At 58.0% G+C, this 57,147-nt stretch carries 58 protein-coding genes (2 of these 58 cut by a window edge); 32 read left to right on the top strand and 26 right to left on the bottom strand.

What is annotated here, in order from left to right; genetic code table 11:
- Together J2S62_RS09630 and J2S62_RS09625 are read left to right on the top strand one after the other, a co-directional pair.
- Positions 1–375, top strand: partial view of a YidH family protein gene (locus J2S62_RS09630; RefSeq protein WP_310174140.1) — the 3' portion only. 27 nt of this gene lie to the left of the window's left edge; only the last 375 of its 402 coding nucleotides appear in the window; its start codon lies off the left edge, out of view; its stop codon occupies positions 373–375.
- Positions 365–721, top strand: a complete 357-nt coding sequence (locus J2S62_RS09625; RefSeq protein WP_310174137.1) for a DUF202 domain-containing protein — start codon at positions 365–367, stop codon at positions 719–721. The genes J2S62_RS09630 and J2S62_RS09625 overlap by 11 nt, the downstream gene beginning before the upstream one ends.
- Here the strand turns inward: J2S62_RS09625 and J2S62_RS09620 are convergent.
- Positions 718–1,224 (bottom strand): pyridoxamine 5'-phosphate oxidase family protein, encoded by a 507-nt coding sequence (locus J2S62_RS09620; protein ID WP_310174136.1) that lies wholly within the window; start codon positions 1,222–1,224, stop codon positions 718–720. The genes J2S62_RS09625 and J2S62_RS09620 overlap by 4 nt on opposite strands.
- A gap of 66 nt (positions 1,225–1,290) precedes the next feature.
- Complete coding sequence (locus J2S62_RS09615) at positions 1,291–2,082, bottom strand: inositol monophosphatase family protein (RefSeq protein ID WP_310174133.1); 792 nt, start codon at positions 2,080–2,082, stop codon at positions 1,291–1,293.
- A 73-nt stretch (positions 2,083–2,155) separates the two neighbouring features.
- Between J2S62_RS09615 and J2S62_RS09610 the strand changes: the two genes are divergently transcribed.
- Positions 2,156–3,364 carry an App1 family protein gene (locus J2S62_RS09610; RefSeq protein ID WP_310174131.1) on the top strand — a complete coding sequence of 403 codons (1,209 nt, stop codon included), beginning with the start codon at positions 2,156–2,158 and terminating at the stop codon, positions 3,362–3,364.
- A 2-nt stretch (positions 3,365–3,366) separates the two neighbouring features.
- Positions 3,367–3,801 (top strand): acyl-CoA thioesterase, encoded by a 435-nt coding sequence (locus J2S62_RS09605; RefSeq protein WP_310174128.1) that lies wholly within the window; start codon positions 3,367–3,369, stop codon positions 3,799–3,801.
- Here the strand turns inward: J2S62_RS09605 and J2S62_RS09600 are convergent.
- On the bottom strand, positions 3,798–4,427 hold the full coding sequence (locus tag J2S62_RS09600) for a DedA family protein (protein WP_310174125.1): 630 nt from the start codon (positions 4,425–4,427) through the stop codon (positions 3,798–3,800). The two genes, J2S62_RS09605 and J2S62_RS09600, sit on opposite strands and share 4 nt — an antisense overlap.
- A gap of 12 nt (positions 4,428–4,439) precedes the next feature.
- Positions 4,440–5,777 carry an NADP-specific glutamate dehydrogenase gene (gene gdhA / locus J2S62_RS09595; protein WP_310174122.1) on the bottom strand — a complete coding sequence of 446 codons (1,338 nt, stop codon included), beginning with the start codon at positions 5,775–5,777 and terminating at the stop codon, positions 4,440–4,442.
- Between the two features lie 224 nt (positions 5,778–6,001).
- Between gdhA and J2S62_RS09590 the strand changes: the two genes are divergently transcribed.
- Positions 6,002–7,276, top strand: a complete 1,275-nt coding sequence (locus J2S62_RS09590; RefSeq protein ID WP_310174120.1) for a cell division protein PerM — start codon at positions 6,002–6,004, stop codon at positions 7,274–7,276.
- Here J2S62_RS09590 and J2S62_RS09585 read toward each other — a convergent pair.
- Positions 7,273–7,653, bottom strand: a complete 381-nt coding sequence (locus J2S62_RS09585) for a hypothetical protein (protein WP_310174118.1) — start codon at positions 7,651–7,653, stop codon at positions 7,273–7,275. The two genes, J2S62_RS09590 and J2S62_RS09585, sit on opposite strands and share 4 nt — an antisense overlap.
- Positions 7,654–7,729: 76 nt before the next feature.
- Between J2S62_RS09585 and purN the strand changes: the two genes are divergently transcribed.
- The 5 genes from purN (at position 7,730) to J2S62_RS09560 (ending at position 14,800) form a co-directional block, all read left to right on the top strand.
- Positions 7,730–8,335, top strand: a complete 606-nt coding sequence (purN, locus tag J2S62_RS09580) for a phosphoribosylglycinamide formyltransferase (protein WP_310174112.1) — start codon at positions 7,730–7,732, stop codon at positions 8,333–8,335.
- A gap of 61 nt (positions 8,336–8,396) precedes the next feature.
- Complete coding sequence (purH, locus tag J2S62_RS09575) at positions 8,397–10,061, top strand: bifunctional phosphoribosylaminoimidazolecarboxamide formyltransferase/IMP cyclohydrolase (RefSeq protein WP_310174108.1); 1,665 nt, start codon at positions 8,397–8,399, stop codon at positions 10,059–10,061.
- Positions 10,062–10,091: 30 nt separating this feature from the next.
- On the top strand, positions 10,092–11,459 hold the full coding sequence (gene mgtE, locus J2S62_RS09570) for a magnesium transporter (RefSeq protein WP_310174106.1): 1,368 nt from the start codon (positions 10,092–10,094) through the stop codon (positions 11,457–11,459).
- Positions 11,460–11,550: 91 nt separating this feature from the next.
- A complete protein-coding gene (locus tag J2S62_RS09565; protein ID WP_310174104.1) occupies positions 11,551–12,393 on the top strand; it encodes an AraC family transcriptional regulator in 843 nt (280 codons plus the stop codon).
- 184 nt (positions 12,394–12,577) lie between these two features.
- Positions 12,578–14,800, top strand: coding sequence for an NADP-dependent isocitrate dehydrogenase (locus J2S62_RS09560; RefSeq protein ID WP_310174101.1), 2,223 nt, complete (start codon positions 12,578–12,580; stop codon positions 14,798–14,800).
- Between the two features lie 96 nt (positions 14,801–14,896).
- Here the strand turns inward: J2S62_RS09560 and J2S62_RS09555 are convergent, their stop codons facing one another.
- From J2S62_RS09555 to J2S62_RS09510, 10 genes are all read right to left on the bottom strand, one after another.
- Positions 14,897–15,742 (bottom strand): MetQ/NlpA family ABC transporter substrate-binding protein, encoded by an 846-nt coding sequence (locus J2S62_RS09555; protein ID WP_310174099.1) that lies wholly within the window; start codon positions 15,740–15,742, stop codon positions 14,897–14,899.
- 28 nt (positions 15,743–15,770) lie between these two features.
- A complete protein-coding gene (locus J2S62_RS09550; RefSeq protein WP_310174096.1) occupies positions 15,771–16,439 on the bottom strand; it encodes a methionine ABC transporter permease in 669 nt (222 codons plus the stop codon).
- Between the two features lie 8 nt (positions 16,440–16,447).
- On the bottom strand, positions 16,448–17,470 hold the full coding sequence (locus J2S62_RS09545; RefSeq protein ID WP_310174094.1) for a methionine ABC transporter ATP-binding protein: 1,023 nt from the start codon (positions 17,468–17,470) through the stop codon (positions 16,448–16,450).
- Positions 17,471–17,632: 162 nt separating this feature from the next.
- Positions 17,633–19,591, bottom strand: a complete 1,959-nt coding sequence (gene glsA / locus J2S62_RS09540) for a glutaminase A (RefSeq protein ID WP_310174091.1) — start codon at positions 19,589–19,591, stop codon at positions 17,633–17,635.
- A gap of 36 nt (positions 19,592–19,627) precedes the next feature.
- The gene (locus J2S62_RS09535) at positions 19,628–20,590 is read right to left on the bottom strand and encodes an NAD(P)-dependent oxidoreductase (protein ID WP_310174089.1); all 963 of its coding nucleotides are present in this window, start codon (positions 20,588–20,590) and stop codon (positions 19,628–19,630) included.
- Between the two features lie 75 nt (positions 20,591–20,665).
- Positions 20,666–21,190 carry a gamma carbonic anhydrase family protein gene (locus tag J2S62_RS09530; RefSeq protein WP_310174086.1) on the bottom strand — a complete coding sequence of 175 codons (525 nt, stop codon included), beginning with the start codon at positions 21,188–21,190 and terminating at the stop codon, positions 20,666–20,668.
- Between the two features lie 54 nt (positions 21,191–21,244).
- A complete protein-coding gene (purU, locus tag J2S62_RS09525; RefSeq protein WP_310174084.1) occupies positions 21,245–22,114 on the bottom strand; it encodes a formyltetrahydrofolate deformylase in 870 nt (289 codons plus the stop codon).
- A 203-nt stretch (positions 22,115–22,317) separates the two neighbouring features.
- Entirely contained in the window at positions 22,318–23,778 is a 1,461-nt protein-coding gene (locus tag J2S62_RS09520; RefSeq protein WP_310174082.1) for a catalase, read from the bottom strand.
- 54 nt (positions 23,779–23,832) lie between these two features.
- Positions 23,833–24,300 (bottom strand): Fur family transcriptional regulator, encoded by a 468-nt coding sequence (locus tag J2S62_RS09515; protein WP_310174079.1) that lies wholly within the window; start codon positions 24,298–24,300, stop codon positions 23,833–23,835.
- Positions 24,301–24,400: 100 nt separating this feature from the next.
- The gene (locus J2S62_RS09510) at positions 24,401–25,627 is read right to left on the bottom strand and encodes a flavin-containing monooxygenase (RefSeq protein WP_310174076.1); all 1,227 of its coding nucleotides are present in this window, start codon (positions 25,625–25,627) and stop codon (positions 24,401–24,403) included.
- A gap of 494 nt (positions 25,628–26,121) precedes the next feature.
- Here J2S62_RS09510 and J2S62_RS09505 point away from each other — a divergent pair, with 494 nt between their 5' ends.
- From J2S62_RS09505 to J2S62_RS09465, 9 genes are all read left to right on the top strand, one after another.
- Positions 26,122–26,616 carry a hypothetical protein gene (locus J2S62_RS09505; protein ID WP_310174074.1) on the top strand — a complete coding sequence of 165 codons (495 nt, stop codon included), beginning with the start codon at positions 26,122–26,124 and terminating at the stop codon, positions 26,614–26,616.
- Positions 26,617–26,844: 228 nt separating this feature from the next.
- A complete protein-coding gene (gene glyA, locus J2S62_RS09500; protein WP_310174072.1) occupies positions 26,845–28,125 on the top strand; it encodes a serine hydroxymethyltransferase in 1,281 nt (426 codons plus the stop codon).
- Positions 28,126–28,242: 117 nt separating this feature from the next.
- The gene (locus J2S62_RS09495; RefSeq protein WP_310174068.1) at positions 28,243–29,130 is read left to right on the top strand and encodes a bifunctional methylenetetrahydrofolate dehydrogenase/methenyltetrahydrofolate cyclohydrolase; all 888 of its coding nucleotides are present in this window, start codon (positions 28,243–28,245) and stop codon (positions 29,128–29,130) included.
- A 134-nt stretch (positions 29,131–29,264) separates the two neighbouring features.
- Positions 29,265–29,795, top strand: coding sequence for a hypothetical protein (locus J2S62_RS09490; protein ID WP_310174066.1), 531 nt, complete (start codon positions 29,265–29,267; stop codon positions 29,793–29,795).
- Between the two features lie 8 nt (positions 29,796–29,803).
- On the top strand, positions 29,804–30,658 hold the full coding sequence (locus tag J2S62_RS09485) for an exodeoxyribonuclease III (protein ID WP_310174064.1): 855 nt from the start codon (positions 29,804–29,806) through the stop codon (positions 30,656–30,658).
- 12 nt (positions 30,659–30,670) lie between these two features.
- On the top strand, positions 30,671–31,753 hold the full coding sequence (gene trpS, locus J2S62_RS09480) for a tryptophan--tRNA ligase (RefSeq protein WP_407649949.1): 1,083 nt from the start codon (positions 30,671–30,673) through the stop codon (positions 31,751–31,753).
- A gap of 90 nt (positions 31,754–31,843) precedes the next feature.
- Positions 31,844–32,377, top strand: coding sequence for a hypothetical protein (locus J2S62_RS09475; RefSeq protein WP_310174062.1), 534 nt, complete (start codon positions 31,844–31,846; stop codon positions 32,375–32,377).
- An 88-nt stretch (positions 32,378–32,465) separates the two neighbouring features.
- On the top strand, positions 32,466–32,933 hold the full coding sequence (locus J2S62_RS09470) for a hypothetical protein (RefSeq protein WP_310174059.1): 468 nt from the start codon (positions 32,466–32,468) through the stop codon (positions 32,931–32,933).
- Between the two features lie 72 nt (positions 32,934–33,005).
- Positions 33,006–33,557, top strand: coding sequence for a GNAT family N-acetyltransferase (locus tag J2S62_RS09465; RefSeq protein WP_310174057.1), 552 nt, complete (start codon positions 33,006–33,008; stop codon positions 33,555–33,557).
- A 6-nt stretch (positions 33,558–33,563) separates the two neighbouring features.
- Here the strand turns inward: J2S62_RS09465 and J2S62_RS09460 are convergent, their stop codons facing one another.
- From J2S62_RS09460 to sdhC, 6 genes are all read right to left on the bottom strand, one after another.
- Positions 33,564–35,393, bottom strand: coding sequence for a BCCT family transporter (locus tag J2S62_RS09460; protein ID WP_310174055.1), 1,830 nt, complete (start codon positions 35,391–35,393; stop codon positions 33,564–33,566).
- A 169-nt stretch (positions 35,394–35,562) separates the two neighbouring features.
- On the bottom strand, positions 35,563–37,392 hold the full coding sequence (locus tag J2S62_RS09455) for a BCCT family transporter (RefSeq protein ID WP_310174052.1): 1,830 nt from the start codon (positions 37,390–37,392) through the stop codon (positions 35,563–35,565).
- Positions 37,393–37,572: 180 nt separating this feature from the next.
- Complete coding sequence (locus J2S62_RS09450) at positions 37,573–38,334, bottom strand: succinate dehydrogenase iron-sulfur subunit (RefSeq protein WP_310174049.1); 762 nt, start codon at positions 38,332–38,334, stop codon at positions 37,573–37,575.
- The gene (gene sdhA, locus J2S62_RS09445; protein WP_310174046.1) at positions 38,334–40,121 is read right to left on the bottom strand and encodes a succinate dehydrogenase flavoprotein subunit; all 1,788 of its coding nucleotides are present in this window, start codon (positions 40,119–40,121) and stop codon (positions 38,334–38,336) included. The genes J2S62_RS09450 and sdhA overlap by 1 nt, the downstream gene beginning before the upstream one ends.
- Positions 40,122–40,161: 40 nt before the next feature.
- Positions 40,162–40,650: a succinate dehydrogenase hydrophobic membrane anchor subunit gene (locus J2S62_RS09440; protein WP_310174044.1), complete on the bottom strand. Its 489-nt coding sequence runs from the start codon at positions 40,648–40,650 to the stop codon at positions 40,162–40,164.
- 4 nt (positions 40,651–40,654) lie between these two features.
- Positions 40,655–41,071, bottom strand: coding sequence for a succinate dehydrogenase, cytochrome b556 subunit (sdhC, locus tag J2S62_RS09435; RefSeq protein ID WP_310174042.1), 417 nt, complete (start codon positions 41,069–41,071; stop codon positions 40,655–40,657).
- Positions 41,072–41,263: 192 nt separating this feature from the next.
- Between sdhC and J2S62_RS09430 the strand changes: the two genes are divergently transcribed.
- The 9 genes from J2S62_RS09430 (at position 41,264) to J2S62_RS09390 (ending at position 49,995) form a co-directional block, all read left to right on the top strand.
- Positions 41,264–42,400 (top strand): mannose-1-phosphate guanylyltransferase, encoded by a 1,137-nt coding sequence (locus J2S62_RS09430; protein ID WP_310174040.1) that lies wholly within the window; start codon positions 41,264–41,266, stop codon positions 42,398–42,400.
- Between the two features lie 59 nt (positions 42,401–42,459).
- Positions 42,460–43,656 (top strand): amidohydrolase, encoded by a 1,197-nt coding sequence (locus J2S62_RS09425; RefSeq protein WP_310175840.1) that lies wholly within the window; start codon positions 42,460–42,462, stop codon positions 43,654–43,656.
- A complete protein-coding gene (locus J2S62_RS09420) occupies positions 43,656–44,042 on the top strand; it encodes a cytidine deaminase (protein ID WP_310174038.1) in 387 nt (128 codons plus the stop codon). The genes J2S62_RS09425 and J2S62_RS09420 overlap by 1 nt, the downstream gene beginning before the upstream one ends.
- A gap of 4 nt (positions 44,043–44,046) precedes the next feature.
- The gene (locus tag J2S62_RS09415) at positions 44,047–45,315 is read left to right on the top strand and encodes a thymidine phosphorylase (RefSeq protein ID WP_310174036.1); all 1,269 of its coding nucleotides are present in this window, start codon (positions 44,047–44,049) and stop codon (positions 45,313–45,315) included.
- Positions 45,316–45,333: 18 nt separating this feature from the next.
- Entirely contained in the window at positions 45,334–45,990 is a 657-nt protein-coding gene (locus tag J2S62_RS09410) for a DedA family protein (protein WP_310174035.1), read from the top strand.
- Positions 45,990–47,222, top strand: coding sequence for an adenosine deaminase (locus J2S62_RS09405; RefSeq protein WP_310175838.1), 1,233 nt, complete (start codon positions 45,990–45,992; stop codon positions 47,220–47,222). Before J2S62_RS09410 ends, J2S62_RS09405 begins: the two co-directional genes overlap by 1 nt.
- A gap of 8 nt (positions 47,223–47,230) precedes the next feature.
- Positions 47,231–47,935 carry a MazG nucleotide pyrophosphohydrolase domain-containing protein gene (locus J2S62_RS09400; RefSeq protein WP_310174032.1) on the top strand — a complete coding sequence of 235 codons (705 nt, stop codon included), beginning with the start codon at positions 47,231–47,233 and terminating at the stop codon, positions 47,933–47,935.
- 452 nt (positions 47,936–48,387) lie between these two features.
- Positions 48,388–49,122, top strand: coding sequence for a DsbA family protein (locus tag J2S62_RS09395; protein ID WP_310174030.1), 735 nt, complete (start codon positions 48,388–48,390; stop codon positions 49,120–49,122).
- 3 nt (positions 49,123–49,125) lie between these two features.
- On the top strand, positions 49,126–49,995 hold the full coding sequence (locus J2S62_RS09390) for a cytochrome c biogenesis CcdA family protein (protein ID WP_310174028.1): 870 nt from the start codon (positions 49,126–49,128) through the stop codon (positions 49,993–49,995).
- Positions 49,996–50,041: 46 nt separating this feature from the next.
- Here the strand turns inward: J2S62_RS09390 and J2S62_RS09385 are convergent, their stop codons facing one another.
- Entirely contained in the window at positions 50,042–51,304 is a 1,263-nt protein-coding gene (locus J2S62_RS09385) for a phospholipase D-like domain-containing protein (protein ID WP_310174026.1), read from the bottom strand.
- A 411-nt stretch (positions 51,305–51,715) separates the two neighbouring features.
- On the opposite strand from J2S62_RS09385, the gene J2S62_RS09380 reads away from it, so the two are divergent.
- A complete protein-coding gene (locus tag J2S62_RS09380; RefSeq protein WP_310174024.1) occupies positions 51,716–52,090 on the top strand; it encodes a hypothetical protein in 375 nt (124 codons plus the stop codon).
- Between the two features lie 183 nt (positions 52,091–52,273).
- Here the strand turns inward: J2S62_RS09380 and J2S62_RS09375 are convergent, their stop codons facing one another.
- The 4 genes from J2S62_RS09375 to J2S62_RS09360 are packed head-to-tail and all read right to left on the bottom strand — an operon-like array spanning position 52,274 to position 53,766.
- The gene (locus J2S62_RS09375) at positions 52,274–52,594 is read right to left on the bottom strand and encodes a hypothetical protein (protein ID WP_310174022.1); all 321 of its coding nucleotides are present in this window, start codon (positions 52,592–52,594) and stop codon (positions 52,274–52,276) included.
- Between the two features lie 51 nt (positions 52,595–52,645).
- The gene (locus tag J2S62_RS09370; RefSeq protein WP_310174020.1) at positions 52,646–53,320 is read right to left on the bottom strand and encodes a class I SAM-dependent methyltransferase; all 675 of its coding nucleotides are present in this window, start codon (positions 53,318–53,320) and stop codon (positions 52,646–52,648) included.
- On the bottom strand, positions 53,307–53,429 hold the full coding sequence (locus tag J2S62_RS09365) for a hypothetical protein (protein WP_310174018.1): 123 nt from the start codon (positions 53,427–53,429) through the stop codon (positions 53,307–53,309). Before J2S62_RS09365 ends, J2S62_RS09370 begins: the two co-directional genes overlap by 14 nt.
- Before the next feature lies 1 nt (position 53,430).
- Positions 53,431–53,766, bottom strand: a complete 336-nt coding sequence (locus tag J2S62_RS09360) for a hypothetical protein (RefSeq protein ID WP_310174016.1) — start codon at positions 53,764–53,766, stop codon at positions 53,431–53,433.
- A gap of 94 nt (positions 53,767–53,860) precedes the next feature.
- Between J2S62_RS09360 and J2S62_RS09355 the strand changes: the two genes are divergently transcribed.
- The 3 genes from J2S62_RS09355 to eno all read left to right on the top strand — a co-directional run.
- Positions 53,861–54,169 carry a hypothetical protein gene (locus tag J2S62_RS09355; protein ID WP_310174012.1) on the top strand — a complete coding sequence of 103 codons (309 nt, stop codon included), beginning with the start codon at positions 53,861–53,863 and terminating at the stop codon, positions 54,167–54,169.
- Between the two features lie 724 nt (positions 54,170–54,893).
- A complete protein-coding gene (locus tag J2S62_RS09350) occupies positions 54,894–56,264 on the top strand; it encodes a citrate:proton symporter (protein WP_310174009.1) in 1,371 nt (456 codons plus the stop codon).
- 139 nt (positions 56,265–56,403) lie between these two features.
- Positions 56,404–57,147: the 5' portion of a phosphopyruvate hydratase gene (gene eno / locus J2S62_RS09345; RefSeq protein ID WP_310174007.1), read on the top strand. The gene runs 537 nt beyond the window's last position; 744 of the gene's 1,281 nt are visible here — the first part of the coding sequence; it begins with the start codon at positions 56,404–56,406; the stop codon falls past the right edge of the window.

Here is a 57,147-nt window from a genome sequence, read left to right as displayed (position 1 = left end):
ATACCCAAGCGTAAAAGAGTCCCTCGGGCTTTGCGGGGAGGCAATGACCCGGATCCGCGATTTACGTTGGCCAATGAGCGCACCTTTCTGGCCTGGATCCGCACCTCGTTGGCGCTGCTGGCCGGGGGGATCGCAGTCGAAGCATTCACTCACGATATTTTTGATGACACCGCGCGCAAGGTGCTGGGTACCACCTTATTGGTCCTGGGCGGTCTGCTCGCGGTCTCGGCGGCCGGACGCTGGTTACGGGTTGAAACCGCGATGCGTCAGAGACGGTCGTTGCCGATTCCGTTGTGGATCCCGCTCATTGCTCTGGTGTGTGCGGTCGCTGCTGTGACTGTCCTGTTGGCCATCTGGGTGACCAATGGTTTTTAGATCGGTTCGGCCAGTTCCTCGTCGGCCGCTACCGCACCACGAGGATCCCGGGCTCCAACCGGAACGCACGGTCATGTCCTGGGGCAGAACCGGGCTAGCGACCGCGGTGGTGGCATTATTACTGATTCGCTGGTATCCCTCGGTGGGTGTCGTGGCGTTCGTCCCCGTGGCAATCGCCGTGGTCGGGGTGGGCTTGATACAGCTCTCGCAGCGTCGCCGTTACCGAGTACAGGTGGCCGGGATCAACTACGAGAAAGTCGCAGCAGATTTCTGGGCGGTCTTCTGGATGACGGTCATGGCGGTGCTGATCGCCGCGACCGGCATTGCCGGGGTGTGGCTGTTCTAACGCGATAGTTTCGTCGGGTCGGGATCTTGCGGTGGGGTAGACCGGGGCTGATCCGGATCATAGCGGAAAGTTTGCTCATCGCCGCGTTCTGGCTGCCGAGCAAAGATGAAGTGCCGTCCGGTCATGTCGGTGACGCTTAGGGAGACGAAGAAGTCTTTATGGGTCGGCACCCACGGGGCAAGTCCCAGCCCGCGAACGTAGTCGATATCTTCTTCGGCGACGGTGCTGATGTTGCCGCGAACCACAACCGACCAGCCTTCATCGGGCAAGATGCCGTCGGTTTCGAAGGCCACCATCGCCTGGGATTCTGCCGCCAGAAGTTTCGCGCCAGGAGCGGTGCGGAAGTAGAGCTTTTTGCCGTCGAACGCGTAGTTGACCGGCAAGACTTCGATCTGTCCGTCTGCTACAAACGCTAATCGGCCGTGGCGGGTATTACGTAGTAACAATTTGGCTTGCTGGCGGGTCAGTTCCAGAACCGGTTGGTCTTTTTCGTGTTCAAACATGTAGGCGCTCATATACTCTATTGTCCTGCCTTGAGCTAGCTCACGCCACAGTTCGGCCCCGGGGTGTCACATTTGACGGATCTTGTCGAAACTGTCGGCGATGGCTTGGGCTGATCTGCCCGGGGCCACCGCCACGTAATTCGGGGCCAAGTGGGCCGGCCCGGTAGTGCCGGTCAGGTAGGTGCCGCCGGCTTGGGTCAGAATATAGGATGCTGCGGCCACATCCCAGGGGCTGGCGTCCACCCCTAAGACCAGATCGGCGATACCGCGTGCGGCATAGCAAATCTCTAAGGCCCCCGATACGAGCCGACGCACGGTGGCGAAACTTGTGACGAACTCTGCAAACACCTCGGTGGCTTGTGGGGCGCGCTGCAAGATCTCAGCGGCAGGAAACGACGTCACCAGGTTGTACTGTGCCGGTTCGGCCGGGGCAGGCCGTGCAGCCAGTGGTTGGTCGTTGAGATAGGCGCCGGTGGGGTCGGCAGAGAATTCATCGCCGGTCACCGGGTCGACCACCACGGCCGCCATCACCTGGTCGTCTTGGACCGCGGCAATTGAGATCGAAAACAGCGGGTAGCCGTGGACAAAGTTACTGGTCCCGTCAATGGGGTCGATTATCCACTCCAGCTGCCCAGGGGCCGTGGCGGGTTCGCGACCGGATTCTTCACCCCAAAAGACCGCCCCGTCCCCGGCGAGTCCGGCCTTCAGTAAGGCTTCGGCCTCGTGATCCCATTGCGAGACCAAGTCATGACGGTTCGTCTTGGTGGTCGCCACAACGGAGCCGGCAGCAAACGCTGCGGCGAGTTTCGCAGCGACCGGGCGGGCAGCTTGTAGAGCTCGGGTGCGCAGAGATGTCATGGACTCCACCATAAACCAGGTACCGTAACGTACTAGACTGTCTGGGTGACCAAGGAGTGGAACTAGCAAGTCTATGGCGCGTCGTCCTAAAACCTATCGTTTTCCGACCATCCCGCGGTTTCATGCTGCCCCGGGCAGTGAAGCCTCCCCACCCGAGCAGCTAGCCACCCTGAGCTATTACAGCTTCCAACGACGGCGTCGCGATCGCGCTCGCCGCCGCGGCGCAAAGCCACGCATCCTGTCATTTACCGGCTACGGATCACCGCGGTGGGTGCGGATCTTTTCGCGCGTGTTGCTGTCGAATCCGGAATGGACCGAAGCCGAATACATGGCCCAGATTGTGCGCGACGGGGTGCGTGGCTGGCAAAACTTCGTCTCGCCACCCATCGCGTATGCCAAAGTCGAAATTGAGGTCAACGGTCAACGTCACCCTGTGCGCGCAGACCGCAACGGGGTGGTCGATGCCCGCATTGCGTGCGAACTCGAGCCCGGGTGGTCGACCGTGACCTTACACATTGAGGGTGCAGATTCGACCAGCCAAGACGTACTGATCATCGATGACCACACCGACCGTGCCGTGATTTGCGACGTGGATGACACGGTCTGGGTGACCGCGCTGCCACGCCCGCTGACGGCAGCCTGGAACTCATTTTTGCTCGATGAACACGCTCGTCGGCCGGTGGCCGGCATGCCCGTGATGCTCAACCGGCTGGCAGAACAAGACGCCGGCATCCCGGTGTTCTATGTCTCCACCGGGCCCTGGAACGTCGCCCACACCCTGACCCGGTTCATGACCCGCCACCTGTTCCCACTGGGACCCATGTTGTTGACCTCGTGGGGACCCACCGAAGACCGCTGGTTCCGGTCCGGGATGGCCCATAAGGTCAGTGCGCTGGCTCGGCTCGCCGATGACTTCCCACACTTATCGTGGACGCTGATCGGTGATGACGGCCAACACGACCCCGAAATTTATACCCATTTTGCCCACCATCACCCCTCTCGAGTGGATGCGATCGCGATCCGCCAGCTCTCGGCAACCGAAGCCCTGCTGGCCGGTGGTCGGGCTGAGAATACCCAAGGGGCCACCCCCGGGATTCCGTGGGCATATGGCCCCGACGGTGCGGCACTGTCGTTCCAGTTAGAAAACTCGAAAGTGCTGCCACCCCGTCAGCACGCGCCGCTGACTTGGCCGCAGTCGGTGACATCGGAAGAACAACTCACGGTGGCCGAGCTGCGCGCCGATTATCCAGAATTTACCAACCCTGATGAGCCACAGGAGTGAGCATGACCGTCATTGAGATTCCGTTACGTTGGGGCGATATGGACGCCTACGGCCACATCAATAACGTCCAAATCGTGCGGCTGATGGAAGAAGCCCGCGTGATCGTATTCGGGATCCCCTCGGGCACCGGCCACCGTGACGGCACGAATCCGAAGGCCCACATTGACCTGCGAGCCGGAGCCGACGACGGGGTCATGACATTAATTGCAGACCACACCGTAAAGTATCGCCGACAGTTGCCCTATCGCGGGCTGCCCGTCCGGGTCGAAGTCGGCATTGAGAAGGTCAAAGGCGCCTCGGTAGAAATTTACTACCGCTTCTTTGATCGCGACCAGGTGGCCGTGGAGGCGACCTCCACCATGGTCTTTGTCCACCAAGAATCCGGCCGACCGGTGCGCCTGACCCCTCGCCAGCGGGACGCGCTCGCAGACCTCTAAGCTGCACTGTCCGATGTGGGGCGGTTGCGGCGTTGGACGGTCCAGTCGATGAGCAGACCACAACCCATCCCAACGACGATGCCAATCACCATCGCCAGCAGGGGGCTATCCACCACGTGACTGGCAAGGGCACCCATCAAGGCAGCCAAGCCCGCCCACAGGATGCTAGCGATGACCGCAAGCGGCAGAAACCGTCGGAGCGGGAATCCGGTTGCCCCTGCGGACATATTAACCGCAATCCTGCCGGCGGGAATGAACCGGCCGGTCAGCACCAAGGCGCTACCACGACGGGCGAAGGCGCGCTGGGTAAACTGCAGGGCTGCTTGCCCGGCGGGACGACGCAGCATCGGTATGCGGTGCAACGGGATCTTGGAGCCAATCAGATATGCCAGGCTATCGCCAAGGACCGCGCCCGCGGCAGCAGCCAACACCATGACCACAATAAAGGCTGCCGACGCATCGCTGGCTAGCGCCAACACCGTGGCTGCGGTGACCAGCGAATCGCTGGGCACGATCGGGAAGACCGCATCGAGCAGACAGCACGCACCCACCACGACTACCACCCATGGCGAGGCGCCCAGCGCGACGATGGCGACCTCGAGGTCTGTGATGAGTTCGGCAAGCACCCCGGGTGCCGGTTAGACGATGCCCTGGGCAATCATCGCGTCGGCAACCTTGAGGAAACCGGCGATGTTGGCACCCGTAACGTAGTCACCGGGGTAGCCAAAATCTTCTGCCGTGGCGATGCACCGGTCGTGGATTTCTTCCATGGTTTCTTCTAACCGGGAGTGCGTGTAGTCAAAACTCCAGGTATCCCGGGAAGCGTTTTGCTGCATTTCCAACGCCGAGGTCGCGACCCCACCGGCATTGGCTGCTTTCCCCGGGCCAAAGAGCACCCCTGCCTCCCGGAAGGTGGTGATCGCCGAGTGGGTTGAGGGCATATTCGCGCCCTCAGCCACGGCCTTCACACCATTTTTCACCAGTGTCGCAGCATCGTCACCGGTGAGCTCGTTCTGGGTGGCACACGGCAGGGCAACATCAACCGGCACATCCCAGATCGAACCGTCGGCCACAAAGTGTGCGCAGTCCCGGCGATTGGCGTACTCGGAGATCCGGCCGCGTTCCACCGACTTGATCTGGCGGAGCAACTCGATATCAATGCCGTGTTCATCAATGACGTATCCGGAGGAATCGGACGCGGTCAGCACGGTCGCACCAAGGGTCTGGGCGTAATCGATCGCATTGATGGCCACGTTGCCGGACCCGGAGACCGCCACGGTCGCACCGTCTAGTGACGTGTTTTTGGTTTTGAGCATCTGGTTGACGAACATGACCGTGCCGTGGCCGGTGGCTTCTGGACGAACCAGCGACCCGCCCCATGAGACACCCTTGCCAGTGAGTACGCCGGCCTCAAACCGGTTGGTAATGCGCCGGTACTGGCCAAACATGAACCCAATTTCGCGCGTCCCCACGCCGATGTCGCCGGCGGGGACGTCGGTGTGTTCTCCGATGTGCCGATACAGTTCTGTCATAAACGACTGGCAGAATCGCATGATTTCGCCCTCGGAGCGTCCCGCAGGGTTGAAGTCAGCGCCACCTTTGGCACCGCCGATGGGCATGCCGGTCAGCGCGTTTTTGAAGATTTGTTCGAAACCCAAGAATTTCATAATGCCCAGATACACCGACGGGTGGAACCGGATCCCACCCTTATACGGGCCTAAAGCGGAGTTGAACTCGACGCGGAAGCCGCGGTTAATCTTGACGACCCCTTTGTCATCCACCCAGGGTACCCGGAAGATGATCTGTCGCTCAGGTTCGACCATGCGCCGGAGAATCCCGTGTTCGACATATTCGGGGTGGCGTTCCATGACCGGGTCAAGTGTGGCGAAGATCTCGTCGACAGCTTGGAAAAATTCGGTTTCCCCAGGGTTTCGACGGACAACTTCTTCTCTGATCTGGGCTAAACCGGCTTCCATAGCGCAACCTTCCTCGAACATCTGTTGTGGTTGACTCGGCCAGCTGCGGTGAGAGGACACGGCTGACACCCAGACAACCGTTGTCTACTGCCCAATCATCTTAGAGGAAATCTGCCTCAGTTGGTGAAACGTTGCACTAACAGCGGCCAGATTTCTCTCACAGTCAGCCGGTTCATCGTGCCAATCAGTCCCCCGTGGGCTAACAAGTGGCACGATAGGAGATGATGACCACCACCACTGAACCCAAATCGTTTCCCATGCCCTTGTGGTTACAAGGCATCATGGAAGCTCTAGCTGCCGCATTTATCAGCGCCGGCATCATTGTGGTGCCCTTGGCCATCATGTGGCTCACCGGAGCCTTCGCCCAGATGCCGCTCAACGATGCTGGCGCCCTGGGCGCCTACAGCTGGCTTGCAAGTTTTGGCGTGCCACTCGAGCTGACCAGTGTCGAAACCGACGAGCTGGTGGGGACCTGGTGGTTCATCCCCCTGGGGCTGTTTTTGGGCTGGTTGCTGCTGGCACGACGTGCCGGCAAACGGCTCGCCAAGGCTTCCCAACTCAAAACCCTATGGCAGCCCACCCTCGGGGCGGTGGCGGCTTTTACGTTTTTTGTCTGGGGCACCAACACGTTGGTCACCATGGACACCGTGGATCTGAACCCCACCTTGGCGGTCCTGCTGCCCAGTCTGGTCTTTACCATCGGTTACGTCTGGGGCGCACTGGGATACTTCCGGCATCCAATCGGCGAATACCTTGTGCAACGCGTTGATCGACTCTCCGATAGTGCCAGGAACGTCTGGCACTACTTCTGGGCGCTCTTGCGCGCCGGAGTCATAGGGCTGGCCGGGGCGTGGGCCATCGCGGCGATATTGATGACCGTCCAGGTGGGCATCCACTGGGCAGAAGTCACTGATGTGTACCAGCGCCTCGACGCCGGCATCTTTGGGGGCCTGGTGATCACCATCTTGCAGATCCTGGTGCTACCCAACGTGGTCGCCTGGACTATCAGCTACCTGACCGGTGCCGGTTTCCAGATCGGTGCCACCGAAATCTCTCCGGCCGGCACTCTGGCCGAGGCCCAACCGGCAGTGCCGATCTTTGCCGCGATCCCAACGGAGCAAAGCATCGATGCCCACTGGTGGGTGCTCTTGCTCTTAGCCCTGGCGGGCATCGTGGCCGGCTGGTGGTTCTTCGGGGTCGGAGAAAACCACTTGGAAGACCTCATCATCGCCAAAATCCCGAACCACCCGACCGCCATCACCCTGGCCGTACTGGCCACCGGCGCAACCATCGGGCTCACCTCCGGGGTGTTGTGTCTGGGAGTGATGTGGCTGGCCAACGGGTCCTGGGCCATCGGGTCCCTATCCGTAATGGGCGCCCCATTGTGGACCAGTGCCGGGCTCTTCGCCGCCCACATCGGCATCGGAGCAGCTATTGGCTACGCGCTGGCCCCGTTGCGGCACGGCGTGACCTTCTGGCGCACCGCCACTGACGACTAATCCCACAAACTGGCCGAGTACTGCGACTCGCACTGGGCCTGGCGCGTATCCGTGAGCGCCTGGGCCATACATTGTTCATATCGTTGGGTGGGCTCCCACAAAATAATCTGCGAGGTCGCGACCCCGCCATAAAACAGCGCACCGAGCAACCCAACGGTGCCAACAAACCACACCAGCATGGAGTGCTGGCCCTTGGAGGCCAGCCGGAACACTCGAATCGCAGCAACCACCGCGGCCAGCGCGAAGACCGGCGCAATCACCTTATAGGGCAGCGGCAACACCACCCCGGCATACGTGGCAAGCAGCGCGGCCACCAACCACAACATCCCATTGGAGACACCACGACGGCTCGCTTGCTGCGGGTCTTGTTCGGTCATGCTGCTGGCGCCTTCCCTCACGACTTCTTTCGGGCCAATACCCAAGTGTACGGGCCACGTCCTTAGACTAGACGGTATGCGCTTGGTGGTATTACTGTCCGGATCCGGATCAAACTTTCAAACCCTCATCGATGCCGTTGCAGCTAACGACCTGGCTGTTGACATCGTGGCAGCAGGGTCCGACGTACCCGATGCCTATGGCCTGACCCGTGCCCAAGCCGCCGGTATAGATACTTTCGTGGTCAACTACACCGACTATCCCTCCCGTGCGGCCTGGACCACTGCGCTCGCAGACACCGTGGCAACCTACACCCCCGATGTGGTGTTATCTTCAGGGCTCATGCGGATCGTTGGCGAAGAATTCATCACCCGGTTTGCTGGCCGGTTCATCAACACCCACCCGGCCTTATTGCCCGCATTCCCTGGCGCCCATGCGGTCACCGACGCCCTGGATGCCGGGGTTGTCATTACCGGTACCACGTTGCACATCGTTGATGCCGGGGTCGACACCGGCCCCATCTTGGATCAACGTGCCGTGCCGATTGCCCCTAACGATAATGCCGAGTCGCTGCATGCCAAGATCAAAGTCGCCGAACGGCAAATGCTGTTAGATAATCTGGCCTTGCTGGCCGCCGGCACCACCCCAACCCAATTGATCCCGCCCTATGCCAAACCGCGCTAGAATGACGCGAGGAGATCACCTGGCAACGGTGAGGAACAACACTGCCTAAAGGAGCACCCCTGTGACCACGACATTGGATCAGATCCCGGTACAGCGCGCACTGGTATCCGTCTACGATAAAACCGGATTGGCCGAACTTGCCCAGGGTCTTGCCGCGGCGGGCGTAGAAATCGTCTCAACCGGTTCCACCGCTTCGATGATCCAAGCCGCAGGGGTCGATGTGACCGAGGTAGCCCAGGTCACCGGCTTCCCAGAAGTCCTGGGCGGTCGCGTCAAGACCTTGCACCCGTTTATCCACTCCGGGGTGCTGGCAGACAAAAACGTTGATAGCCACATGGACCAGCTGGCCGAACACGACATCGCACCGTTTGATCTGGTGGTCGTCAATCTCTATCCATTTGTGGAAACCGTCGCCTCGGGTGCCAGCCAACCCGAAGCCATTGAACAAATCGATATCGGTGGGCCCACCATGGTCCGTGCTGCAGCAAAGAACCACGGCTCGGTGGCCATTGTTACCAACCCCGAGGCCTACCACGACATCCTCACCGCGGTAGCAAACGGCGGATTCACCTTGGCCCAGCGCCAGCGTCTGGCGGTCGAAGCCTTCGCACACACCGCCTCCTATGACACCGCGGTCGCCACCTGGATGGCCGATAACTTCGACGATGCCGAGCACCCCGCCTACGCTGGGCACGCACTGGAACTCAAAGAGTCCCTGCGCTATGGCGAGAACCCGCACCAGCCGGCAGCGATTTACACCACCACGACCACTCCGGCCCCGGGTGTCGCCCAAGCAAGCCTGCTGCACGGCAAAGCCATGAGCTTCAACAACTACGTCGATGCCGATGCCGCCATCCGTGCCGCTTACACCTTCACCGAGCCGGCCGTTGCCGTGATCAAACACGCCAACCCCTGCGGTCTGGCGGTCGCCGCGGCCGATGCCGATGACGCGATTGCCGATGCCCACCGCAAAGCCCACGCCACCGACCCGGTCTCTGCTTTTGGTGGGGTCATTGCCGCCAACCGGCCCGTATCAGCCGCCATGGCCGCCCAAGTCAAAGATATTTTCACCGAAGTCGTGGTCGCGCCAAGCTTCACCCCAGAAGCCCTCGAGATTCTCACGACCAAGAAAAATATTCGCCTCTTACAGCTGCCAGACGGTTTTGCGCTAGACACCAAAGAGTTCAAACAGATCTCCGGTGGCATGCTGGTCCAAGACGCGGACATGTACCAAGCCCCTGGTGATAATCCCGCCAACTGGGAACTCGTGGCCGGAGAACCCGCCGACGAACAAACCATGGCCGATCTAGTTTTCGCCTGGGAAGCTGTACGAGCACCCAAATCCAACGCAATCCTCTTAGCCGCAGATCAAGCCGCCGTGGGCATCGGGATGGGTCAGGTCAACCGGTTGGATTCCTGCCGCTTGGCCATCGAGCGGGCTAACACGCTGGGAGCTGCCAGCACCGGGGCACAAGATGTGTCCACCCCGGGCGGAGCAGAGAATGTCACAGCAACCAATGCCCCGGCTCGAGCCACCGGTTCGGTTGCTGCATCCGATGCCTTCTTCCCCTTTGCTGACGGTCTACAAATTCTCATTGACGCCGGTGTGCGCGCCGTGGTCCAGCCCGGTGGTTCAATGCGCGATGATGAAGTGATCGAAGCGGCCAAAGCCGCTGGGATCACGATGTATCTGACCGGGGGAGCACGTCACTTTTACCACGGGTAACATTCAAGCCCACGCCACAAGGGGGTACGCATGACAGAGCCGCAGGAAGCCACCTTTGGCCAGCTCGAAGAAGAAATCTGGGATCTGTTGCGTGCTAAAGAGTATGCTGCCGCAGCAGAGCTGCTCCGTGACATGCGCATCTCCGCGGTCGAACGTCTGCTAGACCGGACCCCACCGGCGTTGATGCCGGTGGCTTTCCGGCTGTTAGATAAAGACGTCGCTGTTGAAGTCTTCGGCAATATGGAACCCTCGTTCCAGTCGGATCTGATCGACGGGCTCGCCGATGAACACGACCAAGATTTGTTCTCACAGCTGCAATCGGACACTCAAGCGCGCTTGCTTGACGAAGTTCCAGCCGAAGTTGCTCAGCGACTCTTAGCCAGTCTGGGCCCGGCCGAACGCGATGCAGCCGCTCAGATTCTTGGCTACCCAGAAGATTCCGTAGGACGCCGGATGACCGTGGTGCCCCAAGAGCTGGCACCAGACATGTCGGCGGCTACCGCACTGACCATCATTCGCGACCTGAACATCCCGGATGCCGAGATTGATAACCTCAGCGTGTTGCCCGTGGCATCCACGACCCATAAAGTCCTCGGGCTGATTCATTTGCCACATCTAGTCCGGGCCGAACCCGACGAATTGGTCGCGGACTTAATGGAACCCACCGAGACGGTTTCGGTACATGCTGATGCTGAATACGCAGCCCGTACGGTCGTGCACGACCGCGTCCAAGCGCTGCCGGTGGTCGATGACGCCGAGCGCCTTATCGGGATGCTGACTGTTGCCGATGCGCAATTGGTGTTGGAAGAAGAAGAATCCGAAGACACCTTCCGCTCCGGGGGTGCCGAGCCACTGGGTCAGCCCTACCTGTCGACTTCGATCATGCAACTGGTTAAATCACGCATCACCTGGCTCCTAGTGCTTGGGGTCGGAGCGATCTTGACCGTGCAAGTTTTGGGGTACTTCGAAGACACCTTGGCCGCGATGGTCGTGCTCACCCTATTTATTCCGTTGCTGACCGGCACCGGGGGAAATACCGGTAACCAGGCGGCCACCACGGTCACCCGTGCCATCGCGCTGTCCCAGGTCACCACCCGAGACTTATGGCGGGTGGTCGGACGTGAAGCACTCGTGGGCCTCACCGTCGGCGCGATGTTGGGCACGCTCGGTTTCCTCGGCGCGGCCCTGTTCTGGGAACTCAGTATCGGACTCGTCATCGGCGCAACGTTGGTGGTTATTTGTACCCTGGCGGCCTCCGTCGGTTCCGTCATGCCACTGGTTGCTTCAAAAATTGGCGTTGATCCCGCCGTGTTCTCCAACCCATTCATCTCCACTGTGGTCGACGCCCTGGGCCTGGTGGTCTACTTCCTGATCGCCAAAGCCATCCTCGGCATCTAATCTCTGACTTCCACCCCACCCGAACGGGCATGGAATATCGGGCGTAGTCCCGAATGAGTCAATAGGGTGGAAGTCAGATTGAGAGGATGCCATGCACGAATGGAATGCGGCGATAGCCCACATTGAGGACAACCTCACCGAAGAAATTACCGGCACAGCACTTGCCAGTATTGCTTTGACGTCGGAATATCATTTTCGACGCATGTTTGCCACGTTAGCGGGCATGCCACTTTCCGAATACATTCGCAATCGCCGTTTGACCGCAGCGACCGCGAAGATCGTGGCGGGCGAATCGGTCCTCGACACAGCAGTGACCTACGGGTATGGATCAGCCGATGCCTTCACTCGAGCATTCAAAACATTTCACGGCATGACACCGACCCAGGCACGTCAAACCGGTGCAACATTGAACTCTCAATCCCAATTGAAGTTTCATCTCAAGATTGAAGGGAGCACGAACGTGCCCTACCGCATCGTAGAAAAAGACGCTTTCCAGCTGGTTGGATATAGCACTCAAGTCCCAGTCGTACACCTGGGTGAAAACCACGCCATTGCACAGTTCGAACGCAGCCTGGATCGCGACCGGCTCACGGCGCTGAAAGAATTGTCGAATGTTGAACCCGTGGGCACGCTCAGCGCCACGGAGTATCTCGACGACGATACCCACGTTCTGTACTGGCATGCGGTCGCTACGACCGCGACCCCACCTGAAGACACCGAAGCACGGCATGTTCCGGCAGGTCAGTGGGTGGTTTTTTCGACCGAAGGGAAAGTTCCCGAGGCGTTTCAACAGCTCTGGGCTACAGCAGCCACAGAATGGTTCCCAGCTAACCCGTACGAATGGGCGCCAGGCCCACAGCTTTTAGCCGCCGAACTCAACGAGACGGGCGACCGGGGCTCTGCGGAGCTCTGGATTCCCATCACCCCAAAGTGATGTGGAACGCACCTGGCAGGGGTTAAGTCAAGGTTTTTGCACGAAACCCAAACGCAGGCGGCTTAACCCCAGCCCAAAAACCGCAAATCTGTCATGAGGCGCTTCCTGGTGCGTTAGATTGGATGAGGAATTGTGAGGTGCCCGGCACCACAGGGCGCTTAAAACACGAGGAGATAATTCATCTATGTCTAAGATCATTTACACCTATACCGATGAAGCGCCAATGCTGGCAACGGCATCTTTGTTGCCCATTGTTCGCGCTTTCGCCTCCAAGGCCGGTGTAGAACTGGAAACACGGGATATCTCCCTGGCCGGCCGCATCCTGGCCGCCTTCAATGACGTGTTACCAGAAGATCAGCAAGTCAACGACGCGCTGGCTGAACTCGGGGAACTGGTCAAAGAAGCCGATGCGAACATCATCAAACTGCCAAACATCTCGGCATCTGTTCCACAGCTGGTCGCCGCGGTAAAAGAACTGCAGGCCGCTGGTTTTGAACTGCCAGATTACCCCTATGAAGTGACCAACGAGGAAGAGCGCGATATCCAGGCACGCTACGCCACCGCCATGGGCTCTGCAGTCAACCCCGTGTTGCGTGAAGGCAACTCGGATCGCCGTGCGCCTCGTGCGGTCAAACAGTTCGCCAAAAACAACCCACACTCGATGGGTGAATGGTCCAAAGACTCCAAGACCAACGTCGCCACCATGGGCGATAACGACTTCTTCTCCAATGAGCAGTCCGTGACCATGGCCGATAACGACACGTTGACCATCCGACACACCGACGCTGATGGCAACGTCACCACCCTCAAAGACGACCTCAAGGTCCTCAAGGGCGAAATCGTCGATTCCACCTTCATGTCAGCCAAAGCACTGGATGCATTCCTTGCCGAACAGATTCAGCGTGCCAAAGAAGAAGGCGTCCTATTCTCCGCGCACCTGAAGGCCACCATGATGAAGGTCTCGGACCCGGTGATCTTTGGCCACGTCGTCAAGGCGTACTTCCCAGAAGTCTTCGAAAAATTCGGCAACCACTTGGAAGAAGCAGGCCTGTCGGCAAACAACGGCCTGGCCGGCATCGAATCCGGCCTCAGCGAGCTGGAAAACCACATCGCTGAAGGCATCCGCAACGAAATCGCCGACGCCTACGAAAACGGTCCAGATTTGGCCATGGTCAATTCGCACCGCGGCATCACCAACCTGCACGTCCCATCCGATGTGATCGTGGACGCTTCGATGCCAGCGATGATCCGTTCCGGCGGTAAAATGTGGAACAAGAATGACGCAACGCAGGACACCCTGGCCGTCATTCCAGACTCCTCCTACGCCGGTGTTTTCCAGAAGGTCATTGAAGACTGCCGCGCTAACGGCGCCTACGATCCAGCCACCATGGGTACCGTGCCAAACGTTGGGCTCATGGCCCAGAAAGCCGAAGAATACGGCTCCCACGACAAGACCTTCATCCTGGAAAACGACGGTACCGTCGAAGTGGTCGATTCCACCGGCAACGTGCTGATGAGCCACAAGGTCGAAGCCGGCGATATCTGGCGCGCCACCCAGACCAAGGACGTTCCGGTCCGTGACTGGGTCAAACTTGCAGTCACTCGTGCCCGCGCCACTCAGACCCCAGCCATCTTCTGGTTGGACGCCGAGCGCGCCCACGACGCTCAGATCATTGAGAAGGTCAAAACCTACCTGCCAGACCACGACACCGATGGTCTGGAAATCAAGATCATGGCCCCAGAACGTGCTACCCAGTACACGATCGAACGCATGCGCAAGGGCGAAGACACCATCTCGGTCACCGGAAACGTCCTGCGTGACTACCTGACCGACCTGTTCCCGATCCTTGAATTGGGCACTTCGGCCAAGATGCTCTCCATCGTCCCACTGCTCAACGGTGGTGGACTGTTCGAAACCGGTGCCGGAGGTTCGGCACCGAAACACGTTGAACAGCTTGTCGAAGAAAACCACCTGCGCTGGGACTCGCTGGGTGAGTTCCTAGCCCTGGCGGTCTCGTTTGAACACCTGGCTGCGGCAACCGACAACGCCCGCGCACAGGTGCTGGCCGATGCCCTGGATGCCGGAACCGGTCGCTACCTCGAAGAAGGCCGTTCCCCATCACGGAAGGTCGGTGAACTCGACAACCGCGGTTCACACTTCTACTTGGCACTGTACTGGGCTGAAGAACTGGCCGCACAGACCGACGACGCCGACCTGGCCGAAGCGATGAAACCAGTAGCTGAAGAGCTGCGGGCCAATGAGGAGACCATCGTCAATGAACTCAACGAAGTTCAAGGACAAAAGGTCGACATCGGTGGTTACTACTACCCGAATAATGAGCTGACCTCCGAGGTCATGCGTCCATCCGCTACGCTCAACAGCGTCCTGGACAAGATGGCTGGCTAGTCCTACCAGTACAGCAAGCTGTCGAATATACAGCAGGGCCCTACCAACCGGTAGGGCCCTGCTTTTTTCGTCTAATGGTTCGGCGAAGGAGGCTGCTTACTGCAGCTGTTCAGGGATCCACCAGAGACCGTCGTTGTTTTCTTCCATGTAGGTCTTAAACTCGTCGGAATGGTAGGCATTGACCACGGCTTCTGCCCAGTCAGCATCCTGGTTCTCCTCTTTGACAACCACCTGCAAGACGAGGTGATCAAGGATGTCTTCGGTTTCCAGGGCTGCTGATGGGTCAATCCCTGCGTTATACACGATGGAACCGGTCAGCACGTAGAAATCAAAGTCCGGTGCAGCGGATGGGATAGTCAGCGACTTCATCTCCGTGAACTCTAGATCATAGGGATTTTCCACGATGTCATCGGCGGTGATATTGCCCAGATCTGCATCATCATCAATTTCGATCCACCCGGCCTTTTCTAAAACCAAGTAGCAGCGGGCAGCATTGGCCGCGTCGTCAGGCAGGGCGACGGTAGCGCCTTGGGTCACATCGTCTAAACTATCGTGGTTCTCTGAGTAGAGTCCGGCAGGAACTGTCGGGATCGGGCTGATTGCGACCAGGTCACCGTCGTAGTTGGCGTTGAAGTCGTCCATGTACGCGGTGTGCTGTTCGACGTTGAGGTCGACGTCGCCGTCGTTGAGCGCGATATTGGCGTTGAGGAGTTCAGAGACTTCTTCGGCGCGGAAGGTCCATCCGTCCTCTTCAAGTATCGGCACAATCGCGTCTTCGAACAGTTCCGTGTACGGACCCTGGGATTTTGAGTATGCAATTTCCCCTTGGCTTTCGGTCTCTGCTTGGGCGCTGCCTTCGCCTTCCCCCGGTGGGGTACAAGACGACAGGAGTAAGGCGATGGGGACGGCCAGTAGCGTGCTGATTTTTGTACGGTTTTTCACAGATTTCCTCTCGGTGAAGTGATGAGTTCTATTTCGGTTCGCGGAGTCGTCGCGATAACGAGTTGCCAAAGGCCTGCATGATTTGCACAAAGACGACGAGAATCACGATGGTGAAAATCATCAGTGGCGTATTGAAACGTTGGTGCCCATAAGTCAAGGCGAGATCGCCGACGCCGCCGCCGCCCCCGTATCCGGCCATGGCGGTAGCACCAAGCAGCCCTACGATGCTAGTGGTCAGTGACAATACAATGGAGGGGTATGCTTCGGGCAGCAGAAAGTGGCGGATGATTTGCCAGTTGGTGGCGCCCATCGCTTGGGCCGCTTCGATGACACCGGGCTTGACTTCCAGCAAGCTAGATTCCACCATGCGTGCGATAAATGGCGTGATGTAAATGGTGAGTGGTACCAACGCGGCTTGACTGCCGATGCTGGTCCCGACCACGAATCGGGTGAAGGGTATGAGCGCGACCAGCAGAATAATGAACGGCACACTGCGGGTGACATTGATGATGAAATTCAACACCGAGTAGACAACCCGATTTTCTATAAGCCCGCCGCGACGGGTCATCACTAATAACAATGCGATGGCGATGCCCAGTATGGCGCCAAAAAGCATACTCCATCCGAGCATGTAAACGGTCTGGGCTCCGGCAAGCAAGAGTCTTTCAACACTGACGCCAAAGAGATCTTGTTCCATAAAGTCCATTACAATTGCACCGGCTCTTTCACGACTCCGGCCGCATCGATGAGCTGTTCACCATGGGTAATAGCGGCATCGCTTCCGACGAGTTGGAGGTGGAAAACGCCGACCACCGTGTTCTCGAGTTGTTCCACGGTGGCCGCTAGGATATTGACCTCAAGGCCGTCGGCTCTACTCAGCTGGGGTAAAAACGCATTTGTCCTGGTTGCTCCTACATAGCGCAATCGATATATGCGATAGTTCCGGTCATCTTCTCTGACGAGATCAGCGATGGCTTCCGGTATCTGATCGTTAATGACGGTCTGTACGAATTCTTGCGTCGTGGGGGATTGCGGATTCCCGAAAACCTCGGTGACGGTGCCTTGTTCGACCACACGCCCACCTTCCATCACGGCGACCTTGTTGCAGATTCGCTGGACGACATGCATTTGGTGGGTGATCAGCAATATCGTCACGCCCATGGTCTGGTTGATGCGTTTGAGCAACTGAAGGATGGATTCGGTGGTCTTTGGATCGAGCGCACTGGTCGCTTCGTCACATAATAAGATATCGGGCTCAGTCGCTAAGGCTCGGGCGATACCGACGCGTTGTTTTTGACCCCCGGACAATTGGCTGATCCGGGCTTCGCGTTTATCTGACAGTTCGACGATCTCTAAGACTTCATCCACACGGCGAGCGATTTCGGCACGAGATCTCCCGGCCAGAATCAGCGGCATCGCAACATTGCGGAAGACCGTCTTGGTTTCGAGCAGATTAAACTGCTGAAACACCATCCCAACATTCCGACGGCTTTCGAGTAACTCTTTCCGCCGCATGGAGGTGACATCTTGCCCATCGACCGTCACGGTCCCGCTGTCCGGGTTTTCGAGACGATTCACCATGCGGATGAGCGTTGATTTGCCAGCTCCGGAAAATCCGACAATGCCAAAGATATCTGCGTGTTCGACTTCTAACGAGACATCGATCAAGGCATCAATACTGCCAAATTTCCCGGAGTAGCGTTTCGACACCGAATCGAGCGTGATCAAAAGACTCCATGGTTAAGCGTGAGTGAGGCCTCTCACTCTAGCCAGGAATGTTTTCTAACGTGTTTTACGGGTCACAATCGGCAATAGTTCTGCGTCGAAGACCAGGTCAAAGCACGAGCCAGATGGAAGACGGTCCTGTCAGTTGACGAGCATGGCTCGGACTTAATCCTGTTCGGGGTCGTATTCTTCACGGGCGCCGGCTTCACGAGAGGACTGCTCCAACACCGTGTAGGCTTCGCGAGCAATGGCCGTCCATAACCGGATGGCCAGCTGTGGATCGGACTTTTCGATCTTTGCGATCTTTTGTGCAGATAACACCAGCACTTCGACATCGTCGATCGCGCGAATGGTCGTCAACTGGCGACCCGTGTAGCTCAGGGCAAACTCACCGAAGGTTGAACCGGGGGAGAGGTAGACGTGACGGTAGCGGGTGTCATCCTTGCCTTCGGCCGCCAGTTCCACACGGCCCGAGCGAATGAAATAGATCCCGCCGAAGGGCTGACCCACGCGACGGATGATAGTGCCCGCCGTGTAACTGCGCAGCTCCATGTAATCAGCTAAAACATTGACGTCACGGTCTTCGAGGAAATCGAACACCGGTGCGCTTTCGGGTTCACGCGGGGTATCATCGGTCTGCAAGATTTGCCGAGCATAACGATGCGCCAGCCGAAGTTCCGCCCATTCCAAGGCAGCCGAACGGTTGTCAAAGAGTCGGAATTCGCCGTTGATGTCTTGTTCGAGGTCTTCTGCCTCCCAGGGCAGATCGATGTGGCCGGCAGAGGCGGCTTTGGCTTTTTCGCGCGGGTCGGGAAGTTCCAGATCGTCCCGAACGGCGATGTAGTCCAGAATGTGTTCGACCAGTGTTTCGGTCCAGTCGATGAAGATGACGTCCTTGCCTTCGGCACGCCACAAGGCGGTCAATGAGGCCAACATCAGCACAGCGGCACGACCGAAATCATCCACGCCCTGGAAGTCGATGATCACCATGGTCACGTCATCGTCGAGTTCGACGATGGTGCGAGCCATGGTCTCGGTTTCGGCAAAGCCGAGATCGCCGGAGACCTCTAAGATCTGGCAGCGGTCCCCGAACTGTGACGTGATCCTGGAGAGTTCGGTGGAGCGCACCACACCTAAGGAGGCATCGGCCAGTGAATAGTGGGCGCGGAGGGTCGAGCCACCCAGCGGTGACGCATCAGCGTAGTGGAGGCCCAGATCGCGGGTGACGCGACGAATTGCGGCGGCCCCGCGCACCGAGTTGCCGTGACTGTCGAGGGGTGCTGAGTAGACGCCGATGCCCAGCTGGCCCGGGACGACGACCATGATGCCGCCATCGACACCGGATTTTGCCGGCAGGCCGATATCGATCATCCAGTTGCCGGCTGCGTCATACATGCCACAGGTCATCATCACCGCCAGCACCTGGCGGGTGGTTTCTTCCGAGAAAACTTCGCGTCCCGTGACCGGATTGACCCCCTTGTTGGCCAGGGTCGCAGCCATCATTGACAGGTTTTCAGTGGTGACGTCCGTGGAACACTCTAAGAAATAATCTTGGACGACCGGTTCGGGATCCGAATCAATAATCTCAAATGAGCGCAACAACCAGGCCAGCGCGCGGTTACGGTGCCCGTTGATGTTTTCGGCGTGATACACCGTTCGGTTAATTTCGAGCTCACCGGGGGATCCTTCAGCCGCGAGGTCCATGATGCGCGAGATCCGACTGAGCCGGTCGACGCCGCCGCGGCCTTTGATGAGTCCGACGGTTGCGATGGCCCCGGCATTAATCATCGGGTTGGCTGGCCGGCCCGACCCGGATTGCAGGGAGATCTCGTTGAAGGGGTCACCGGATGGTTCGACATCGATTTTCTTGCCCACTTCGGTTGGGCCCAAATCGTCGAGGGCCAGCCCGTAGGCAAAGACTTTGGCGATGGATTGAATCGCGAATCGATGGTCCGCATCGCCGGACGAATACTGGAAGCCATTGACTGTGGTCAGGGTGATGGCCAACTTGCTCAGGTCGGGTTTGGTCGCGGTTTCGGTCACCGGGTTCACCGTGCCTGCCGTCATGGGACGGATGTTTTCCAGCATCTCTGAAAGATAGCGATGCAGCGGTGAAATCATCATGGGCAATCCCTCATCAAGTCGCGTCCAAGAAGTGGTTTAGTAGCCGGCCTGTACATCGACCAGACCTTCCAATGTATCAGGTGATTTCCCGTCAGCCAGGCTCTTGAGGTTGCGTACAATGCGCTCGTCAAGCAGGGGAATGACCATCTCTGGGGTGTCTGCGGTGTGCGGGGTGATGATGCAGTTGGGTTCGGCCCATAATGGGTGACCATCGGGCAGCGGTTCCGGATCGGTGACGTCCAACCCGACGCCACGGAATTTATGATCTGCCAGTGCTGCGACGAGGTCATCGGTGTCCACGAGACTGCCCCGGGCAATGTTGACTAACACCGCTTGATCGTGCATGAGCTCGAATTGTTTAGCCGTGAACATCCGGTCCGTTTCGGGGGTGGCCGCCGCGGCGAGCACCACCACGTCAGCCTCGGGTAAGACGCTGTCGAGTTGCTCTGCGGTGACCGTCCGGTCCGCGCCGGGTACAGTCTTCGTGCTGCGCCGGACCACGGTGATCGTGGTGTTCCACGTGGAGAACAGTCGCACGAGCTCTTGGCCGATCCCACCGCCACCGACGATGACCACGTTGGCGCCATTAAGGGTTGTGCCATAGCTAGCACCCCAGGTGGTGGCACGGATGCGCTCTGGCAGGTGACGTAACAGGGCCAGGGTCAAAGCTAGCGCGTGCTCTGCGACCGGTGGGGCGTAGGAGCCTTTGGCCGAGGTAAAGGTCACGTTGGGGTATTTACGGGCCACCGGTAAGAAGGTTTCTACGCCTGCAAACGGTAACTGCACCCAGGTGACGTCCGGGTTGTTGGCCAGCGTCTGCTCGACCACCGCAGAGTCGAGCATTTGCACCACGACGATCGCGGTGGCATTCCCATCATCGGGATCCACGATCGAATACCCCAGCGACTCAGCGGTCGCCACCGTCTGTTCATGGGCGGTCTCGTAGGGAGTGCCATCCCGCTCGGACTGGACAGGCAAAATCACGATGCGTTGAGTCATAATCCTATGGTCACACGGAAAGTGGTCAAAGGATAGCAGTGCGTCGTGCCGAACGCGTCACACGCACCCACCAGGCTACTCGACGGTTTCGGCCTTAAGATGCTCGGCCGATAACCGCAAATAGCCCTCGGCGTTCTGTTTCAGCCCAGCAACCTGTTCCTCGGTGAGTTCGCGACGAACCTTGGCCGGCACACCAGCTACTAAAGAGTGCGGCGGAATCTCCATGCCTTCCGGCACCAAGGAATTCGCGGCCACCAGCGACCCGGCGCCGACCTTGGCTCCGTTGAGAACCGTGGCGTTCATGCCGATGAGCGCGCCATCACCGACGGTGGCCCCGTGTACGATCGCGGCGTGACCCACCGAAACGTCTTCACCGATGGTGCACGGGAAGCCAGAATCGGCGTGCAGCACGACGTTATCTTGCAGGTTGGAGCGGGCTCCGACACTGATGGGGGCGGAATCTCCGCGTGCCGAAACACCGTAGAACGCCGAGGACTGTTCTTTCATCGTGACATCGCCGGTAATCGCGGCGGTCTCGGCGAGGAAAACGGACTCGTGAATATCGGGCGTTTTGCCCAAGACTTTTTTGATAATGGCCATACGGTCACCCTAAAACCAGTCGTGGTGGCTGTCACTAGTTGCGCGCCCGCGCGCTTATTCGAAGATCACGGTCCGGTCGCCATCCAATAACACCCGGTGTTCGGTGTGCCATTGGACGGCTTGGGCCAGGGTGGCGCCTTCAACGGCCCGACCGCGTTGGACAAAGTCTTGGGCGGTCAGAGCGTGGTTGACGCGCTGGACCCGCTGTTCGATGATGGGTCCCTCATCGAGGTCTGCTGTGACGTAGTGAGCCGTGGCGCCAATCAGTTTCACACCGCGATCATGCGCCTGGTGGTAGGGGCGGGCACCTTTGAACGAGGGGAGGAAGGAGTGGTGAATATTGATGGCCTTCCCATCAAGTTTCTGGATGAGATCATCCGACAGAATCTGCATGTAACGGGCTAAGACGACCAGTTCGATATCGTATTGGTCAACCAGCTCCATCAGCCGAGCTTCTGCTTCGGCCTTATTGGAGGTGCCGTCTGGCTTCTTATTGATCGGGATGTGGACGAAGGGGACGTCATAGAAATAGGCCATCGGCTGTAGATCCAAGTGGTTGGACACGATGACGGGAACCTCGACCGGCAAGGTGCCGGCATGCTGCTGAAAGAGGAGCTCATTCATGGTGCGACCGTCTTTGGAGACCATAATCAGCGTGCGGGTTTTAGCATTAGCGTCGTAAACGCTCGCGTCCATGTCGAATTCTTCGACCACATCGGCGATGGCTGCTTCGGTGTCGGCAACGTTCGCGTCGGTGGTGAATTGCACGCGCATGAAAAAGGTGCCGGTGTTGGGGGAATCGAACTGTTGGGATTCGGAAATGTTGGCGTCGACCTTGAGTAACGCCCCGGTTATGGCGTGCACGATGCCGGGTTGATTCGGGCAGGACAGTTTGACGATAAGACTATTATTGCCGGTGGGCATGGGCGAAACATTCCTTACTCGACTGGTTGATCTCTGGCTATATTAGCGCTAAACCGATCTGGGCACACTATAGATGGGCGTCGAACCAATACCCGTTCCGAAACGGTTATTCGCGGTCTGCACTTCGGGTGGAAAACGCCGCAGGCCCCGAACCGTGTGGTTCAGGGCCTGCGAGTCAGTGTGAACTGAAGGGGTGCGAGCGGTTAGGCGCCGCGCACCCGGTCTTCAATACGCTGACCGATCGTCGCGTCAACATTCTTCCAGTAGGTGATCGCATTGGTCAGCACAGGTTCGACTACATCGCCGAGCGCACCCGAGACGGTGTCGACGAAGTCGTCGCGTTCTTGCTGGGTGAAGACTTCGTTGACCAAGATGTTGGCCTGACGGAAGTCATCATCATCTTTGCGCAATGTGTAGGCCTGACGAACCAGGTCGCCGTCGTTTTCCCACGAGGTGTCGATAGCGCCTACTTCATCCGACCAGGAATCACCGAACGAGTTGGGTGCATACACTGAGCGGTTGCCGGTGTGGTGGTACCACATCGCACCTTCGAAGTTGTAGGTGTGGACCTCAGTCTTTGGTGCGTTCACCGGCAGCTGCTGGAAGTTCGCGCCAATACGGTAACGCTGAGCATCCTGGTAAGCGAAGTTACGACCCAACAGCATCTTGTCTGGCGACATACCAATGCCCGGAACCATGTTGGCCGGCGAGAAAGCCGCCTGCTCAATCTGAGCAAAGTGGTTTTCTGGGTTGCGGTTCAGCTCCATGGTGCCGACCTTAATGCGCGGATAATCCTTCTTCGACCAGGTCTTGGTCAAATCGAATGGGTTATACCGGTAGGTCTTGGCCTCGTCATACGGCATGATCTGGACCCACAGATCCCATGACGGGTTGTCGCCGCGGGCAATTGCATCGAACAAGTCACGGCGGTGGAACTCAGCGTCTTCGCCGGCCAACGCATCAGCTTCAGCATTCGACAGGTGCTCCATGCCCTGGTTGGTCAGGAAGTGGAACTTGACCCAGAAACGCTCGCCTTCGGCATTGACCCACATGTAGGTGTGGGAACCGTAGCCGTTCATGTTGCGCCAGGTCTTTGGTAGACCGCGGGGACCCATCAGGTATGTGACCTGGTGGGCTGATTCTGGGTTCTGGCTCCAGAAGTCCCACTGCATGGTGGCGTCACGCAGACCGGAATCTGGCAGACGCTTCTGCGAGCGAATGAAGTGTGGGAATTTCATTGGGTCGCGCACAAAGAAGATCGGGGTGTTGTTGCCGACCAGGTCGAAGTTGCCTTCGGAAGTGTAGAACTTCAGTGCGAAACCGCGAACGTCGCGCCAGGTATCTGGAGAACCCAGCTCACCGGCAACGGTAGAGAACCGTGCCAGCATCTCGGTTTCAGCACCGGGCTGGAACATGGCAGCTTTGGTGTACTGTGACACATCTTCGGTCACAGTGAAGGTACCAAACGCGCCGGAGCCTTTCGCGTGCGGGCGGCGTTCTGGGATGTTCATGCGGTTGAAGTGCTGCAGCGTTTCGACCAGGTGATGGTCGTGCAACACAATTGGCCCGTCTGAACCAACGGACAGCGAGTTCCGGTCGCTGACTGCTGGGATGCCAGCCTGGGTAGTGGACCCGGTGGCGTGCGGGGTTTGCTTTTCGGCCATGTACTCAGTCTCCTTTAAAGACAGATGAGGTGAACTCGTAAATCGATCTCGCCGCTAGGCGGATACTGGATGCGTGCCAGGAGCCGTTGTGGCAGCAATGTCCTCCAGACATTGCGTGCAGGCTCCGTGGTAGACGACGTCTGCCGTATCAATGACCATGCCGTGCGTGGTTGCCGGTGTCATACACGGTGCACTGCCATGTTGGCAGGGGACATCTTCGATGCGTCCGCAATGTCGACAGTGCACGTGGTGGTGATTGTCGGCGTGCTGAATCTCGAACCGGGCGGCGGTTGGGCCGAACTCCAGTTTGCGAATCAAGCCGACATCTACCAACGACTGCACAACGGTGTAGATCGATTGGATCGTGATCTTTGGAAGGCTCAGGCGGACCTGCTGTAACAGTTCCTCAGCGGTAGCGTGTGGCATCTGTTCCAGAGATTCCAACGTCGCAACGCGCTGCCGGGTGGAACGTAAACCGGTTGCCCGGATACGCGTGGGCCACTCGTGCGGCTGTGCGGTCACCTGACCCTCCTCAAATTGATCAATGCCCCCATTATGACACTTTTGAATGATTCATAAAAATCGAGGGATGTGATCTTCGCTGCAGGGCCTCAGTCTTAGCTCAAGAACTGTAGCCGATCGCTGCAACGGCTGCTTTCCGGCCCGCTCGCGTGGCCCCGATCGTCGAGGCAGAAGCACCGTACCCCACTAAGAACAGACCTGGTTGAGCCGGGACGGTGACACCGTCGCGTTCGACTTTCACCCCGCCGTGGGCAGTGCGGATATCTAACGGGTCAAGATGCTCCAGGCTGTGTTGAAAACCGGTGCCCCACAGGATTGAGTCGATCGGGGTCACCCATTGGTGCTCAATGTCGGTCCCGTGCCCGGGCAAAACTTCGGCATTGTCGTGCAGATTCGCTACCGCAGGGTCACCTGCGCGCAGGAGGTCATCGACCGCTTGGCCCTGGGAGTTCACCGTGGCGCCATCGGGACCCGGGCCACTGATCGTGACCTCGTGTTCACCAAAGGAATCGATGAAACCGCGAAACACCAGCGTGCCGCGGTCAATATGGGCCAGCGTCTGACGATCCAGCGGCAGGCCGGTGTTGGAGACCACCGACCGTGGGGCGTACCCGGCGGTGACCTGGGTTGTGACACGTTGTTCCACGGCCCGGCCCCAACCTGGGTTAAACGGTGCGGCATTCCAGCGCGGTAGCGACCGTGAAACCCACACTGAGTGGTCGGTGACGTCTTCTAACATCATCAGAAATTGGGTCGCGGATGCGCCCCCGCCCACGACCAAGACCCGGTGATCCCGGAAATCTTCGACATCGCGAAAGGTTTTGGTGTGCCACTGTTCACCCTTAAAGTGCTCCAGTCCGGGATAATGCGGGATATTAGGGGTCTCCCAGGTGCCTGTGGCGTTAATAACCGCAGCTGCGGTGAAGTCGCCGGCCTCGGTAAAGATATGAAACAGGCCATCCTTGTATTGCGTCACGGCCCGCACCTTGGCCGGACGGATCACGTCCAGTCCCAGATGGTCTTCGTAGGCGCCGTAGTATTCTGCGACCACCTCGGAAGCCGGGCGCCAGGTATCGGGATGTTCCAGCGGGAAGCCCGGGAGGTCGTGCACGCCGTGGGCCCGTCCCAAAGTGAGCGCATCCCAACGGTGTCGCCACGCTCCGCCGGGGCCTGCATTCCCGTCGAGAACGACAAAGTCTTGTCCGGGGAGCAAGCCGCGCCGATGCAGGGTGCCGGCCGCAGATAATCCGGCTTGACCGGCACCGATGATTGCGATTTGGCAATGGGCTGGAGCACTAACAGTCGGGGAGGCGGTAGTGGAGCTCATAAAGGCAGGATAGTTGAATCGATGCCTTTACTATAAGACCCTGCTCTCCAAGTTGGACGGCTAGCGGTCTGATAAGAAGCGCAGCTTCCGCTAGGTCGTCTTTGACCTGCCCATTGTGCAGCGGCGTGCATTGCCTAGAGAGTTACTGCAGCGGGGGTTCGTGTTGGATTGGCCGTATTATCGTCTGCCCACCGGTGGGGCTTGGCACCTAAAAATGTTATTGAGTTTCGTGTCTATTGGACTTCAGGCGCTGGGAGCGTCACTGACGTCGTCGGGGTACTTGCTAGAACTCAGTCAGGGAACCTGTGCTTGATACTGACCGTGGTCTTGGTTCTCCGGATCTTCATCCGGGTTTGCAAGCGCGCTGGCAGGTAATCTCGTGTCGGCGAACCGACAGTCACCACATATAACGTTACGAACAACAACCTTACAGGGACTTGATACCCCGGTTGAGGGCCTCTACCCTGGAGCAAAGGTCTCGAGGGGGAATTTGTATGTCTTTGATATGGCGAAGCATTGTTGCACTCAGTCTTGTTCTATTGTTCGTATTTATTGTCGGATACCTTGAGTTTCGTGCCGCAATGTTGGCACTGGGGCTCAACCTGACTTGGGATTTGGAGCCGCTCAGTGTGACGACTCCAGAGACCGCCTATGGTGAGCTTCTCGCGTTGTTTATTGTGTTTGGTCTTGTGGCGTGGCTCTTCCTAGCACAACGTCGCAGCGTATCCGGCGCTTCGGGGATCCCGCCATTGGTGGGTGGAGTGGCTCTTCTTGCGGTCATAGGGTGGCAGATGGTTACGGTGACCCCCGAGGTCGTCATGCCCGTCGAGCTCAATGATCCGACTCAAGAGGGTGGCTGGTGGCAGGCGCTCGAAGCCGGGGCCCTGAGTTCTGCCACGATCGGAATGACCGCATTGCTGTTGGTCGTGGCTATCCTGCGCTTTATCCCGGCACGCAATACCCCGGCGGTGTCGGGAATCCACAACTGATATCCGCAACCGCGGTTGAAGTCTGTGGCCCAAGCCCCCAGCGTGATTGGCGGGCATCAAAGTCTTGCGCACGCAGGGTGACTTGGTCTTTCGCCACGCGTCTCTGTGAACGGGCCAGCAACCGTTCGTCGCATACTCGTTGCAGTGCTTTGCAACAACTGCACGTCGTCGGCGTAGTGACGCACTATGATGTATGAAGTCGTAGAGAATTTTTTCACCAGGAGTGCGATGTCTGAAATAGCAAACGTCAACAATGCCCCGTTGGCAGAAGTTGACCCGGAAATTGCCGAAGTGCTGGGGCTTGAACTAGGCCGCCAGCGCAACAGCTTGGAAATGATTGCCTCGGAGAACTTTGTTCCCCGGGCAATTCTTGAAACCCAAGGGTCGGTGTTGACTAATAAATACGCCGAAGGGTACCCGGGTCGTCGATACTACGGTGGATGCGAGCACGTTGATGTCGCCGAAAATCTGGCGATCGAACGTGCCAAAGCACTCTTTGGGGGCGAATACGCCAACGTGCAGCCACACGCCGGCGCCCAGGCCAACGTGGCGGTCATGGAAGCGCTCATGGAACCCGGTGACACCCTGATGGGACTGTCTTTGGATCACGGCGGGCACCTGACCCACGGGATGCCACTGAACTTCTCGGGTCGGCGCCACAACATTGTCGCCTATGAAGTCGACCGGGAAACCTTCCGGATCGATATGGACAAAGTCCGCGAACAAGCCCTGGCCGAACGCCCAGAGGTCATTGTGGCCGGCTGGTCCGCATACCCGCGGCAACTGGACTTCGAAGCCTTTGCTTCCATCGCCGAAGAAGCCGGTGCCAAACTCTGGGTTGATATGGCACACTTCGCCGGGCTGGTTGCCGCAGGCCTGCACCCGAACCCGGTCCCACACGCCGATGTCGTCTCCTCCACGGTGCACAAAACTCTGGCCGGTCCACGCTCCGGCTTCATCCTGGCCAAGGAACAATACGGCAAGAAAATTAACTCGCGCGTTTTCCCAGGCCAACAGGGTGGACCGCTGATGCACGCGATCGCAGGAAAAGCCGTCGCATTCAAACTTGCTGCTTCGGAAGAGTTCAAACAGCGCCAACAGCGCACGCTGGAAGGCGCCAAGATTCTGGCCGAACGACTGACCGCAAAAGACGTTGCCGACCACGGCGTTTCGGTGCTCACCGGTGGCACCGACGTGCACCTGGTGCTAGTTGATCTGCGCAACTCGGAACTCGACGGCAAACAGGGCGAAAACATCCTGGACGAAGTCGGCATTACGGTCAACCGCAACTCGGTCCCGTGGGATCCGCGCCCACCGATGACGACCTCCGGTTTGCGGATCGGTACTCCAGCGCTGGCCACCCGTGGCTTCGGTGCCGAAGAGTTCACCGAAGTCGCCGACGTGATCGCCCAAGCCTTGAAACCAAACCCAAACGTTGAGGCGCTGCGAGCTCGCACCGAAAAACTTGCTGACGACTTCCCGCTTTACGAGGGATACGAAAACTGGTAAACAACCGGTTGCCGACTGACTAATGACACCGTCCGGGCCCACTACTACACTAAGTTGGTGGGCCCGGACGTGGGTTAATGAGCAATTGAAGTTATCAGACAAGGACGTCGCCACCACATGACTGCACTGAAATTAGATGGCCGTGCTACCGCGGCCCAGATGAAAGAAGACCTCGCCGAACGAGTGGCCAAACTCAAAGAGCAGGGCATTACACCGGGTCTGGGTACCGTGCTGGTCGGAACTGATGCAGGATCCCAGTCCTATGTCGGCGCCAAGATCCGCGATATGGAAGAGGTTGGCATTACCTCGCTGCATCGCGAACTGCCCGAAACCGCGAGCCAAGATGAAGTCTTAGAAGTCATCGAAGAACTCAATAACAACCCAGAATGCACCGGGTACATCGTCCAGTTGCCGCTGCCCAAACACATCGACACCGACACGGTGCTAGAAGCAATTGATCCGGCCAAAGACGCCGACGGTCTGCATCCACTGAACCTCGGTCGCCTCGTGGCCTCCGCCGGCGGGGAAGTCACCTGGCCGCTGCCGTGCACACCAAAGGGCTGCCTGACCCTGCTGCGGACCTACGATATCGACACCAAAGGCAAGACCGTGCTGGTCATCGGCCGCGGGATCACCATCGGGCGACCAGCGACGCTGCTGTTCACCCGGCGTGACGTCAACGCCACCGTCATTGCAGCCCACACGGGTACCACCAACATGGAAGAACTCATCGGTCAGGCAGATATCATCATCGCTGCCGCAGGCAACCCCGGCATGGTCACCAAAGACATGGTCAAAGACGGCGTGGTCATCCTCGATGTGGGCGTCAGCCGTGAAACCAAAGAAGACGGCAAGACCCGTATTGTGGGAGATGTCGCCCCGGATGTTGCCGATGTGGCCTCGGCGATGTCACCGAACCCCGGTGGTGTTGGTCCGATGACTCGAGTAGAACTCGTGGCCAATGTGGTAGAAATCGCAGAGCAACAGGCCGCCAAGGCCTCCTAACGGCCAAAACCTACGCGATGCCGCCCATCCCCTGATCGGTACACCCACTGGTCAGGGGATGGGCGTGTTAGCGCACGGGATAATGTCGGTGACCAATTGGGAACCACCTCCAGAAATACGAGATACTAGAAGCTATGCAGTCCATCGAATCCTCATCACACCGCCGCGGCCTACGACTGACCAATGTCGTGCTGCTGGTTGTCATCATCGCCTTTATCGTGGCAGTCATCTTTGCGGCCAACCAGAATGACATCATCGGCTGGATGGTCGTCGTCATCGCCGGTGGTTGGCTCATCTTATCGACCATCTCTCTCATCATGGTCAGCCGCGGTGCCCGCGCCGTGCACAAAACCGCACAAGACTTTCGATCAAATCTCGCTGCATCCTCTGCCAGCGGTACCGTGGTTGATGCCACCGATCCAATGCGTGACACCAAAGTCGATCACTCGTTGAAAATCGTCGAAGTTCAAAAACGCGTCATTACCGAGGAACTGGCTAAAGGTGTGGACCAGGCCGACTTTGAAATGATCGACCGGGCCTTGGATACGATCGAGATGACCGCACATAACGCCCGTGACATGATCAACCCGGACCGGCATAAGAAAAAAGCCAAACCGGATACTGACAACGGGAATAACACCATCACTGGCGACATCATTAACTAGAAAGAACTATGCACTCTAACGCTGCTGATCCAAAGGCTGACAATACTCTTCGTGTAGCAACAGTGAACGTCAACGGCATCCGCGCCGCCCATAAGCGCGACATGGCATCATGGTTTGCCGGTCGGAATATTGACATCATCACGCTGCAAGAAGTTCGCGCACCAGAAGATATTCTGACCAAGCTACTGACCGAGATCGTTGGGGATGAATGGGAATCGGTCTACATTCACGCTGACGAAGCAGAAGCCAAGGGCCGTGCCGGGGTGGCAATTGCCTCTCGGTTGAAACCCCTGGAGACTCGCACTGGGTTAGCTGACGGTATTAACGACTCGGGCCGGTGGGTCGAAGCTGATTTCAACACCCCGGATGGCTCGCAGCTCTCCGTGGCCAGCGTGTACGTGCACTCCGGGGAGGTCGATACACCTCGCCAAGATGACAAATATGAGTTCCTTGATGCCATGGTGGACTATCTTCCCGCCATGAAAGCCCGCAATAACCAGTCGGTCATCACCGGTGACCTCAACGTCGGGCACACCGAGTTAGATATCAAAAACTGGAAAGGCAACGTCAAAAATGCGGGTTTCCTGCCCGAAGAACGTGCCTATTTCGATAAATTCTTTTCACCAGATGAGCTCAACTGGGTCGATGTTGGCCGTTGCGTAGCAGGTAACGTTCCAGGCCCCTACACCTGGTGGTCATACCGCGGCAAAGCATTTGATAACGATGCCGGTTGGCGCATCGACTATCAAGCCGCGACCCCACCACTGGCACATAAAGTCACCAAAGCCGTGGTGGACCGCGCACCGTCGTATGACAAACGTTTCTCAGACCACTCACCGCTTGTGGTCGACTACCAGTTCTAGAAAGGCTCGTTCGTGTCTACCAGCCAACCAACACCGGCCGATATCCTCGCCACGGATCTGACCAAAACCGCACACCTGACCTCAGCTGCGGCACATCCGCGCGTGCTGTCCGGTATGCAACCATCCGCGGACTCTCTGCACTTAGGTAACTACCTGGGTGCGTTGGTGAACTGGGTGAAGGTACAAGAAGACTTCGAAGCGTTCTACTTCATCCCGGATTTGCATGCGATTACCGTGCCACAGGATCCCGAGGATCTGACCAAACGGACCCGGGTGGCTGCCGCCCAGTACATCGCCGCTGGTATCGATCCGGAACGCTCCACGCTCTTTGTGCAGTCACACATTCCGGAACACACCCAGCTGACCTGGATTCTGACGTGTTTGACCGGGATGGGCGAAGCGTCCCGAATGACGCAGTTCAAAGACAAATCAGCGCGAGAAGGCGTTGACGCAGCAGGGGTTGGCCTGTTTACCTACCCGATGCTCATGGCCGCCGATATTCTGCTCTACCAGCCCCACGGCGTCCCGGTGGGCGACGACCAGCGCCAGCACATCGAACTGACCCGCACGTTGGCCCAGCGGTTCAACCACCGCTTCGGGGAAACCTTCGTCGTACCCGTCGGGTTCTACCCGGAAACCGGTGCTCGAATCTACGATCTGCAAGACCCCACGGCCAAAATGTCGAAATCGGCGAGTTCACCCAACGGGCTGATCAATATCTTGGATGAACCCAAGGTCACCGCAAAACGCATTAAATCAGCAGTCACTGATACTGGCACCGAGATCGCGTATGACCGCCAGAACAAACCCGGTGTATCGAATCTGCTGGACATCTACGCCTCGGTCACCGACCAGACGGTGGATGATCTCGTGGCAGCCTATGAAGGTAAAATGTACGGGCACCTGAAAGTCGATCTGGCCGAGGCCGTAACCGAACGCCTGGCGCCGATCCGTACTCGGGCACTGGAACTCCTCGATGATCCAGCGGAGCTCGACAGGATTCTCGCGGTGGGTGCAGCCAAAGCTCGAAGTGTCGCAGCCCCCGTGTTGGAAGAGGTCTACCGAAAGTCCGGTTTCCTCCCGTTGGCCCACTGACACCTTCTCTTCGCCGCCTGGCTGCCCCACAGCCAGGCGGCTGTCTTTAACCCCGAGCGCAACGGCAAAGATCGCGCAGATGAGGAAGCCATGACGCAAGCCACCCCACCGAACGATCCATCGTCGTTGGACGTCGCGCCCCGCTCGGTGCAACTGACGAAGTCACTGGTCTGGCCGCTACTAGGCCTACACGCCCTGTCAGCGGTGATCAGCATCATAGCCATGCGCTCCCAGGGGGCTACTGAGTACTTTCGGAACTACCTCCCACCGGGCGAATTCGAAGCGCTGACCCCAGACATGTTGGGCACGATGTTCACTGCGGCAACCGTATCGTTCATCATATTCGCCGCCATCAACGCGGCCTTGTTCTTGGTGGTCGGCCTGGGCCTGCGAGCGAACCGCAGCTGGGCCCGGTTCTTGGGCCTCGTGCTGGCAGTGCTCTTTCTGATCTCGGCGGCGTACACGCTGCTATTTGCCACTTCCTATGGCGAGTTGTCCGGCCTGGTCTTTGTCGAGACGATCATCAGCTGGGTGATCGTGTTGATTACCGTGTGGTGGGTCGTCCAGGCTCTTGATAAAGATACCGCGCGTTGGTTCGCCATGCATCGCGAGCTCCAAGGCTAAGCACGAGATACCGGCCGGCGGAGTCTTCGTTAGGCTGGAAGAACGTCTCATACGCCGTCCCCTGCACCAAGAGAAAGCCAGAGCCTGCATGTCGACACCCCGCACGCCGGAAGCAAAGCCGCCGAACGTCAAGAACTTCACGACTGCTTTTCTCATCCTGGCATTGCTGATGGTTGCCGCCCAGGCGATCAATTTTATTGTCACGCTCTTGCCTGCCGCTCAAGATGCAATTATCGATCTGGGTGATGGTACGACCACCACGGTGGCAGCATTGCAGAACACTTATCTGACCCTGCTGATCATTGTGCTCCTGGTCTACGGCGCCACGTGGTTCTGGGTCCGCAGATCCAAAAACTGGGCGCGCTGGGTTGCCATAGTGCTGGCCGTGCTCGCCGCACTCGGCGCTGTGCAAGGGCTCATCGGGGTGTTTGCCACCGGAGCCACCGATACCGTCGGGTTAGCCCTGAGTCTCGCACAAGTCATTGCCGCCGGATGGGTGTTAGCTCTTGCCTTCCGGCAGGACCTACACGCTTGGTTTACCGGCCGAGGGGTGTAACCACCCGCATCTTAAACTTGCGCTATTGCTGATTTTCCACGCGTACGGCAACGCAGCTTAGAATAGGCATTTATGAGCCTCTCAATCCGTGTAGCCAAAGCCACCGATAGCCATGAACTCGTGCCCTTAGCGGCACGCACGTTCCCGCTGGCCTGCCCACCAGAAATGGACCAGGCAGCCATTCAGCAATTCATCCGAGACGAGCTCAATGACGAAGTTTTTCGTCGGTGGATCGCCGACGAGGACACCTACGTGCTCGTTGCTACCGACGGGGCCATGCTGGTGGGCTACAGCGTGTGTATCCACGGGGAAATTCCCACCAACGCGCAGCTGCACCAGGATTTGCCGCCAGCTACTTCCGTGATGCTGTCGAAGTTCTACGTGGACCCCGACTTTCATGGTGCCGGAGTGTCGCAGAAACTCATGTCGCACCTGCTGGAGCACTACATCACCACCGAGCACGAGTGGCTCTGGCTGGGCACCAACCAAGCAAATCAGCGTGCGATCAGCTTCTACGAGCGCCTCGGCTTCCAACAGATCGGTACCCGGGAGTTCAATGTCGGCGGGACTAACGCCAAAGATGTGGTCCTGGCCCGCCGACTGCCCTCCCTCGACGACCGCTAAGTCGACCTACGTCTGGTCCTCATCGCGCCGTCGGCGCTTGTCGTTGAGCGGGCGAGTGGGCTGAGTTAGGCTGGGTCGACGGATGGGTGCTGAACCGGTTCGTGCAGACAGTGTGCCGGCTCGGCCGATCACCCGATCCTCTTCATATGGATCCCGCATGACCGGTGCGGCTTCGGCTGCCTCGGGCTCTACCACAGCTTCTTCATCGCCGTAATCGTAGTCGTCACCGTCTGCTTCTCGCCGCGCGATCTCTTCTGGTGGGAGAACTTTCTTCCACCGCCGGGTCCGCATGGGTGGCAGTTCGCTTGCGTCTTCTCGCAGTGCACGATAGATCGCATACATCTGGAAGTAGGCCATGATGAAGAACGGGAGGCCCACCAGGACCACGAACTGTTCAAGAGCGGAGATACCACCCTCACCGGAAAAGACCAGCAGGGTTGCGGTAATCAGCCCGATAGATACCGCCCAGAAGATCCGTTGGCCCAGGGGATTGTAGTCCTCGTGTCCGTTGGCCATGGTATCGGTGACCAGGGCTGCAGAGTCGACCGAGGTAATGAAAAAGATGGTGACCAAGATGATCGCGATGATCGAGATCACCATGGTGGCCGGGAAATGTTCCAGGAAAGCAAACAGCGCCCCGGGAACGTCTTCTTGTTCTACGACCGTTTCAACCAGGCCGCCTTCACCATTGAGCTCGATATCAAACGCTGAGTACCCGAAAATGCCGAACCACAACACCGAGAAGCCAGCTGGTACCGCGAGAACGCCTGTGACGAACTGGCGTACGGTGCGGCCCTTGGAAATTCGAGCGATAAAGATTCCCACGAAGGGCGACCAGCTAATAGTCCAAGCCCAATAGAAGACCGTCCAGGAGGACTGCCAGCCGGAGTCGGCAAAGGTGTCATTCCACAGGGCTAGTTCGGGGAGACTCACAACGTAGCGGCCCAGCGATTCCAGCGTGCCGCTAATGACCATCAGCGTCGAGCCGGTTACCAAGATGAAAACGAGCAGGGCCACGGCCAGGGCAATGTTGAAATTCGACAGCCGCTTGATGCCGCGGTCAAGACCCAGCGCGACCGAAATCATCGACACTCCGCCGACCACACCGATAATGACGAGCTGCCACACGGCTGACTCGGGAATCCCGAATAGTCGGTTGATACCGCTGTTGATTTGTAGTGTGCCCAGACCCAGTGATACCGCAACACCGAACACGGTCCCAATAATTGCCACGATGTCGATGAACTTACCAATCGGACCGTGAATCCGCTCGCCAAGAATGGGCTGGAAGATCGAACTAACTCTTGGCGGCAGGTTGCGTTTGTGAATAAAGTAGGCAAAGCACAGCGCTGGGAGGGCGAAGATTGTCCAGGTGTGCAAGGTGAAGTGATAAAACGTGAAGTTCATGGCATCTTTGGCTGCTTCAGCGGTCCCGGCTTCGATACCTAGGTCAGGCCCACGCGGGGGGTCACCGAAGTGACTGACGGGTTCTGCCACCCCCCAGAACATCAAGATACTGCCGATGCCTGCGGCAAAGAGCATGGAGAACCATGCCGGTCCCGAGTGTTCTGGCGGTTCATCGTCAGCCCCGAGTTTGACCCGACCAAAGCGGCTGAGCGCGATGAAGATCAAAAACAGCAGGAAGACCGTGACCCCGAGGATATAGAACCAGCCCAGGTTCGTGTAGAGCCAATCGGACGCTGCAGAAACGATTGAATCCATCCACTCGGTGAAAGTGACCGTCAGGAACACGAACAGGATGATTACCGCTGCAGACCCAAAGAAGATCGCGGGCGAGGTACGAAGTCGCAGGACGTCGTGGAGGCGTTTCAACATGGTGACAACTCCTTGTCCAAAGAACATTGCTTGTCGGCGGTGGCCGGCTATCTAAATTGTGCCAGGATTTTCCCGTACTGGAAGGATTTACCTGCTGTTAGATTCCCGACGATTCAGCTGCTGGACACCGCTGGTCATCTAATCAATTTACCTGGTCACAATGACCCGGCTATTCATCTCCGTTGCGGCGCCGTTGTTTATGGTTGAGCTGGCGAGTGGGTTGGATGAGTCCTGGTCGACGTCGGTGTGGCGTGCCCGTCCGAGCAGCAAGCGTGCCTTTGGGCCCGATGACACGCTGCGCTGCGTACGGATCGCGCATGACAGGTGCCTCTTCCTCGGCTTCGGGCTCGACTACGGCCTCTTCATCCTCGTAATCGTAGTCGTCATCGTCGTCCGTTTCTCGTCGTGCGATCTCTTCGGGTGGGAGGACTTTCTTCCAGCGTCGAGTGCGTTCAAGTGGCATATCGCTGGTGTCCTCGCGCAGGGCGCGATGGAGGGCATAGACCTGAAAGAAGCCGAACACGAAGAAGGGGAGCCCGATGAGCACCACAACTTGTTCAAGCGCTCCGATGCCGCCTTCACCGGAGAACACCAGCAGCGTAGCAGTAACCGCCGCAATTGACAGGGCCCAAAAGAGACGTTGGCCCAGCGGGTTGTAGTCCTCGTGACCGTTCGCCATGGTGTCGACGACCAGGGCAGCCGAATCCACCGAGGTGATGAAAAAGATTGTCACCAAAACCAGGGCGATGATTGAGACCAGCATGGTCGCTGGGAAGTGTTCGAGGAACGCAAAGAGCGCACCGGGGATGTCTTCTTCTTCGACGACGGTTTCCACGATGCCGCTGTCACCTAGGAATTCGATGTTGAATGCGGACAGCCCAAAGATGCTAAACCACAGGAGGGTAAACACTGCTGGCCCAGCCATGACGCCGCCGATGAACTGGCGGATGGTACGTCCTCGCGAAATACGGGCGAAGAACAGTCCGACATAAGGTGCCCAGCTGATCGTCCAGGCCCAGTAGAACACGGTCCAGGAGTTCTGCCAACCGGTATCAGCGTAGGTGTCGTTCCAAAACGCGAGCTCGGGCAGGTTCATTAAGTAGCGGCCGGTCGATTCGAAGACACCCTGGACCACAAACAGGGTAGAGCCTGACACGAGCACGAAGATCAGCAGGCCGACTGCCAGCAAGATGTTGAGATTCGAGAGTCGCTTAATGCCGCGGTCCAATCCCAGACCCACGGAGATCATCGCCACACCGCCGACCACGCCGATAATAATCAGCTGCCACATGGCACTTTCGGGGATCCCGAAGAGCCGGTTGATGCCAGCATTGATCTGGAGTGCTCCGAGCCCTACCGAGACAGCGAGGCCGAAAACCGTCCCGATGATTGCGACGATGTCGATGAGTTTGCCTATCGGACCGTGGATCTTTTCACCCATGATGGGTTGGAAGATGGAGCTGATCCTGGGTGGCAGGTTCCGTTTGTGAATGAAGTACGCGAAGCACAGTGCCGGCAGGGTGAAGATCGCCCAATGGTGGAGGGTGAAGTGGTAGAGGGTAAAGTTCATCGCATCGGCTGCGGCTTCTGGTGTGCCGGGTTCGATACCGAGGGAAGTTCCCCGTGGGGGATCGCCGAAGTGGCTGACGGGCTCTGCTACACCCCAGAACATGAGAATACTGCCGATCCCGGCGGCAAACAGCATGGCGAACCAGGCCATCCCGCTATGTTCGGGTGGCTCATCGTCTGGTCCAAGTTTGACCCGCCCGTATCGGCTGGCGACAAGGTAGAGCAGAAAGACCAGGAATAAGGTCACACCGAAGATGTAGAACCACCCGAGGTTGGTATATAACCAGTCTGAGGCTGCCGAGAAGACCGTGTCCATGGCTTCGGTGAACGTGATGGTTGCGATAACGAACAGTGCGATGATCGCGGCGGCACCGAAAAATATGGCGGGTGAGGTGCGAAGCCGTAACAGATCGTGGAGGCGGTTCAACATGCTAGCTGCTCCTTGAACAAGGTCTTTTCCCATGCTGGCGTAGGTATTCCCCTCGATTCTGCCGCGCATTGGCAGGTACTGGAAGATTTGAATGTTGCTTGTTTGGCCGGAGGGGTTAAACGCCTGCGGGGGCGAGAAGCAGTAAAGCTTCTCGCCCCCGCAGGGTCAGGCTGGTATCAGTTAGATGTTGCGAGCCAGGATGGCTTGCTTGACCTCTGCGATCGCCTTGGTGACCTGAATGCCACGTGGGCACGCTTCGGTACAGTTGAAGGTGGTACGGCAGCGCCATACGCCTTCTTTGTCATTGAGTACCTCAAGACGCATGTCGCCACCTTCGTCACGGTCGTCAAAGATGAAGCGGTGTGCGTTGACGATCGCTGCCGGGCCGAAGTACTGGCCGTCGGTCCAGAAGACCGGGCAGGATGAGGTGCACGCGGCACACAGGATGCACTTGGTGGTGTCATCGAAGCGTTCGCGGGCTTCTTGGGACTGGAGACGTTCACGGGTTGGTTCGCGTGATTCGTCGGCGATCAAGAACGGCATGATTTCGCGGTAGGACTGGAAGAACGGTTCCATATCGACGATCATGTCTTTTTCGACCGGCAGACCCTTGATGGGTTCTACGACGACCGGTTTGGACAGGTCCAGGTCCTTGAGCAGGACCTTGCAAGCCAGTCGGTTGACGCCGTTGATGCGCATGGCATCGGAGCCGCAAATCCCGTGGGCACAGGAGCGGCGGAAGGTCAGGGTGCCGTCAATTTCCCACTTGATCTTGTGCAGGGCGTCCAGGACACGGTCGGTGCCGTACATTTCCACGGTCCAGGTATCCCAGTAAGCATCTTCGTTGAATTCTGGCTGGTAGCGGCGGACCTGCATGGTCACGGTGAAGGACTCGATTGCGCCGACTTCGCCGGAGTTGGTTTCTTCGATTGTTGCAGTCATTAGTACTTACGCTCCATCGGTTCGTAGCGGGTCATGACGACATCTTTGGTATCGAAACGGATGCCCTTGACGCCCTCGGTTTCGGCGTCCTCGTCGCGGTACAGCATCGAGTGGACCATCCAGTTTTCGTCATCACGATCTGGGAAGTCTTCGCGGTAGTGACCACCACGAGACTCAGGGCGGTGCAGCGCTGCCACGGACATGGATTCGGCAATGTCCAGCAGGTAGCCCAGTTCCAGACCTTCAAGGAGGTCCAGGTTGTAGCGCTTGCCCTTATCTTGAACTGCTACGTTCTTGTAGCGTTCGCGCAGTTCAGCGATTTTGTCCATCGCACGGCGGATGGACTCTTCGGTGCGGAAGACCTGCATGTCGGCGTCCATGACTTCTTGGAGTTCAGCACGCAGTGCGCCGACCTTTTCGGTGCCCTCAGCAGAGCGCAGCGATTCGATCTCATTGACGATGAAAGCTTCGCCATTGTCTGGCAGCTCGACGAAGTCAGCGTCTTTGGCGTATTCGGCGGCGTACAGTCCAGCACGACGGCCAAACACGTTGATATCCAGCAGCGAGTTGGTACCCAGGCGGTTGGCGCCGTGGACCGAAACACAGGCAACTTCACCGGCGGCAAAGAGGCCTGGGATACGGGTTTCGTTATCCTGCAGTACATTTGCTTCGACGTCGGTTGGGATACCACCCATGACGTAGTGACAGGTTGGGAACACTGGTACGGGTTCGGTGTGTGGTTCCACGCCCAAATACGTCCGAGCGAACTCGGTAATATCTGGGAGCTTGGCGTCGATGTGTTCTGGCTCCAGGTGGGTCAGGTCCAACAGGACGTAGTCCTTATTGGGTCCAGCTCCTCGGCCTTCACGGACTTCGTTGGCCATCGAACGGGCTACGATGTCACGCGGGGCGAGGTCCTTAATGGTCGGCGCGTAGCGTTCCATAAATCGCTCACCGTCGGCGTTACGGAGAATTCCACCTTCACCACGGGCTGCTTCGGACACCAGAATGCCCAGTCCGGCCAGGCCGGTTGGGTGGAACTGGATGAATTCCATATCTTCCAGTGGGATGCCGTGACGGTAGGCGATGGCCATGCCGTCACCGGTCAGGGTGTGCGCGTTGGAGGTGGTCTTGAAGACCTTGCCCGCACCACCGGTGGCAAAGACCACGGACTTGGCTTGGAAGATGTGCAGTTCCCCGGTGGCCAACTCATAGGAGACCACACCGGCGACGCGTTTTTGTTTGTACGGGGTGCCGTCTTCACGAGTGGCATCTTCTTCGACCATCAGCAGGTCCAGCACGTAGAACTCGTTGTAGAACTCCACGTTGTGCTTGACACAGTTTTGGTAGAGGGTCTGCAGAATCATGTGACCGGTACGGTCAGCCGCATAGCAGGCACGACGGACCGGGGCTTTCCCGTGGTCCCGGGTGTGACCACCGAAACGACGCTGGTCGATCTTGCCTTCGGGCGTACGGTTGAACGGCAGGCCCATTTTTTCTAGGTCCAGCACCGCGTCAATGGCTTCTTTTGCCATGACTTCGGCGGCGTCCTGGTCCACGATGTAGTCGCCACCTTTGACGGTGTCGAATGTGTGCCATTCCCAGTTGTCTTCTTCAACGTTTGCCAGCGCGGCGCACATACCACCCTGGGCTGCGCCAGTGTGTGAACGGGTGGGGTACAGCTTGGTCAGTACCGCAGTCCGTGCACGTTGACCGGCTTCGACGGCTGCGCGCATGCCAGCGCCACCGGCGCCGACAATTACGACATCGTACTTATGTACTTGCATCAGGTGAAGTCTTCTTTCTTAGTCTTGGCGGCTTCCGGGCTTACAGGTTGTAGCAGAAGCTTGGCGAGTTATCGAGCAAGTTGCCTGCAGCATCGGTCATGCATGGTTCGAAGGTGAAGATCACCAGGGTGCCGAGCACGATGATGGCAATGCTTGCAAGGTACAGGGCAGTTTTGAATGCCACACGGGTCCGGTCTTTGGAGGTGTAGTCGTCAATGATCGTGGCGACACCAATGGTGCCGTGAATCATTGCCAGCCACAGCATGACCAAGTCCCAGATTTGCCAGAGTGGGGACGCCCATTTGCCAGCGACAAAACCAAAGTTCAGACCTTGTACACCGTCACCAACCATGAGGTTGGAAAACAGGTGCGTAAAGATCAGGACCAACAAGATTGGTCCTGAGATCCGCATGAAGAGCCACTTGAACATTTCCCAGTTCGAGCTCGATGATGCGGATGAGCGGAGATATTTCGGATCGATCTCGCCGCTTCGTGGCGCGGCGATGTTTCTTTGCTGTTGAACCGTCATGCGCTTAACCTCCCAGCACCAGCATGAAGTGGCGCACGCAGAATGCACCGAAAACGACGACCCACAGGATCATGACAGTCCACAGCATATGGCGCTGGTACTTGGTGCCCTTGTCCCAGAAATCAACCAGAATGACGCGGATGCCGTTAAATGCGTGATACACGATCGCCGCGACGAGACCGGCTTCGCCGATTGCCATGTACCAGTTCTTGTAGGTACCGATGACAGCGTCGTAGGCTTCGGGTGAAACCCGGACCAGCGCGGTATCGAGCACGTGGACTAATAAGAATAAGAAAATCACCACACCGGTGATTCGGTGGCCAACCCAGGACCACATACCTTCTTTTCCGCGATACAGCGTTCCTCTGCCGGATTTCTTTTCGGCAGGAGGCGACTGCTGCGCGGTTGTCGCAGTAGACACTATGAAACCTCCAAAAGCACGCAGGATTTTGGCGCCTAGACCTGATTTAGTCTCGCGTTCAGCGCCGGTGCGAGTTGCGTCCTATAGCTATAGGCTAATACTAACCGGGCGGCGAAACGTTAATGCGACATTTTCGACCAGCCGGGTGGTAACTTCAGCGACTTGCCAGAGAACTGCAATACAGTAGTTCGGGTGAACCATCAGCAGTTATCATCATCTCATATTCCGGGGCTGGACCGTTTTTGGGCCGTGATCCCTGCGGGCGGCGTGGGCACGCGGTTGTGGCCATTATCACGCGCTGCCGCTCCAAAGTTTCTTCATGATTTGACCGGATCAGGCCAGACTTTGATCCGTGCCACATATGATCGACTGCAACCGCTGGCCGACGACAAGGTGATCGTGGTGACGGGCGAAGCGCACCGGGAAGCGGTGTGTGCCCAACTGGCTGATGTGGCGGAGGAGAATTTCCTCTTTGAGCCCGAGCCCAAGGATTCTGCGGCAGCAATCGGTCTGGCCGCTGCGGTGCTCTACCAGCGCGACCCAGAAGCCATCATGGGATCATTTGCCGCTGACCAGGTCATTGGCCCTGATGAGGACTTCCGCGAGGCCGTGGTTGAAGCAATCGCCACCGCTGCGACCTGCAAAATTGTGACCATTGGGATTAAGCCGACCTACCCCTCAACTGGCTTCGGCTATATCCGCCAGGGGGAACCGCTAGCTGTCGAGGGCGCGCCCTCGGCATACCAAGTGGCCGAGTTTGTTGAAAAACCCGAAGCAGAGGTCGCCGAACGCTACATCGCGGCCGGCAATTACTTCTGGAACGCCGGGATGTTTGTTGCCCCGGTCAAATTACTGCTGGAGCACTTGAAAGCCAACGAGCCGGAATTGCATGACGGCGTGATGGCCATCGCCGAAGCGATCGTGGCTGGCGATGCAGCCGATGTCATGGCAGAAATCTGGCCGACCCTGCCCAAAACGGCGATTGATTATGCGGTCGCTGAACCCGCAGCGGAGGCCGGCGACGTGGCCGTGATTCCCGGAGACTTCATTTGGGATGACGTCGGAGACTTTGCCGCGATTGCGCGGCTGAATCCTGCAGTGAATGAATCCGGGGTGACCGTAATCGGTGAAACCCCCCGCGTCTACGCCGATGAAGCCAACGGCGTGGTCGTCACCGACACCTCGCGAGTCATCGCATTAATTGGAGTAAACGATATTGTGGTGGTAGACACTCCTGACGCGTTGTTGGTTACCACCACCGAACACGCGCAATCGGTCAAACAGGCCGTGGAATCTATCAAGGCACACGGGGACGATGATGTGTTGTGAGCGAGAAACCACAAAACCTAGCGCTATCGGATAGCCAGCCGGTTCGTGATGACCCGGGACTGCCCAGGATTACGCCGGCGGTTCGTGAGATCCTGCAAGACACGGTGGCCTTTCGTCGGGATATTCACCAGCACCCGGAACTGTCGTTTCGCGAACACCGCACGACCGATCAAATTATTGCCACCCTGCAGCGCTTCGGCCTCAAGCCGCAGCGACTAGAGTCCACCGGAGCGTATGTCGATATCGGGACCGGTCCGATCGTGCTGGGTATTCGTGCTGATATTGATGCTCTGCCCGTCAAAGAGGCTACCGGGTTGCCCTATGCTTCCATCCACGACGGGATCGCGCACGCGTGCGGCCATGACATCCACACCGCTGTCTGCCTGGGCACTGCGATTACGCTGCATCGGCTCTGGGCCAGGACCGCTAACGTTGATGTAGACCATCTGGCGCTGGGGGGACGGATCCGCGTGATCTTCCAGCCGGCAGAAGAAAAAATCCCCGGCGGATCCTTGGAAGTCATCAAGCAAGGTGTGTTAGACGGGGTACCGCGCATTATCGCCCTGCACGCTGATCCCAGCTTTGATGTCGGCACGATCGGAACCCGCATCGGGGCGATCACCTCGGCCACCGACACGGTCCGGGTCACGCTGACCGGCCGCGGCGGACATACCTCCCGACCGCAACAGACCCAGGATGTGGTCTACGCGCTGGCACAAATCGCAGCCCAGGTGCCAGCGATCTTGTCTCGGCGCATTGACGTGCGCTCGGGTGTGCAACTGACCTGGGGCCATATTCAATCCGGTCACGCCCCCAATGCGATCCCGACGACCGGACATCTCGCCGGTACCTTCCGCACCTTGGATGCCGACGCATGGGAGACCGGTGCCCAGCTGCTCGATGAAGTCATCGGTCAGGTTGCCGCACCCTACGGTGTAAAAGTCGCCTTAGAACATGTCCGGGGCGTGCCTCCGGTGGTCAATCGCGAAGCCGAAACAGATCTCATTGAAGACGCGACCCGATTCGAACTCGGCTCCCGCAATATCGAATTGGCACCCCAATCCATGGGCGGCGAAGATTTCGCGTGGATGACCAAAGAAGTCCCGGGCGCGATGTTCCGTCTCGGCACCCGGACCCCGGGCGGACCAACCTTCGACCTGCACCAGGGCGATTACAACCCGGATGAACGCGCCATCGGGGTCGGTATCCAAATCTTCACCCAGGCCGCCCTGCGAGCTCTGGTCGGAGCGCCGTAATGCAGGCATTTGAGCAACTGCACGCCGCAGCATCCAAGATCCTGTCTCGAGCCTACGCACCATATTCCAACCACCCCGTGGCAGCCGCCGCGCTTGATGCCGCCGGCACCATCCACACCGGGATTAACATCGAAAACGCCTCCTTCGGGCTGACCCAGTGCGCCGAGGGCTCGATGATCGCTGCCTGGCGCCTGGCCGCGGGAGAACCATTGACCCACCTGGTGTGCCTGAACCAGGGTGGAGACTACATCACCCCGTGCGGCAGATGCCGTCAGGTGTTATATGAACACGCAGCCCCAACCTTGTCGATTGCTACTGCCAACGGTCCGGTGACCCTCGCCGTGCTCCTCCCGGCAGCTTTTGGACCCCACAACCTGCAGGACTAGCCATATGCACACCGCCGTAGACGTCATCACCGCCAAGCGCAACGGAACACCGTTGACCGAGGACCAGATCACCTGGATCGTCAACGCGTATACGGCAGGTGATGTCTCCGATGAGCAGTTCGCCGCCTTGGCGATGGCGATTTACTTCCAAGGCCTCACCGATGCTGAGCTGTTTGCTCTGACCACCGCGATGCTGAACTCTGGCACCAGATTGGATTTCTCCACGCTGGGCAAACCCACGGCAGATAAACACTCGACCGGGGGAGTGGGCGATAAGATCACTTTGCCGCTGACCCCGCTGGTCGCTTCTTACGGGGTTGCCGTGCCACAGCTGTCCGGCCGCGGCCTCGGCCACACCGGTGGCACCCTGGACAAGCTGGAATCCATCCCCGGCTTCCAAGTGCACCTGAGTGAAGAACACATCCGGAACCAGCTGCTCGACCCCGGTGGAGTCATCTGCGCTGCCACAGCTGAACTGGCCCCGGCCGATAAAAAGATCTATGCCCTACGAGATGTCACCGCCACTGTGGACTCGATGCCGCTGATCGCCTCATCGATCATGTCCAAAAAACTGGCCGAAGGCACCGACACGCTGGTGTTAGACGTCAAAACCGGGACCGGTGCGTTCATGCAGGACGAGGCCGACGCCCGGCGTTTGGCCGAGAAGATGGTCTGGTTGGGCAAAGCCCACGGAGTGGCCACCACCGCCGTGCTCACCCGCATGGACACGCCGTTGGGTTACACCGTGGGCAACGCGATTGAAATCGAAGAGAGCCTTGATGTGCTCAACGGACAGGGGCCCGACGACGTGGTGGAACTGACCCTCACGTTAGCCAAGCACATGCTGGCGGGTGCGGGTATCGAAGCTGACCCAGCGGAAAACCTGGCCAACGGCAAAGCCATGGACGCTTGGCGCGCGATGGTCACCGCCCAACACGGCGACCCAGACGCTCCACTACCCACCGCGACCCACGAACACTATGTCACGGCCCCGACCTCCGGTGTACTGTCCCGGATGGATGCCCGTGCCATCGGAGAAGCCGCCTGGCGCCTGGGTGCTGGACGCCAATATCAGGGCCAACCCGTCCAAGCCACCGCCGGCATCCGGTTGCACGCCAAACCCGGTGACAGCGTCACCGAAGGCGAGCGCCTGTTCACGCTGTACACCGAGACCCCGGAACAGTTCGAGGCCGCGACCCGGCTAGTCGAGACCGCCGTCGAAGTGGCCGAGACCTACACCGCGCCAGAAGTGATCGTCGATGTCATACGCTAAAACCTTGTAGGCCGCTACGTGTTGGACTTTCTTGAAGACATCATTCTCGATGCCGCCGAAGCCTGGTGGATGCCGCTTGCAGTCTTTTTACTGAGTCTCATCGACGGGTTCTTTCCGGTTGTCCCATCGGAATCCGTCCTCGTAGCACTGGCTTCGATCTACGATCAGCGCGAAAATATTAACCTGGTTCAACTGTTTTTCCTCGGCTGGTTCGGCGCCTTTATCGGAGACCAAGTCGCCTACTGGTTAGGGCGCACCATCGGGGTCACCCGATTCCGCTGGATGCGCACCCGAAGCGTGGTCCGTGCCATCGGGGGAGTGCGTCAGACACTGCAGTATTCCGGGGCAATGGTTATTATCACCGCCCGCCACATCCCCGGCGGCCGAGTCGCTGTGAACTTCATCGCCGGTGCCACCCGGATGAAGCTGATCAAGTTCATGAGCCTTGACTTCATCTCGGCCGCCATCTGGGCGGCCTATTCCCTGGCGATCGGCTATTTCACCGCGGGCTGGTTGGACAACACCGTGCTCCAAATCGGTCTGGCGCTCATCGTGGCAGCCATCCTGGGATGGCTCATTGATCGAGGAATCAAACGCTTCATGCGCTCGCGGTTGGACAAACAAGCTCACCAAGATGCTCCCAACCAGGAAACTGGCCTAGACTCGGACTCGTGATGAAACACGAATCCACTGATATCGAAGCTCCGGGTCCAGAAGACGAACTGCACCTGGACCCGTTTGCCCTCGACCTGGCCAGCCTGCCGAAAGTCTCCCTGCACGACCACCTCGACGGTGGGCTGCGCGTAGGCACCGTCTGGGAACTGTCCCAAGACATCGGGCACGAGCTGCCAGCCGAGTCAGAAGAAGAGCTGGCCACCTGGTTTGCCGAAGCCGCCAATGCCGGTTCGCTACCCAAATACTTAGAAATGTTCGATCACACCACCGCCGTGATGCAGACCGCACCCGCACTGCAGCGCATCGCCTACGAATTCGCGATGGACCTGGTCGAAGACGGCGTCGTCTACGGTGAAGTCCGGTGGGCCCCAGAACAACACACCCGCGGCGGACTCAGCCTCGATGAAGCAGTCGAAGCCGTCACCGCAGGACTAGAACGCGCAATGACCGAACTCGACGGTCGACTCCAAGTCCACCAAATCCTGTGCGCCATGCGCCAGAACTCGGTGGAAAATGCCCAAGAAATCGCCGAACTGACCCACCGACACCGCCCAGCCGGTTCCGTGGTCGCTTTCGATATCGCCGGTCCCGAAGAAGGCTTCCCTGCCACCCGCTTCGCTGACGTTTTTGCGTGGCTTGATGAACGATTCGTACCCATCACCATTCACGCCGGAGAAGCCGACGGAATCGACTCGATCGCTGGTGCACTGACCGCAGGCCGTGCCCTGCGCATCGGCCACGGCGTCCATATCATCGATGACCTGTCCAATGTGGAACTCGACGACGACCAAGAAATCATGGTCTGGGGAGACGTCGCCAACCGCACCCTGTACAACAACACCGTGCTCGAGCTGTGCCCGACCTCCAATATTCAGACCGCAGCCGTCGAAACCGGGCCAGAAGATAACCCGCTGAAAAACCACCCATTTGATGTGCTGTACCGTTCCGGATTCGCGGTCACGGTCAACCCTGACAATCGTTTGATCTCAGGTGTCTCTTTGACCGATGAGCTCTACACGCTCGCGGCCGTCTACGGGTACACGATGGTGGATCTGTTGGAATTCCAGCTCAATGCGGTCAAAGGGGCCTTCCAAACCGAATACGCCCGCGACCAGTTGAGCGAATTCATCGAATTCTCGTGGATGGATGTCATCGCCGGTGTCCACGACGAGGACGATCCCGAAGCACCCGTGTTTTTCGTCGAGTTCGAAGACGACGAGCAGAAAGACTAACTGCGCTCATGGCTGATGCAGGACTCGAGCGCTTGGTGTGGATCACCGCCCAACTGCGCAAATACTGTCCCTGGACTCAAGAACTGACCCATCACCAGTTGACCGAGTACCTCATCGAAGAGGCCTATGAGGCCGTGGAGGTCATCGAATCCGTCCCCGCAGGACAGTGGGACGATGTGGCAGCAGACAACGGTACGTATGACGAGTTCCGCAAAGAACTCGGCGACGTGTTGTTCCAGGTGACCCTACACTCAGCGATCGCTGAAGAAGCCGACGCTTTTTCCGTCGACGACGTGGCCGATGCAATCAGCCAGAAAATGATTCGACGCAATCCACATGTTTTTGACGCACACGGTCAGCTACTTTCCGAGGAGCAGCTGGGCGACGTCACGGTGGATGACGTCGAGAAAAACTGGGAACAAATCAAGCAGGCCGAAAATGCCGATGAGGCTGCGACGAGCGAAGCTACACGGTCCTCGATCTATGACCTGCCCCCGGGGCTGCCGGCCCTAGCTGCAGCTGCAAAAATCGTGGACCGGGCCGGTCGTCAAACCGTCGACCCGTTCGGTGAAAAACCAACAGCAACCTCGGCGACGATCACGGTCACAGCCGACAATATCGGAGCCGAGCTGTTCGAACTGGTGCGTTTGGCCCGTGCCCACGATGTGGATTTAGAGTCCGAACTGCGACAGTACATTAACCAGCTCCGCTGAGCATGGTCCAAGCCTGAGCGTCATGGTTGATTTCCGAACCGGTTGCAGGCGACTGGACTGACACGGTCGGCTCGTTCCTAGGCTATGGCGGGAATGATCCGGGCAAGGATGCCGCCGGGAGTCGTGAGGGTGCCGAATCTGGTTCCGGGCATGAGTCTCCCGGAAAGGATGCCTGCTCTGGCGCCAAAGCGCTGATATCAGACATCGATGCTCCCTTGGGTCCCGGCCCGAGCTTCAGGCTGTGTTCCGTGCACCATACGAGTGGTACCAGCCATGAGTCCCGCGTTCCAGACGATGCCTAAGAGCATCCGCCGCCGCGTCTCGTTTTTGCACGACTCTCATCATCTACTACGCTACATAGTTACTATGATCCATAGTAGATCAGCTAGCATGGTCGAGATCGCGTCCATTGGCGCAGGCTGAAACGCCCATCGTTTGAGAAAGAGACTTCTGTGTCCACATCCCACAAGACGACTTCGACCCGCTTATGGGTGATGCCCACCCTGATTGTCCTCGGTGCGGTCATTGCACTGGTGGCAGTTTTCTTCTGGGGGAGGTCCACTGCAACGACAGAAGCGGACTCTCAACCTCCAGCAGCGCAGCAAGAGACTGAAGAGGCGGAAACGGTTCCTCCCGAAATCGTTGAGCAGGTCATTCGCCGCGATGCAGAAGACCCGTTGGCCGTGGGCCAAACCGATGCTCCAGTCGTGATGGTCATGTTTTCTGATTACCAGTGTCCATTCTGTGGTCGCTGGACCGCAGAGACGCTGCCAGAGATGCAACAGTTCGTGGATGCGGGCGAACTACGTATCGAGTTTCGCGATGTGAATATGTACGGCGAGGATTCACGTCGGGCAGCCAGCGCCTCTGTTGCTGCGGCCGAACAAGGCGAATTCACCGACTATCACGCTCGGCTATTTGATGGGGGAGAGACCCTCGATGGTTTCTCCGCTGAGGCTCTGACCGATATCGCCGCCGAGATGGGCATGGACACTGACCAGTTCCAGGCTGATATGGATTCTGAAAAGACTGCCGAAATAGTGCAAACGAATGAACAACTCGGCCAGGAGCTCGGGGCGACCTCGACCCCGTCGTTCATCATAAACGACACCCCGGTGGTTGGAGCTCAACCAGCTGACGTGTTTATTGATGCCGTTGAAGAAGCACTGGCGAACACTCAGGAGTAACGCATGGATATAGGTGTGTTGACCGCCTTGATTGGCGGTGCCCTGGCGCTATTGAGCCCATGCGGTGCCTTATTGCTGCCGGCATTTTTCGCTTCAACAGCGGGATCCGGGCCGAGGCTCTGGGCGCACGGCGCAGTGTTTTCGGTTGGGCTGCTCGTGGTCCTGGTGCCGCTCGGGTTAGGCGCTGGAATGCTGGGGACGCTGTTTGCAGCGCACCGCGAAGCGATAGTTATCGGTGCATCCGCCTTGATGATTCTTCTTGGACTCATTCAAATGCTCGGGTTTGGCTTCGATCCGTCCCGGTTCGTGCCGGGCGCGCAGCAACTGCAAAAACAAGCCAATCAGCGTACCGGATGGTTTAAAACCCTCTTGCTCGGTGCCGTAAGCGGTGTGGCTGGTCTATGCGCAGGCCCCATCCTTGGTGCAGTGCTGACCTTAGCGGCCGCCAAAAATGATGTCTGGGCCGCGGGCTCGCTGCTGGCAGTTTATGGCCTGGGGATGGTCGTCCCGCTTTTGATCATCGCGAGTGTATGGAAGAAACTCAGCCCGGCTGGCAAGGCCAGACTGCGTGGTAAGACCTTCACCGTTTTTGGCCGGGAGCTCCATACGACCTCATTCATCACGGGCCTTATTATTATCGCGGTCGGTATCTTGTTTTGGATGACCAATGGGTTGGTGACGATGCCCGAGCTCTTGCCTGCAGGAGCTTCGGCATGGTTGCAAGGAAACTTGAGCGTCTTAAGTAACCCGCTGGCGGATGCGATCTTGTTAGCGCTCGTGGTGGGCATCATCTTGGCGATATGGATCCGTGCACGCTACCGTAAAGCCAACGCACTGGCCGAACAAGCCGCAGAAGCCTCGGACACAATGTAGCAAATCTGTTGTGTGAAAGGGGCACCCATACCGGCGACTTATAGGCTCACAGCAGCGGCCGTAGGGGCTTGAGCGCATGCTCTACTACGCGTGCCATTGGGTGCCGTTCCCGCCACTGCGCGGAATCTATGACTTCGCAGTGCTCAGCATCGGCCAGGAACACTTTCTCTAACTCTGCGGCAAATCGTGGATCAATGATCTCAACATTGGTCTCGTAGTTATAGGACAGTGACAGGCGATCGATATTGGCGGTACCCACGGTGGACCATTCGCCGTCGATAGTGGCCGTCTTGGCGTGAATCATGGAGCTTTTATACAGCAGCAGCGTTATGCCCGCGTCGAGCAGTTGGCCGTAAAACCCGCGCGAGGCCCAGTCGGCCACGATGTGATTCGAGTTCTTGGGGACCATCACCCGAACGTCCACGCCGCGATCCGCTGCGGCAATCAGTCCCTCCACGATCTGCTGATCTGGGATGAAATACGGTGTAGTGACCCAAATGTGCTCACTCGCGCGATCGATGGCATGTAAGTACATCTGCCGGATGGGATACACCAATTGGACCGGCAGGTTGGCATTGACTTCAACCTCGGGTTGCCAGGTGCGGGGAGGCTCCCAGGGGATTTGGTTGGGTGGCTTCGTCATCTCGTTCCAGAGCTGCGCTACGGAATGCTGCATATCCCACACGCCGGGGCCGATTTCCCGCAGGTGGGTATCTCGCCAGTACTTCGCGTAGTGTGAGCCGATGTTATAGCCGCCAACGAATCCGATCTCATTGTCCACGGCCAGAATTTTCGAGTGGTTGAGACCGGTATGGCGTATGGGACCCTTCCAGAAGCGCAGACCAATCACTGGCAGCCGTATGACACGCACCCGATCGGAGAACTGGCGATAGAACGAACGGGGCACGACTAAGTTTGCGAACCCGTCAAACAGCACATACACCTGGACGCCACGCTCAGCTGCCTGATTCAGAGCATCGATGAATCGCTGACCGATCTCGTCTGCTTTCCAGATGTAGGTCTCCATCAAAATGGAGTGTTCTGCACCGTGGATTGCGTCAAGCATATCCTCGTACAGCTGCTCCCCGGACGTGTAGATCGTGAGCTCTGACTCATCGAGCGTGGTGTGGAAAGTGCCCGGGTCTGGAGCCTGTCGTTTCTCCCGGTCGTTATACATAAACCAGTCGGCACCCGCCAGACCCGCTGCGGCCAAGACTGGGACCGCAGCCGCGGCTGCCGCAGTAATGCCGGCAACCTTCAAGACATGACGTGCAGTGAGTTCACGGGAAGTGCGGCGCAGCGAGATCATAATTGCACCTTACTGACTCACGCCGCTGTCAGCCTAGACCTCGTGATTGATGCTCTGCGCATCGCCTCAGATATGGCAGGTTTCATGAGCCAACATGGCGAGAAGATCCAGCCGCCGTATCAGACAGATAGTCCAAGAGGAAACGGAGTGGCCATTGGTTATGGCAGCCCTCGGCAATCTGCGCGGTGAAACTGAGCGACGGTGGGCGACCGCGCCTGGAGGAGAATTGGTGTTCGTTGGTCTCTGCTAGGCAGTACGGGGTGCTTGCATTCGTCTGATCTTGCTAAAATTGCGGAATGAACAGACGACAGCAATCATGAACAAGCCCTCTAGTTCTTCTCCGAACACTCCCACCTCGTCTGTCGTGAACACCGTGGGCCTGAATCCGTGAGTTTCATAGAAATAATAGGCGTGATTGGGGATCTCCTATCCCTGGTTGGGCTAGGTCTAGGCCTCCCGGTGTATCTCATAGGCGCTTTGCTGTACTCCGCGGACAAGAAAATGGTCCCCACCGAGGTTGTCACTGTCTACGATGAGTCCTCAACGAAGTTGCGCTGGTATGCCGCCGGCGACATCTACGAACGGCCCGTGCGTCCAGATGAACATGACTACCTTAGGGACCGAGACTATCGCGTAGGGTTCGTGAAACCACGGCACCCCGCAATTATGCGTTTAGAGCCCCAACGACAAATCACATCGATCTGTTTGACGTTGGGAAAGACGCTTGTCATTATCGGTCTGGCCGGTTTCCTGGCCTCACTTCTACCCTTGTTTGGCAACTCATAAAATATCTCAATGCAGCAGCTTGAGGTCAGCTTTGTCTGTAATTGTTGATTTCCCTTGGTGGAGTTTTGTAGCTTCGACAACGTCATCGGGGTCGAGTGTTTGGCCGACTTTAGAGACCTCCAGTGGGTGACCAGGATCTATCATGAAGGCTGTCGCCAGGGCTGGGTAGGGAAAGTAGGCCGCTTAGAATGCTTCTGAGATGAGACGATCTTGGTTCTGGTTGGCGCTTCCGCTATCGATATTGCAGAAAGCTATCACGGCGGTCCGGCCAAGCGTTTCGTTCCATGCGCCATCATCAAAACCGCCCTCCGTCAAAGTATGCCGGATGGCTTCATGCTGTTCGTCGCTGAGCCGAGCAAAGATTCCTGTATCGGGATTCATATCGGCAAATTCGGCACACGTAGGTACTGCTGCACCAGCTGCGCAGCCGCCTAGAAATGCGCTGACTGCCAGGACGGCAGCTGCTGGGACAAAACGTCGCAATGTGAGTGAGAAGCGTGACATGGTAGTGCCTTTCAACTGTCTTAGTGTTGCCTGCGCTCCGGTTCGTCAGGCCTATTTGTCAGGGGCACGAGAGATCATCACGGATTGTGTTTGGCTCATGCCCGGGGCGGTTTCGATAGGAAGCCGCTGTTTCGCTGCAGTAGCATGCAGCCCGTTCAGGACAGCGGAGGAGCTTGTCCGCTGAACTCTGCTGAGCGCGGCAAGCAAGGTCACGGCAGTTCGTGCCAGATGTGCAGTGAGGGAACTAGCCCACGGTCGTCCAGTGTTCAGGTCTGTGACTAAGACCTGGCGCCGCGTCATTCCGGGCGAGGGTACGACCCACACCACGTGGCCGCCGGGTTTCACGAGGCGTCGAGTTTCAGCTATGACCGCTTCCGGCTCAGGGTGCCGATGCAGTACGTTCGCGCAGAGTACGAGCTCATATTTCCCGGTGGGTAATCCGGTCGCTGCGGCATTGGCCTTCTGCGGTTCGGAAATACGTCCTGTCCGTACCGCTCGGTGCAGCATGGTGGAGGAAGTATCAACACCCAGGGTGTGTGCTCCTGAACGAGTGAAGGGACGAGAAAACAACCCCGTCCCGCAGACGAGATCCACGACGTTCTCCGGGGTGCCGACAACCTTGGCTATGTGTGCCGAGACGTGCCGTGTGACGGGTGAGTCCCAGATGAAATCGTAGAGCTGGGCATAGAACGACCAGAACGTGCCCTGCACTTTACGCAGAGCCATCATGGCCCAGTCTGCGCTGACGGTCGCGTTCTGCTCGTTTCGTTATGAAGGTTCGCCAAAATGGGAAGGTAATGAACGCGACCAGCAGGACGATGATGAGGAGATCCATGCTAGTAGATCACCCACTTATCGCCGCCAGGGATCAGCAGGTATATGCCATAGCCTCCAAGTAAGAGTGCGACCCACCACATACTTGGGACGTATATGAGCCCGAGGATTGCGAACACTATCGCGAGAAGGCCTAGTACGTAGACCATTGCAATGGAGAGAAAATCCATCGCGGTCTCCACGCCGTCGGCGACTTTATCCGCGCGCTCAAACATTGTGGGTTTGTCTGTGGCAGCACTTGGTGCTTGTGATCCTGGGTCCGCCGTTACTTCTGCTTCTGCCAAAGGATCGTGGTCAGGTTCTGGAGGAGTTCCAACAGGTTCTATATTTGTAGTCATGGTCTTCGCCTTTTCAAGGGGATGAGTTACCTCGTAGAAAGGTGTCTAAGATCTAATACAGAACGAATCAGGGCTTCAAGGTGACTCAAGATGAATGTCACAAGTTGATGTCTTGCGAATTCGACGTGCTCAGGATGTGTATACGTACGCCGTTATGTACCTGTCACGGGAAGCGCAGAAGCTGTTCGAGCAGAGTCGAGTCGGAGAGGTTTGGTATGCTCCGCAGCTCCTGACCGAGACTGTTGGCAATACCAGTGAAGCCCATGGGGAGGGCACTGTTGCCCGCGGTACCGAGTCTGGCCTGTTGCTGAGATCTGGAAGAAGGCGCGTGACGCTGTTGAAAGCACACCTTGAGATAGCGATAGCACTGAACTCAGCCGCTGACTGCAATGTATGCATTTAAAACCCGGACACTCAAGGGTGGTGAGCGCAGAGGGCTTGTGCGCTGCAGGGAGCCCCAGGGAAGCTTTAGTGCTCAGCTCGCGCCGACGCTCTTCCCGTCGCAGAGTTCCTACATTGAGTCGAAAGCTATCTCTGACTGGGTGCTCGTGCGAGGAGATCTCCCGGAATACTTCTCGAAAGTCGGCATTGGCATCACTGGGATGTCTTGAAAGTTGGACTAAATAGCGGTCCTCGTGGATACATTGAGTATCGGTAAGTGTGAATAGGGCCTTCGAGCGTCATCTGAATGTGATATAGGTGTTCCTGCGCTTTGTTGAACGTTAAGCTGCATATTCGTCCAGTTTTATCTACGCATGAATATTTTCAGGACGGAAAGCGTCGGGAGAGAACGACTTGATCCTTCGGGAAGACGGGTTCAACTTTTGCGTGACTGTTCGGCTGTTAGGGGACAATTCAATTTCGTTCTGCCGTACCGACAAGAGACCTGGACCACATTGCTCCAGGCTTTCTTGAATGCCCTACCCGCAGGAAAGTGAGATTCCCCCAAGCTGCACATGGGTTCAGCAGTTTTGCCACGAAATTAGGGTCGGGTGAAGTTCGCAACTGAGATGCCTGACGAGCCATTCCAGAGCGTAGTCGCCTATTAGTAATACAGCTCGTGTCGTCATGACCGGCCAATAGGGTATCCGAGTAATTTGTCACTTCACTTCTCGAGGTAAGTCTCTATGACTGAACCGGATACGCTCCTGACCATTGCGGGTCTGAGCATTATCGTCGTTACTGTTGGCCTGCTGATCTGGGGCAAGGTCTCACCTGTTGTCGCCATGACGGTCGTGCCGGTGGTCGGCGCACTTGCGCTTGGCTTTGGACTTGAAGACATTCAAGAGTTTTTCAGTTCGGGCCTGGATTCCGTGATGAACATCGTCGTCATGTTCATTTTCGCCATCATATTCTTTGGCATCCTATCCGACGCCGGGCTGTTCGACCCGGTGATCCGTAGGTTGATCCTCATGACCCGCGGCAGGGTCATCCTGGTGTCGATCGGTACGGTGTTGATTGCTGCCCTGGCACACCTCGACGGTGCCGGTGCCACAACCTTCCTGCTCACCATTCCAGCGCTGCTGCCGCTTTACCTTGCGCTGAATATGAGCCGTTACTTACTGCTACTACTGGTGAGCCTCTCGGCTTCGATCATGAACATGGTGCCCTGGGGTGGCCCACTGATTCGTGCGGCTACCGTCATTGGTGAAGACCCCGGTGACATGTATCAGCCGCTGATCCCGCTGCAGGGCGCTGCCCTGGTCATGCTCGTCGCGCTGGCTGCACTGCTAGGCGTGCGAGAAGTTCGCCGCATCAACGCGGCGGTCGGTACCGGGCTCGCACCATCAGGTGGCAACGTCGATGTGCGAAAGATCGCCGATGACTTCACCGCACGCCAGGCCGAAGAACGCAAAGACCTCGAAGGTAAAATTAATTCCCACCGCATTATTTACTGGCTCACCGTCGTGGTCGTGATCGCCGTGCTGGCCACCATGCTCGCCGGTTGGCTGAACCCAGCGCTGAGCTTCGTCTTAGGCGTGGCCGTCCTGCTGCCACTGAACTTTAACTCTGCCAAGCTACAAATTGACCGCATGAAAGCCCACGCTCCCAACGCCTTGATGATGGCCGCCGTCATTATCGCTGCTGCGGTGTTCTTGGGTGTGCTCAACCAGTCGGGCATGCTCGAAAGTATTGCGTTGTCTCTGCTGCAAGTCATCCCGGAAGGCGTGGGCCAGTACTTGCACGTGATCGTCGGCGTGCTCGGTGTTCCGTTGGACATGCTCACCTCCACCGACGCCTACTACTTCTCCGTGCTGCCACTGGTTGAAGCAACCGCGAGCCAGTTCGGAGTGGCGGCCACTTCCACGGCCTACGCACTGGTGATCGGAAACGTCATCGGTACCTTCGTCAGCCCATTTGCACCCGCCCTCTGGTTGGCCCTGGGGCTGGCAGAAGCCGACATTGGTAAACACATCCGGTATTCGTTCCTCATTATGTGGGGCTTTAGTATCGCGCTGTTGTTGGTCGCGATCCTGTTCGGCATCGTGGAAGTGTAACCCAACCCCACCTTGAAGCGTGGGTGCCATCATAGAAGGATTTGTCTCGATGGCACCCGCTGGTCGTTAGACTAGGGCGTGACTGTTTGTCACAGTCACCTCACCGGTGACCATACATTCTTCCAAGGAGATTGCACTCATGGCATTTATCGACGCCATTCATGCTCGTGAAATTTTGGACTCTCGCGGCAACCCAACCGTTGAAGTTGAAGTGCTGCTAACTGATGGCTCACTGGGACGCGCAGCCGTCCCATCGGGTGCCTCAACCGGAGAATTCGAAGCAGTCGAACGCCGCGATGGCGACAAAGACCGCTACCTGGGCAAAGGCGTGACCGGCGCGATCGATGCCGTCAACGAGGAAATCGCGGATGTACTTTACGGCGTCGATGCAACCTCCCAGCGTGATGTTGATCAGATGCTGCTGGACCTCGACGGCACCGAGAACAAATCCAAACTCGGCGCCAACGCCATTTTGGGTGTCTCCATGGCCGTGGCCAACGCCGGGGCAGCCTCCTCGGATCAGCCCCTGTTCAAGTACCTAGGCGGGTCCAACGCGCACATCCTGCCGGTTCCAATGATGAATATTCTCAACGGTGGCGCTCACGCCGACACCAACGTCGACATTCAAGAATTCATGGTCTTGCCAATTGGTGCCTCGACGTTCGCCGAAGCGCTGCGCTGGGGGACCGAGGTTTACCACAACCTTAAAGCCGTCCTGCAAGAAAAAGGCCTGGGCACCGGACTGGGCGACGAAGGCGGTTTCGCGCCGGATCTAGAATCCAACCGCCAGGCGCTGGAAGTCATCGTGGAAGCCATCGAAAAAGCCGGCTACACCGTAGGCGACCAAATCGCACTGGGTCTGGATGTTGCGTCTTCCGAATTC

Source organism: Enteractinococcus fodinae (assembly GCF_031458395.1).
GTDB lineage: Bacteria > Actinomycetota > Actinomycetes > Actinomycetales > Micrococcaceae > Yaniella > Yaniella fodinae.
Note: the sequence above shows the minus strand (reverse complement) of the source record. Positions and strands in the feature narration are given on the sequence as shown.

What these genes read in the sequence shown, in the direction of transcription:
- J2S62_RS09625 (WP_310174137.1), top strand. Translation starts at nt 365, where the DNA reads ATGGTTTTTAGATCGGTTCGGCCAGTTCCTCGTCGGCCGCTACCGCAC.
- J2S62_RS09620 (WP_310174136.1), bottom strand. Translation starts at nt 1,224, where the DNA reads ATGTTTGAACACGAAAAAGACCAACCGGTTCTGGAACTGACCCGCCAG.
- J2S62_RS09615 (WP_310174133.1), bottom strand. Translation starts at nt 2,082, where the DNA reads ATGACATCTCTGCGCACCCGAGCTCTACAAGCTGCCCGCCCGGTCGCT.
- J2S62_RS09610 (WP_310174131.1), top strand. Translation starts at nt 2,156, where the DNA reads ATGGCGCGTCGTCCTAAAACCTATCGTTTTCCGACCATCCCGCGGTTT.
- J2S62_RS09605 (WP_310174128.1), top strand. Translation starts at nt 3,367, where the DNA reads ATGACCGTCATTGAGATTCCGTTACGTTGGGGCGATATGGACGCCTAC.
- gdhA (WP_310174122.1), bottom strand. Translation starts at nt 5,777, where the DNA reads ATGGAAGCCGGTTTAGCCCAGATCAGAGAAGAAGTTGTCCGTCGAAAC.
- J2S62_RS09590 (WP_310174120.1), top strand. Translation starts at nt 6,002, where the DNA reads ATGACCACCACCACTGAACCCAAATCGTTTCCCATGCCCTTGTGGTTA.
- J2S62_RS09585 (WP_310174118.1), bottom strand. Translation starts at nt 7,653, where the DNA reads ATGACCGAACAAGACCCGCAGCAAGCGAGCCGTCGTGGTGTCTCCAAT.
- purN (WP_310174112.1), top strand. Translation starts at nt 7,730, where the DNA reads ATGCGCTTGGTGGTATTACTGTCCGGATCCGGATCAAACTTTCAAACC.
- mgtE (WP_310174106.1), top strand. Translation starts at nt 10,092, where the DNA reads ATGACAGAGCCGCAGGAAGCCACCTTTGGCCAGCTCGAAGAAGAAATC.
- J2S62_RS09565 (WP_310174104.1), top strand. Translation starts at nt 11,551, where the DNA reads ATGCACGAATGGAATGCGGCGATAGCCCACATTGAGGACAACCTCACC.
- J2S62_RS09560 (WP_310174101.1), top strand. Translation starts at nt 12,578, where the DNA reads ATGTCTAAGATCATTTACACCTATACCGATGAAGCGCCAATGCTGGCA.
- J2S62_RS09550 (WP_310174096.1), bottom strand. Translation starts at nt 16,439, where the DNA reads ATGGAACAAGATCTCTTTGGCGTCAGTGTTGAAAGACTCTTGCTTGCC.
- glsA (WP_310174091.1), bottom strand. Translation starts at nt 19,591, where the DNA reads ATGATGATTTCACCGCTGCATCGCTATCTTTCAGAGATGCTGGAAAAC.
- J2S62_RS09535 (WP_310174089.1), bottom strand. Translation starts at nt 20,590, where the DNA reads ATGACTCAACGCATCGTGATTTTGCCTGTCCAGTCCGAGCGGGATGGC.
- J2S62_RS09530 (WP_310174086.1), bottom strand. Translation starts at nt 21,190, where the DNA reads ATGGCCATTATCAAAAAAGTCTTGGGCAAAACGCCCGATATTCACGAG.
- purU (WP_310174084.1), bottom strand. Translation starts at nt 22,114, where the DNA reads ATGCCCACCGGCAATAATAGTCTTATCGTCAAACTGTCCTGCCCGAAT.
- J2S62_RS09520 (WP_310174082.1), bottom strand. Translation starts at nt 23,778, where the DNA reads ATGGCCGAAAAGCAAACCCCGCACGCCACCGGGTCCACTACCCAGGCT.
- J2S62_RS09510 (WP_310174076.1), bottom strand. Translation starts at nt 25,627, where the DNA reads ATGAGCTCCACTACCGCCTCCCCGACTGTTAGTGCTCCAGCCCATTGC.
- J2S62_RS09505 (WP_310174074.1), top strand. Translation starts at nt 26,122, where the DNA reads ATGTCTTTGATATGGCGAAGCATTGTTGCACTCAGTCTTGTTCTATTG.
- glyA (WP_310174072.1), top strand. Translation starts at nt 26,845, where the DNA reads ATGTCTGAAATAGCAAACGTCAACAATGCCCCGTTGGCAGAAGTTGAC.
- J2S62_RS09495 (WP_310174068.1), top strand. Translation starts at nt 28,243, where the DNA reads ATGACTGCACTGAAATTAGATGGCCGTGCTACCGCGGCCCAGATGAAA.
- J2S62_RS09490 (WP_310174066.1), top strand. Translation starts at nt 29,265, where the DNA reads ATGCAGTCCATCGAATCCTCATCACACCGCCGCGGCCTACGACTGACC.
- J2S62_RS09485 (WP_310174064.1), top strand. Translation starts at nt 29,804, where the DNA reads ATGCACTCTAACGCTGCTGATCCAAAGGCTGACAATACTCTTCGTGTA.
- J2S62_RS09475 (WP_310174062.1), top strand. Translation starts at nt 31,844, where the DNA reads ATGACGCAAGCCACCCCACCGAACGATCCATCGTCGTTGGACGTCGCG.
- J2S62_RS09470 (WP_310174059.1), top strand. Translation starts at nt 32,466, where the DNA reads ATGTCGACACCCCGCACGCCGGAAGCAAAGCCGCCGAACGTCAAGAAC.
- J2S62_RS09465 (WP_310174057.1), top strand. Translation starts at nt 33,006, where the DNA reads ATGAGCCTCTCAATCCGTGTAGCCAAAGCCACCGATAGCCATGAACTC.
- J2S62_RS09460 (WP_310174055.1), bottom strand. Translation starts at nt 35,393, where the DNA reads ATGTTGAAACGCCTCCACGACGTCCTGCGACTTCGTACCTCGCCCGCG.
- J2S62_RS09455 (WP_310174052.1), bottom strand. Translation starts at nt 37,392, where the DNA reads ATGTTGAACCGCCTCCACGATCTGTTACGGCTTCGCACCTCACCCGCC.
- J2S62_RS09450 (WP_310174049.1), bottom strand. Translation starts at nt 38,334, where the DNA reads ATGACTGCAACAATCGAAGAAACCAACTCCGGCGAAGTCGGCGCAATC.
- sdhA (WP_310174046.1), bottom strand. Translation starts at nt 40,121, where the DNA reads ATGCAAGTACATAAGTACGATGTCGTAATTGTCGGCGCCGGTGGCGCT.
- J2S62_RS09440 (WP_310174044.1), bottom strand. Translation starts at nt 40,650, where the DNA reads ATGACGGTTCAACAGCAAAGAAACATCGCCGCGCCACGAAGCGGCGAG.
- J2S62_RS09420 (WP_310174038.1), top strand. Translation starts at nt 43,656, where the DNA reads ATGCAGGCATTTGAGCAACTGCACGCCGCAGCATCCAAGATCCTGTCT.
- J2S62_RS09415 (WP_310174036.1), top strand. Translation starts at nt 44,047, where the DNA reads ATGCACACCGCCGTAGACGTCATCACCGCCAAGCGCAACGGAACACCG.
- J2S62_RS09405 (WP_310175838.1), top strand. Translation starts at nt 45,990, where the DNA reads ATGAAACACGAATCCACTGATATCGAAGCTCCGGGTCCAGAAGACGAA.
- J2S62_RS09400 (WP_310174032.1), top strand. Translation starts at nt 47,231, where the DNA reads ATGGCTGATGCAGGACTCGAGCGCTTGGTGTGGATCACCGCCCAACTG.
- J2S62_RS09390 (WP_310174028.1), top strand. Translation starts at nt 49,126, where the DNA reads ATGGATATAGGTGTGTTGACCGCCTTGATTGGCGGTGCCCTGGCGCTA.
- J2S62_RS09385 (WP_310174026.1), bottom strand. Translation starts at nt 51,304, where the DNA reads ATGATCTCGCTGCGCCGCACTTCCCGTGAACTCACTGCACGTCATGTC.
- J2S62_RS09375 (WP_310174022.1), bottom strand. Translation starts at nt 52,594, where the DNA reads ATGTCACGCTTCTCACTCACATTGCGACGTTTTGTCCCAGCAGCTGCC.
- J2S62_RS09370 (WP_310174020.1), bottom strand. Translation starts at nt 53,320, where the DNA reads ATGGCTCTGCGTAAAGTGCAGGGCACGTTCTGGTCGTTCTATGCCCAG.
- J2S62_RS09365 (WP_310174018.1), bottom strand. Translation starts at nt 53,429, where the DNA reads ATGGATCTCCTCATCATCGTCCTGCTGGTCGCGTTCATTACCTTCCCA.
- J2S62_RS09360 (WP_310174016.1), bottom strand. Translation starts at nt 53,766, where the DNA reads ATGACTACAAATATAGAACCTGTTGGAACTCCTCCAGAACCTGACCAC.
- J2S62_RS09355 (WP_310174012.1), top strand. Translation starts at nt 53,861, where the DNA reads ATGTCACAAGTTGATGTCTTGCGAATTCGACGTGCTCAGGATGTGTAT.
- J2S62_RS09350 (WP_310174009.1), top strand. Translation starts at nt 54,894, where the DNA reads ATGACTGAACCGGATACGCTCCTGACCATTGCGGGTCTGAGCATTATC.